Here is a 43,850-nt window from a genome sequence, read left to right on the forward strand (position 1 = left end):
CAAGGGATCACCTATAATTTTACTAAAAATCAAGAATTACAAATAGGTAAAACTGTATTTCCTCGCTTAGATAAAAATGCAGGTAGTTATGAAGATATAGATGCCAATGGCTATCAAATTTTATTAAATTACCGTCACCCCAATCATCTGGCCAGACAAGTCACCTTGACAGAAGTTCTTACAGATAAAGTCAATCCTAATTGGATACAAGACCGCTTGATAATTATTGGCACAACAGCTACTAGTTTACATCCTGGCTTTTATACTCCCTATAGCAATTTATCAGACCAACCTGCGAGAATGCCTCGTCTTTTTATTCATGCCCAAATAGCTAGTCAAATTCTGACTACGGTTCTAGATGGAAGACCTTTAATTTATTATTGGCCTGAATGGATTGAATTATTGTGGATTTGGAGTTGTTCATTGGTGGGTGCTATTTTAGCATGGCAATGGCGACATCCTTTGATGTTACTGTTAGTAGAAAGTTTTATTATAGTTGGTGTGGTGGGGATTGGGGCTGGTCTTTATCTACAAGCAATTTGGATACCTCTATTAACACCAGGTTTAGGTTTAGTTATCAGCGGTTTTGTGGTCATGGGTTATACTACTTACCAAACTCAGAAGCAAAATCAAGCGATTCTGTTAAAGGTAGAACAACAAGAAGATGCGATCGCTCAATTAAGTTCATTATTAGAGCAAACAACAGAAATACCATCTGATTTTAATGACTTTAAGTTTGCAGAAACATCAATATTTGCAACCGATAATTTACTTTTAGCTGGACGCTTCAAAATCTCAAAATCTCTTGCTTCTGGTGGGTTTGGTTGTACTTATTTAGCAGAAGATACCCAACGCCCTGGTAATCCTATCTGTGTAGTTAAACAATTAATGCCAGCCCGTCGAGATCCAAAATTTTTGCAAGTTGCCCGGAGATTATTTAATACTGAAGCGGAAATTTTAGCAGTTTTAGGTAAACATCCTCAAATACCTGAACTGTTTGCTTATTTTGAAGAAAATCAAGAATTTTATTTAGTGCAAGAATATATTCTTGGACATCCTTTGAGTGATGAATTAACACCAGAACAAGGTGTTAAAACTGAAGGATTTGTTATTAATATGCTGAAAGAAATTGGAGAAATTTTAGTATTTATACATGGACATCGTGTGATTCATCGAGATATTAAACCAAGCAATATTATGAGATGTACTGAAAATAATCGACTAGTATTAATAGATTTCGGTGCAGTCAAATTAATCCAACCACGCATAGATCAAGAAACGGAATTAGCCACAGTTGCTATCGGCACAAGAGGCTATTCACCACCAGAACAGTTTGCCGGTCATCCCCGCTTATCAAGTGATATCTATGCTTTAGGCATGATTGGTATTCAAGCTATGACTGGCATCCCACCCCAGGAACTCCCGCCAAATCCAGAAACTGGTAATATTATCTGGCGACAAACAACCAATGTCAGCAATGAATTAGCGGCAATTTTAGATAAGATGGTTTGTTACAACTTTAGCGATCGCTATCAATCTGCTACTGCTGTGCTACAGGATTTAAAGGCATTGGTAATGGATAATGGGTAATCAATTCTGACCAATTACTGATCACCTATTACCGAAATAGGACTGAGTAGTGAGTAACGAGTAATGAGTGAGATCCCTACTGAGAACTCAGCACAAATAGGTCTAAAGCCCCTGAATTCATAGAAGAAGGAAAAATATTTATTTCCAGATGATTTCACGAGAAATAATGCTTCCTGGTTTCAATCCCCTAACTTTAGTTATGGGGTTACTCACTACTCGGTACTCCTGAACAATTAGCAACTTTTGTTTAAAAGTATGCTTATACAAATATCTAGTTTAGATTTTTACATTAAGTTATGCAAATAATACATAAAAAAATTATGATTTTTACCATTAGCAACTAGAATGAATATTATTTTTTTGTTAAAGTTTTCCAAAAACTGAAAATTGAGTAACTTTAAAGACATAAAAAGTATCAAAAATTACGTTACTTAAATAAGTAATGTGAAGTAATTGGTGCATAGGAAGAAAAAAAGTGCTGAAGAAAGTTTTCATGATTGGGGGTTTAACCCTATTTTTATTAGCATTCCCACTGACAGGCAATGCCTTAGCCCAAGGAACAGCCACTCCTCCCGCGCCTGATACTGGAGATACAGCATTTGTGCTGATTTCTTCGGCATTGGTATTGTTGATGACACCAGGATTGGCTTTCTTTTATGGTGGGTTTGTGCGATCGCGCAACATCCTCAACACCTTAATGATGAGTTTCGTGTTGATGGCCATTGTCGGAGTCACTTGGGTGCTGGTTTACTTTGGTTTGGTTGGTTTGGCTTCAATGCTGGTAGTGCTTTATCTGCCGGTAGTCTTGCCACAGTAGCCTTTGTTGCGACTAATACATCTGCTGCTGCTGCTGCATTAATGTGGTTAATTTTAGAAGCAACCCTCAGAGGTAAACCCACCGCCGTGGGTGCAGCTACAGGTGCAGTGGCTGGTTTAGTAGGTATTACTCCCGCCGCAGGATTTGTCACACCCTTGGCAGCGATTTTAATTGGATTCATTACCGCTGTCGTCTGCTTCTATGCTGTGAGTTTCAAGCACAAGCTAAATGTAGATGATGCCTTAGATACCTATCCTGTACATGGTGTCGGTGGAACATTAGGAGCGATTTTAACCGCAGTTTTTGCCACCACCGAAGTCAACTCAGGCGGTAAAGATGGATTGTTGCGTGGTAATTTCGGGGAATTATTTGTAGAACTAGCGGCGATCGCCATAGCTTATATCATCGCTGGTGCTGGTACATGGATAATACTGAAAGTTATTGATGCTACCATCGGATTGCGCGTCAAAGAAGAAGCTGAAAACCAAGGTTTAGACATCAACGAACACGGAGAAGAAGGTTATAACTCTGAGTTTGGCGATCGCATTAACGTTTAAGGTGACAGAATTGCAAATTGAACTGTATCTAAATTTCATCATCACCTGATATCTGAGATCCCTGAATTCTTCAAGAAGTCGGGGATCTTATTTATTCACAATCAGATGGAAAATTGCTCAATTTTTGTTAACTTGATGTACATTTATAGCAGGTAACAGGGAATAGGTTTGAAAATCTTTTGATATCTGGATTTAATTATCAGTTGATATCCTCACCTACCTGGCAACTACCATAACTGACTCGGCATCTACCTGACCACAGAAATAATTGTGAATTTTGATTGAATTTTTAAATTTTTAGTCGTGTCCACTCCTCCAAAACCATTTCCTATCTGGGGATTTTTCTTACTTGTAACCAACGGTATCTTGATGTTGGCCATCATTTTACTGATTTGGCGACAGCAGAAACTAACCACTGCTTATGCAACCAGCGCCCTTTCACAACCAGTCAACTTCAACCCTCAAACCCCATCTTTCGCACCAGAGTTAGGACCCCGGCACAAACTGAGTTACCAACAATGGCTAGACATCCTTCAGCAAGAAGCCAAAGTAGCAGCCGAAAAACAACCTGAAAATTTAACCATATTGGCCGGAGACTCTTTGAGTTTATGGTTTCCACCTGATTTATTACCAGAAGATAGAAATTGGCTAAATCAGGGAATATCTGGTGAAACTAGCGATGGGTTATTAAAAAGATTAGATTTATTTGACCGTACCCGTCCAGAAATAATTTTAGTCATGATTGGCATTAATGATCTGATTCGCGGGGTAGGTGATGAGGAAATTTTAGCTAACCAAAAACAAATTATCCGTTATTTACGCAAGACACATCCCCAAACAAAAATAGTAGTACAGTCGATTTTGCCTCACGGGGGAGAAGAAGCAACCTGGGAAGGAAGGGAAAAACTGCTGGCTATTCCCAACAGCCGCATCCGCAAGCTAAACGAAGAACTAGAAAGGATAGCCACTCAACAAGATGTGCAGTATATCAACCTGCATCCCCTGTTCACCAACAAACAAGGTAATCTCCGCCAGGAATTTAGCACCGATGGTTTACACCTCAGTCCCCAAGGCTATCTAGTTTGGCGGACTGCATTGCAGATTTATAGTCATAGGGAACAGGGAACTCTTAACAGGGAACTCTTAACAGGAGGCAATAGGCAATAGGGTGTAGGGAGCAGGGGAGGCAGGGGAGCAGGGGAGGCAGGGAGCAGGGAGCAGGGAGAAAAGAGTTATTTAATTTTGACTTTTGACTTTTGACTTTTGACTTTTGACTTGATTTTGCCCAATGCCCAATGCCCAATGACTAAGGACTAAGGAGAACTGATAACTGAATTGTGTCTTAGCAGGAGAAAATAAGAAATAGTGATTTTAGCAACCCGACAGAAATGGATACCAAAGCTTTTAAACGCAGTCTCCAACATTCAGAAAATTACAACCGTAAAGGGTTCGGACACAAAGCAGAAGTAGCCACCCAGTTGCAGTCTGAGTATCAAAGTAACTTAATCCAAGAAATACGCGATCGCAACTATACCCTCCAAAGAGGCAATGTCACCATTCGACTAGCACAAGCATTTGGATTTTGCTGGGGTGTAGAACGTGCAGTAGCAATGGCTTATGAAACCCGTCAGCACTTCCCCACAGAACGCATTTGGATCACCAACGAAATTATTCACAATCCATCTGTGAATCAGCGGATGCAAGAAATGGAAGTCCAATTTATTCCTGTAGAAGCCTATAAAAAAGACTTTTCTGTAGTTGACCAAGGCGATGTAGTCATCCTACCTGCCTTTGGTGCCAGCGTCCAGGAAATGCAGATTTTAAATGATAAAGGTTGCCAAATTGTTGACACAACTTGTCCTTGGGTTTCCAAAGTTTGGAATACAGTTGAAAAACACAAAAAAGGCGAATATACCTCTATTATTCACGGTAAATACAAACACGAAGAAACCGTTGCTACCAGTTCCTTTGCAGGTAAATATCTGATTGTCTTGAATTTACAAGAAGCAGAATATGTAGCCAACTACATTCTCAATGGCGGCAACCGTGAGGAATTTTTAGCCAAATTCGCTAAAGCTTGTTCGTCTGGATTTGATCCTGATCAAGATTTAGAAAGAGTGGGTATTGCTAACCAAACTACCATGCTTAAAGGTGACACTGAAAAAATTGGTAAACTCTTTGAGCGAACGATGATGCAGAAATATGGCCCAGTAGAATTAAATCAGCATTTCCAAAGCTTCAACACCATCTGCGACGCTACCCAAGAACGTCAAGATGCCATGTTGGAATTAGTCGAACAAAATCTAGATTTAATGGTAGTAATTGGCGGATTTAATTCATCAAACACGACTCAATTACAACAGATTTCTTTTGACCGGAATATTCCTTCCTATCACATTGATGCTGTTGAGCGCATCAAATCAGGTAATTCTATCGAACATCGGCAATTAACAGGAGAATTGGTAACAACAGAAAACTGGCTACCAGCAGGAGAAATTATTGTAGGAATAACCTCTGGTGCTTCTACTCCCGATAAGGTAGTGGAAGATATCATTGAGAGAATTTTTGCCTTAAAAGCAAGTTGATAATTCATAATTCGTAATTCGTAATTCGTAATTCGTAATTCAAAATTAGTAGGATATAAAAAATAGAAAATATTTATATCCGACAACCATATTTATCCATAACGGTGTAATTACGAATTACGAACTATAGAGAATTTGAGGGAAACGACAAAGTTCCGAATTTGCCATTTTGGCAGAGAAGGAAAAAATAAATGTGGTATGTTGATAAAAATTGCCGGGATTAGTAGTGAATAAAATAATTTATACGGATTAAATTTCCGTTATTTTTATTGACCTCATTGAGAATCCTGACAACCTATAGAATCTTATTTCTACTATTTTTTCATATTCCAAGGTGTATTGCCACTTTCAAGCTATTAGTATGGACGGGATAACCCCCCGTCCCTTATTTTTGAGTAAGCATTCAGCTATAGAGGGGTTTAGCATTGCCACTCCAGCATATTTTTTAGCAACAGTCTCAACTCTTATCAGCTTTTTGCATATTTGTATACATACTCTAGGAAGATGCTACCGGAAACCCAGACGGGCTAAATTAGTGTGGGATGTTGTTATGCACTGGATTTATAGCGAGGTTTGGTTAACCACCAAACCTTTTTTGTGTGTAAGCATGGGGTAAAGCAGAATATGGCTTACGCCACGCTACGCTATCAGGAGTCAGGAGTAAAACTGGCTTGGTGTATAGTGTTTTTGCTAAGTTATTTAACGCAGACGGGATAAATTGCGCTTTTTCTGTAAAATGTGAAAATTTAAGGTTTATAAATGTGGCGCATCCGCTTAAGCAATTTGTATAAAAACAAACATTATTTTAATCGAGTATTCACTGTATTAATTAAAAATTAATAATAAGTCTTGAAAAAGAGAGCTTTTTAAACCAAATTAACCAATTATCAATTGTCAATTATCAATTGTCTATTGATAAAATCTAAAATCCCCAATCCAAAATGGTATAAGATGGGCAAGCACTCGCGTCAGCTAAAGCAAAAAGCGACTCGCATACATCAACCTAGTGCTGGTGCGAGAAAAAAGATAGCTAAAAAATCTCAAAAACAGTCTCGATGGCGCAGTTGGTTGTTGTCAACTTTGGCGCTAACTATTTTATTGAGTAGTGTTGGTTTAATTATTGCTATTGGCTGGTTTAGCATTCTCTTCATACTTAATCCAGAACAAGTAAGCTGGCTAAATGAATTTTTACCAACATGGGCGCAAATTCCTGTTAATCAAAAAGATATTCCTCAAACCCTGGCAGAAATTCAACAGACCTTAAACAAACAAAACCGGATTGCAGGGGAAAGTCTATCTTTAGATACTGTAAATAATGATGATAATCAGCCAAAAAAATTATTTTTACTACCAGTTTTTCAAAAGCGTAATAATTGTCAGTCTGATTGCCAAGAACTGGTGGAAATAAGGGTTTATCAACGCTCAAAAGATTTAGAATTTCGATTGCAACCACAAACACATTACAATTTGGTAACACAAATTTCTATCACTGGAGTTACAAAATCTTTGGTGGAATCTAGCTTGAATCAAAATGATTTAGAGTTAGAAAAGCAGGGAGAAAAAATTAACTTACCTTTAACTGAAATCAAAGCTTTTGAAGATGCTCAATTACCAGATGGTTTTTGGTTTTATTTGCGTGGTGAACACAAAATAGGAGATAGTCAGATAGCTTATGGTCAAATTGTTCATTACAATACACAGCTTCGCAGTTTACAGCAAATTTTATCTTGGAAAAACCCTAACGGACAACTACCTAAATGGCAACAAGTAACTGGTAGTGATCAAAAAGAGATAGTGATAGACCAAACAGAAGATTTAGAGCCAAATTTCCAAGTTTATCAACTTAAAACTAGTGAATTAGTGAGTAATTCTCTGATATTAGTACCAATTGATTTCAAATCAGAATTTGATGATTTTGGCTATCAAAAATCTCTCACACTGGCTAGAAATGGACTTTGGACACCTGCTTATGCTTGGTTGACATCTCTAGGAAAACAGCGAAAAACACCTTTTCCAGAATCTGTCCAGGCGCAAATTGATTTTATTCGTCTCCATGCTGAATTTACCAAAATTCAAGCTGATAAAAGTTGGGCTAATCCCAGTCAAAAAGTGATCACATATTTAATTGATGGTCGCTGGGAACAAGCTTTACAGGTTTTGACAACATCTCCCTATAGTGGTCAAGAAATTTCTAACTTACTCAAATCAGATAGAGGTAAGTTATGGAATCGAACAACGGTAGCTTTGCGGCTTAATCCTAATAGACGTGCTGTGTTAGCTTGGGCATATTTAATGTTAGTGGCACAAAGGGGAGAAGAACGTGCTAATTCTTGGTTGGAGGGACAACCAAACATAAATGAAGAAACCTTATCTGATCTGCAAGATTTGTTAGCAAAACTCAATGATGGGGTAACAAATGATCACCAGAGTCAAATTGTTGGTGGAGTGCAACTAATTCCTCAAATAAATAATCAAGATTGGTTATCTCTAGATTCTCAAACAGATTTAAAAATTACAGCTAATCAAGTCTGGTATCAGATAAATGTGAGTGCATTTCATGATGGGAAAAATTGGCTAACTTATCCTTTTAATAATTTCCAATTACCGAAATTTCAGACTGGTCAATTTTGGCGGAAAATTTTGGGAATTGTTGCTGATCCTACTATGCAAATAGTTGTTTGGCTACCCAATGGAGAACAGCAAATCAAAACCGCTACTATTAAAGCCGTAAAAATGCAAAGTGGAGTGTTGCAACTTTTAGCTGCTGGTGATCCTATTCCTAAACATGACCATAATTCCATCCAACCCAAACCCCTAGCTTTAACTTCCGCAGCTTTGGAATGGGTACAACCATCTCCCGTGACTATTCGAGAACTGTATCAACAAAATCCTCCAGCTGTACAGGCAATTTTACCTGCTGTGTGGCGTTCTTTGCAGCAATCTGGTGGTATTCCTGGTGGGCAAGTTCCTCGTTTTGAGGTGATAAAAGAAAAAATGGATAATTGGCCTGTACAAATGATTGATGTTACGAATGACGGTAACGTGGAAGTAGTTTTGACTATTGCTGATTCAGCTATTACCGCTTTGACTCGGCCTGCTAATGGCAATACTGGTGTTATAGGAGACAGCCAACGTCCCCGAACGGTGATTATGTTGTTGAATGGCAAGGTGATTTACAGTGACTTTGCTGCTAAATCTCCACAAAGGCTGACTGCGATCGCTAAACTCACTAGTGACCAATCTCTGGCTTTACTGGTGGAAAATGCTGATAGATATAGCTTAAGGCGCTGGTCAAAAACCAATCAGCGCCTGGAATAATCATCGAATTTCTGGGTTTATTCTGCGTGGCTAGAAGATTCTAGTCTTTGGCTCTTGAGGTTCTGTAACTGCTGTAGCAAGGAATCGACTTCTGCTTGCAAGTCCATAAATTTCTCTTGCTGATCGTCTCTATAATAAGCCTTGGTCAGCTTCTTGACCATTTCACTGTGGGATTCGCAACTGGCAACACTGGATGATAAAGTTGTCATAGTTATACTCATTCCAAAACTTAACTCACACCATCTGAGATATTATAATAATGTCATCTTAAACTTTCTTAAAACATTGTATACTTCCAATCACATACTCTAATAGATTCTCGGTTGAGTGATAAGAGACTGCGATAATAGCGACTCTGTTCCTGAAGTATAGCAGGTGACAGGGAAAAGTGTATTTATGTCGATGTTTGATCATCAATTAATTTCCTCATGCCTTGTCTATTGCTGGATATCGCCGTTTGCATGGTAAAGTGATTGACACTATCCAGAAAATCCAATTTTCCTATCCTAAATCTCTAGTTAAGAAGTTTTGAATCCCGTGACTTTGAGCTTGTCTGTTGCTAAATCTCATCGCCATCCTTGGCCTGGACTGATAGAAGCCTATCGTGAATACTTGCCTGTCAGCGAAAGTACCCCAGTTGTTACTCTTTTGGAAGGTAACACACCTTTAATTCCAGTGCCAGCGATCGCAGAACGCATTGGCAGACAAGTAAAGGTATTTGTTAAATATGATGGTCTTAACCCCACCGGCAGTTTTAAAGACCGGGGTATGACGATGGCTATTACCAAGGCCAAGGAAGCCGGGGCTAAGGCAGTAATTTGCGCTAGTACAGGAAATACTTCCGCTGCTGCTGCTGCTTACGCGCGGCGTGGGGGGATGAATGCCTTTGTGTTAATTCCCGATGGCTATGTGGCTTTAGGTAAGTTAGCACAGGCCTTACTGTATGGGGCTGAAGTATTAGCTATTAAGGGTAATTTTGACCGGGCTTTAGAAATTGTCCGGGAAATGGCAGATCATTATCCCATCACTTTGGTAAATTCTGTCAATCCTTACCGCTTGGAAGGGCAGAAAACTGGTGCTTTTGAAGTGGTGGATGCGTTGGGTAATGCCCCTGACTGGTTGTGTATTCCTGTGGGCAATGCGGGGAATATCACAGCATATTGGATGGGTTTTTGTCAATATCATCAAGATGGGAAGTGCGATCGCTTGCCGAAAATGATGGGTTTCCAAGCTGCTGGTGCTGCACCTTTGGTAAATGGTCAACCGGTGCTACATCCGGAAACTATAGCGACGGCGATTAGAATTGGTAATCCTGCGAGTTGGGATAAAGCGATCGCTGCTCAAACTGCTAGTCAAGGCAGTTTTAATGCTGTCACAGATGAGGAAATTCTGGATGCTTATCGGTTGTTAGCGTCATCAGAAGGGATTTTCTGTGAACCTGCGAGTGCGGCTTCTGTAGCTGGGTTGTTAAAGGTAAAAGACCAAGTTCCTACAGGTGCAACTGTGGTTTGTGTTTTAACTGGTAATGGTTTGAAAGATCCAGATACCGCAATTAAACACAGTCATTCTCACTTTAAACAGGGTATTCCCGCAGAATTGAAAGCTGTTGCTGAAGCAATGGGATTTTAAATCAATTATCAGTGTCGAATTAAATATTTTTTGTAGGGTGCGTCAGATATGAAAAATCTATTTGATGCACCCTACTAATATATCGGTTGCGTAAGTTTAAATCTATTCTCACAAGTGGAAATTATCTTTTAGCCAAGCCTAATTATTTTTGGACAGGCACTTATCATTAACATAAATATTAATTTTGCTATAATCATTATCACTTCAATGCAATTGGTAAAAACATGATGATTACCACCGTTGAGCGTCGTTATAGTTTAGATGAATATCGAGCTATTGAAGAAAAAGCGGAAGGACGTAACGAATATCATGATGGAGAAATTGTACCCATGCCTGGAGGATCACTAAATCATAGCCGTATCGGTGGCAATATTTTTGCTTTTCTGAAGTTTCTCCTCCGCGATACTCAATTTGAACCAATTAACAGCGATTTACGGTTATGGATTCCTCAACATAAACGCGGAGTATATCCTGATGTGATGGTTTTTAATGGTGAACCACAACTAAATGATAATCGCAATGATGAAGTTTTAAATCCTATCTTAATTGTGGAAGTATTATCTCCATCAACAGCAGATTATGACCGCCAAAGTAAGTTTAGGATGTATCGTTCCATTCCTAGTTTTTGTGAATATTTATTAGTAGAACAGGATGAAGTTTTTATAGAAAAATATAGTAAGCAAGAGCAAGGTTGGTTATTGAGTGATTTTAATGATTTGGATAAGTCTATTTTTTTAGAGTCTTTGAATGTGGAATTACCGATTAAGGAAATTTATCGCGGTGTTAGTTTTGAGTAAGCAGTTTTGTGAAAATTAATTTCTTACTTGTTGAAAAGTTTTATAATTTTTACAAACGACCTCTAAACAAATATCACCTTGCAAGTGAAAATAAATTAGTGATTGTAAATTGGTCTTACCTAATTCATTTTGATTGACAAATGGATAAGATTTAGATAAATATTCCTGAATATCATCTTCAATTTTTTTGAGTTCAACTTCTCCTACCCAAAAACAAATATCCTCATCTTCTGTATTTAGAGGTTGAGAAAAAACCAGGTGAATAATGTGGTAAAGTTCAATAGCGACATCATCAGCTTCAAGACCGAAGGTAAAATCTAGACGTAATCCCAGGGTTTGAGGATTTAATGAAATACCAACTAAATCCAATACTTTTCGGTTAAGCTCAAAACAACGAAATCACGTAGGTTGGGTTGAGGAAGGAAACACAACATTTACAACCATTTGTTGGGTTTTACTTTGTTCAACCCAACCTACCAAAATCCTTAACCGAACAGTATTGCAACTAAATCAGCACTTTTTAAATCTTCGAGAAAATATGATAACATAAGCTCATTGTTGATTGATTCACAAATTGAAAAAATATGATAGAACAAGAACTGCTCAACCGTATTACGATAAATCCAAAAGTAATGGTGGGAAAACCTACTATTAAAGGTACACGATTGACTGTTGAATATATACTTAATCTCCTTGCACACGGCGCGACAGTATCAGAAATTATAGAAGAATACGAAGGTTTATTAGAAGCTGATATTCGAGCTTGTTTATTATTTGCATCTCGCTCCCTAGAAAGTACAAGTTTTATGCCTTTAACTGCGGAGATTGCCTAGATGCGATTTTTAGTAGATGAAAATACAGGTGTAACTGTCGCTCGTTGGTTACGTGAAAAAGGTCATGAAGTTTTCTCAGTTTATGAACAAGCACGGGGAATAGATGATGACATCATTATTCAAAAAGCTTTTGATGAAAATTGGATTTTGATTACTAGCGATAAGGATTTTGGCGATAAGGTTTATCGGGATCAGTTTCCACATCGGGGTGTGATTCTGCTGCGTTTAGAAAATGAACGTTCTGCCAATAAAATCTACGTTTTACAACAGGTATTGCAGCAGTATATTGAACAATTAGTAGATAGTTTTGTTGTAGTTACTGAAACTCAGATTAGATTTGCTAGGATCAGATAATTTACTTTTGTAATATTTTTGATTGTAAGAGATAACTGTGGGTTCGGTTAGCGGCAGCGTAACCCACCATCAGTAGTTAATGGTAGGTTACAGAACATTATTTCATTGTACTTATGGATTACCTAGCGTGGCTAACATACCCTACAATTACTAACACATCATTCGTGGTTTTTAGGGGTTAGAAACAAGTGAGATATTAACCTTAGTTGATGATGATTCTAAAGTACCACTACCTCCATCACGTAAATCTTCTGGTCTTTTTCCTCTTAGTACAATAGGAGGGTCGCTTGAACCAACAAAACCAAGGCTGATAGTATGGCGAGTGTTATTCTGATATGTAGCACGCAATCCTGGTGGGACACATTCAGTTCTAATATACAAGCCCCATATTTCTGCCACTCTGTCACAAGCTATTGTAAATTCGTGAGCAAGATTATAAGGAGAGTAGCTTTTCAGATAAACCTTGATATGTTGCCGCCCAGACACTCTCTTCGCATAAATTATGTCTTGTCTATTCTTGGCACTCTCAAATTCGCTGGTTTGATAGTTTCGGTATTCATCTGGATATAATAAATCTGGTAAATGGCTTGGCTCATCAATTTTGACTTCAATAGCATTTTTAGAATAATTAGTTATTCTAAAACTAAAATGGGGAAAAAGGCCAATCTTCTCATCTCCCCAACATTCTTTTTCGATAATAACGTCAAGAGCTTGATATTTTTCACTCCCTCCTCCTTTTTTACCATCTGTACGACATTCTACATCAATTTGAGCAGCATCTAATTGTCCTGAGATAGTTATGTAGGGCTTTTCAACCACAGAAAATTCCCCTATATACAGTCCTTCCTCTATCTCTCTATTTAAATATTGACCAAGCCAGAAAATTCGACTGAGTGCAATTCCTTTGTCAGCTACATTAATTGCTTTAATTACTTTGACTATCCTTTTAGCTGTTTTTTCTAACACTTCGCCTTCAAATTCAAATATTTTTAATGCACTTTCCACCTCATCTTCCTGTATCTTTAATCCTAAGATTTCACCCACTTTTATTAACTTTTCAGGATTACCAACACATGAAAGGAGAGTGTTCATAATTGAATATCCATCTTTATCTTTTGAGGAAAACTCTAAAGATAAGTTCTTGCCACAATCTATAAATAATGAAGCCACTTTCATTATATCTGTCACCGTAATTATCTTGTCTATATTGTCTGTCTTTGATTTTTCGTCATCATTACTAACAACTAAACCAATAATATCTATAGCTAATGTAGCTAAGTTAAGATCCATCGCACTAAAAGATTGTTCACCTCCGTTTATATTCCTGTTACCTAGTTCAGATCCTGCTGATATTAAAACACTATATTTACCTGGTTGCCAATTACCACCATTTTTGGGTGTTAAAACTTGTTCAATCTGATTACCTCCTGTAACAGTTTTAATTACACTACCATCCCATATTCCTAAATCTGCTGGTTTAAGTAATGCTTCAGCTACTACATCACCATCTGATTTTTTTGCACCACTATCATCATCTAGTAGATATTGATAAGGCTTTCGTTTATCTTTTGGAACTACTATTACCTGCTGTACCATTGGAGAAGTTCCTACAATTTTAACTGTACCATCACTCGCATCTAGTTTCATACCATGCCAAATTGGATAATCAAGTTTATCCGCAGGAATCACATCAAAAAATAATTTATCTTTAGGGAATTGTTGAGTTAACGTATATTCCAGTCTTGATTTTTGTAGTTCGTTAGACTGAGCTTGTACGGCAGGTATGAACCAATTCGATACTACTTGCCAAGGATTTTTCTTTTGGCCATGATCAAAAATATTTGTACCTTGAGTAATTTCAGGATTAGTTATATTAGGTAAATAGCTGGTTTTTTGGCTAGATAAAAATAAGTTATTATCCTTAGCAATATTGATAGCGATATCAGTAGATAAATTAATTACCTCATCATCTAAAAGAGAACTGGAAGCAGCTACAGCTTTAACTAAATCTTGAAATTTGCTATCTTTTTCAATAGCCTGAAAAATATTTACTCTTTTTTCAAAAGGTAATCCAGCAAATAGGGGATTGATAAAAACCATACCCCGTGCTGTTGATTTAAAGCTTAATTCAGGTTTTTCATTAATGCCTGTCACGAAAAAATCTATCAATCTAATTTGATCGCCAAAAGTAGCTGCTACAATAGAAGTAGTCTTTTGAGATTTTTGTTGTTGAGTTGTAGCATCTTGTTTTGTATTGAATTGAGGAAAATTTATTCTTACACCATTATCTTTGATAGATTGTGATTGAACTGCTGTGATCACTTGTCCGGCTTTCTTATCATTCTCTCCTTTGGGACTTTCAGCGACATTTACTGGAATCCCCGAATTAGAGTATATAAAAATATATCCCAAACCCACAGAAAATATTAAGTCTAATAAAAATGCTACTATGTTGATGATCCACTTCCGAGAAAAAGTAGACTTGCTCATATTTATCTCTTGTTTTTGATAGATTTACCCAAATTCAAACCCGTGTTTATTTTTACCCACCCTACACCACACACCCAACCCTGAAAAGCGGAAAAAAGCGGATCGCAATAAAATCTACAAAACAAGGCGGAAAAAAGCTGATAAATACGGATAAAGTCTGCTAAACTTAATTATGTAGCTTTACATTCCTTAATATGAAGGTTCAGGAACTACTACAACTTGTAGACGAGGCAGCTTATCTCAACACAGGCCAGCATCCGAATGACCTACAACTCGCAATTATTGAAGGATCACTAAAACATCAAAAGTATGCTGAAATAGCCGAATCTTGTGGTTGTAGCGCCGGTCATGCAAAGGATGTAGGTTACGAACTTTTACAATTGTTATCTGATATTTTTGATGAACCTGTTGATAAACGAAATCTTAAATCTGTTCTGGAACGACAGGGAAATGTAAATCTTTTTTTAGGCGATAAAAGTATTAATCAAAATATAGTTGGCTGTATCAATATTGGTTCTAAACAACCTAAAAATAAATCAGATAAAAATCATTCTAATAATTCTAAAATACAGCAGCGTAAAAAGAATAAAACTCAAATAGAAAGAATTGATAAATTAAGGTATTTGGGTTTAACTGACGAGCAAATTGCAGAAGTGCTAGAGTTACCGTTGGAAGTTGTTAAACAGGTGGAAATAGATTAGAATATAGGTAAATATAATTGTTAAAATTCAGGAAATATTTTACAAACGCAGTTATGAGTTTAGTCATTTCCGATGAAGTCGTCAAAGCAAGTGGTTTATCAGAAAATCAACTGTTGCTGGAAATCGTAATTATGCTGTTCCAGCAAGAAAAAATTAGCTTAGGTAAAGCTAGTGAAATCATAGGCATGAATCAGATTAAGTTGCAAAAACTACTTTCAGAACGCGGGATATGCATTCACTATGATGTGGCTGAGTTACAGGAAGATATCCAACATCTACGTGCGAAAGGCTGGCTATGATCGTTGTTAGCGATACTTCACCTTGGTTTTGAAAGCAGCAAATGAGTGATATTTGACTATATATACTGATAACTTTTCACTGCTTACCTTCTACTTGTTCATCCTTCTTCCCAGCTTTCAAACTCGCCAAACTGTCAATAGCATCACCTAAAGCTGTGGTCAGGTTATTGCGGGTTTGTTCATGATTTTCTTGTTCTGTTTTCAAAGCTTGAATGAGGCGATCGCGTTCTTGAGTTACAGTGATAAGTTTAGCTTTCAATTCCTCCTCAGAGGTCAGTTGTGATAGTTCTGACTCAATTGCTGTTGTGGTAGTTTCAGCAATGGTCTCAGCGTTTATACCTTGAATTTTTTGCAGTTCAGCTTTGAGAGATGCGATCGCCTGTTGGTGCATCTTGGCTTCTGCACGACGTTGTTCTGATTCGGTATTATAGAGTTGTCGCCATTTTTGTGAACTTTCCCAAGCTTCATCCCGTTTTTGTTGCAGTTCAGCCATCTGCTGTTTGAGGGTTTGAATTTCGGCTAACCACTGTTGTGTTAAATAGGCTGTTTTATCAATATTGTCAGTCATGAGTTTAGTTAAATGTAATAGGTATTAAATACTTCTGTTTTCTAGTGAAAAATTTTACCGTATAAAAAGATAAAAATATCTAAATTTTGAATTTTGATATCTGGCAATTGCCAAGGTGTTTAAAACATCAACTGATGATAAAACAGATACTCAAAGACTTTTCATACTGTCACCTGTCACCTAACTATATATGCCCAAACCTCGTTCTATCAGGTTTTTTCGTCATCTGAATTGGCGTACACTGAAAAAAACATTTGCCAGAACTCTGGAAAGAAGACTTTTAGGACTGGCAGCAGAAATTGCCTTTAATGCTATGTTATCGCTATTTCCGGCGATTCTTGCCGTGTTAACAGCTATTGGCTTAGTAGCAGAATCTTTGCAAAACACTTTTATTCAAGTTACCGTACAACTGAGTCGAATTGTACCTCAAGAAGCTTGGCATTTAATTAGTGAGTTTGCTACTAAAGAAATTGCTGAGTCTAAAAATAGAGGATTATTTTCTGTTAGTTTTGGTATTGCTATTTGGACAGCTTCTGGTGCAGTCAGTACGGCTATGACTGCTTTTGATCAAATAGAACAAATTTCTCCAGAAAATACGCGACCATTTTGGCAAGCCAAACTCATTTCTCTGTGCTTAACAATTGGTACTATATTACTTTTAGTGTTGGCTTCTTTTATAGTCTTCATCAGTGATTTACTTTTGGGAATACTTGTAGGTAAAAATCCTCATTTAGCATTCTTATTACCACTGTGGAAACTGTTTCTTTGGCCTTTAGCATTGCTTATTGTTGCTGCCACATTTAGTTTAATATATCGCTATGGACCGAGTGTGTGGAAACCAGGTACACCATTAATGCCAGGTGCTGTTTTAGCAGCTATATTTTGGGCGCTAGTCTCCTCTTTATTTCGTCTTTATGTCACTAACTTTGGAAATTATAATAAAGTTTACGGTACAGTGGGAACTTTTATAGTATTAATGTTGTGGTTATGGATGAGCGCCTTTGTTCTTCTTGTCGGCAACCAATTAAATGTTATTGTTGGTGAATCTATGAGCAAAAATCGGTGACAGGTAACAGGTGACAGGTGACAGAAAATAAAGAAGAGGGAATAAGGAACAGAGAATGTGGGTAGCTTAATAAGCGGCGGTGCATTTAATTTGTATAAGTCTGGCGGGCAAGATGCCCGCACCACAAGACTTAACTATTTTAGGATGATAAAATTTAGCTGCGTAACAGCTTACCCCAATTACGAATTACGTTCGCGTAGCGTGCCGGAGGCTCTATTACGAATTACGAATTATAAACAATGTCTAATTCTCCTAATAAAATTTACATAGAAACTGATGGTTATGCACCCACATTAAAACGTCTACGTCAAATTAGTAGAGTTTTAGATAATGCCGTGACAATTCCCGGAACTTCAGTAGGTATTGGTTTAGATCCGATTTTGGGATTAATACCTGTTGGGGGTGATGTTTTAGGATTGATATTTTCTATCTACATTATTATTGAATCTGCAAGGTTGGGTGTATCTAGAGCGACTTTAGGCAGAATGATAGTAAATATTATTGTTGATGCCTTAGTAGGTGCTATCCCCATGTTGGGAGAATTGTTTGATTTTGCCTGGAGAGCAAATAATTATAACCTGAAATTATTGGAAGATTATTTACAATCTCCTGGGGCAAAAAAGGAAGCTGATAAGGGATTTATTATCCTTCTCTTCTGTGGATTATTATTACTTGCTATAGTCTTAATAGCATTACCCGTAATAGTTATAGGAATGATATGGAAAGCTTTAACTGGTAGTTAAATGAATTAATGTTTAATTAAACCATAATTTCTATTCCCTATTCCCTATTCCCTATTCCCTATTCCCTATTCCCTATTTATATGAAAGATTGGTGGCAAATTAACTTTCCCAAAGGGCGGCAAAATCTGATTATTACCGATGCTAATGGTTATCCTGTACAGATTGCCTATGGCGAAAAAGGTACAGGTAAGCCGCTGATTTTATTACATGGTTTGGGCAATTGGAGTTATAATTGGCGGCATAGTATTGAACCATTATCTAAATATTTTCGGGTAATTTGTTTTGATGCTAAAGGCTATGGTTTTTCTGAAAAACCTCTTTCAAGACGAGAAGAAAATGGTCATCAAGTAATTGAATTGGAACGAATTATTACAGCTTTATGTGACGAACCACCAATAGTTGTTGCAGAATCTTTAGGTGCTTTAGTTTCTTTAGCCTTAGCTGAAAAATCTCCTCAATTAATTGGGTGTTTAGTAGTCATGAACGCGCCTATTTTCCCTGAAAAGTTACCTCATTGGGCGATGGGATTATTGGCACAAACACCATTAGAAATTATCCACACAATTGATTTTTTACGTTTAGCGTATTTGTTTGCACCTATAGTTAGAGAAGTAATGGCTATAGAAAGAAGAAGAGTGTTATTTGATCCTTCTATTCTCACAGAGGAAGATGTGTATTGGATAGCTTATCCGTTTATTGAAATTCCGGGAACTATAGTGAAAGTCGCTGAGGAATTACAAATAGCAATTAGGGAAATTGAAAATTTACAAGCAAAAAAACCAAATATACTGACGACAATTCAAAATAATCTCAGTGCTATTGAATGTCCAACTTTAATTTTATGGGGTGATCAAGATAGTTGGTTTCCTGTTAGTCATGGTGAGAAACTACATCAACATCTGCCTAATTCTCGTTTTCAAATTTTGCATAACTGTTATCATGATGCCTCAATAGGCGCTTATAAAATGGTGAATGCAGAGATTATTAAATTTTTGCAAGATATAAATTTCTTTTGAAACTTTAATTTAGCTTACTGCTGACTGCTGATAGCTTTTTCAACAATTGACAATTACATCTCCCTAAAGGGTAGAATATTGAAAGTAAGAAAAGGTTTTTTTGGCTCTTTCTCTTGAAAAAGAAACGGTATTAAACCAAATTAACCAATTGTCAATTGTCAATTGTCAATTTTCCATTGTCAATTGTCAATTTTCCATGGATAAAAGAAGAGTGGGAGAAAGCATACCAAGCGCCTTTAATCTCCCACTCTACATTTGCTGCTGGGGCGTTCAGGAATATGTTATAGACACTGCCCGTTATTTAGGGGGGGGCTAAATTGTACGTCAACGACAGTGCCTATATGCTGTTCATATTCCTATTGCAGCAAATGTGAAACCTGATTATTATTTTTTGCTGAACTAATGGTTCAGAAAATTGTTCGTATATTCCTTTATATGTCGATTAAAAATTTTGTTAAAATCATTTTTTTCGACTAAATTATTCATGTAGTAGACCCTGATAACAACACCCTTTAAGTCGTTTATCTTTCATTAATTTAACTTGCTGTTTTATGGATTGGTTGCCAAGTTGGCACTTTTTAATCAGTTGTTAGTTGTCAGTTATAGCAAAGGGCAAAAGGCAAGAGTGAAATACTTGTTATCACTCAGTTTCGGACATTTACCCCATCACCCCTACACCCTATTCAAACCCGTTGAGGAAGTTTGAGTAAGCGATAAATAACCCAGCAACCAGACGCACAGGTGAGAGCGATCGCTAACATTAACCACAATGGTGTAGGATTGTTGAGATTAGACGGTGTTGTGTTTATTTTCTCTCTGACTACTTTTGCTGGTTTTTCTGGTTCTATTTGTGGTGTATAACCGACATAAATTAGTTGGTAATAGCCAAAGATGGTGACTAGCAAAGGAATTCCTAACAAACCCACGAACCATAACCAAGGATGTTTTACCAACAGGTTCTGAGATGAAGATATAGATGAAGATATGTTTTTTGATTCCTCTGGACTGGTTTTTGTTACTTCCTGTGGTTCAGGCTTGACATTGTGATTGTCCATAACTGATTTTCGCTTGCATCCTCTAGTAAACTATTGTACTAGAAGACACAAGTGTTAGCTATCAGTAGGAAGATGGAAGCTGAAAGTAGCTTTTTGGCAAAAATAGCGTTTTTTTATCTAACCTTTACAAAAAATCAGGTTTGAGGCTAATTTCTACCAATTGTCGGCAAATTAATTTACTGAATCTTCTAATTTAGAAGTTTTATGTCTTTCCATTGCTAGTTGAATCAATTGATCTACTAATTGAGGAAAAGCAATACCAGTATTTGCCCAAAGTTGAGGATACATACTTGTAGATGTAAACCCTGGTAAGGTATTAATTTCGTTAATCAAAATTTCTCCGGTAGCTTCTACATAGAAAAAGTCTACCCGTGCTAAACCAGCAGCATCAACAGCAGCAAAGGCTTTGAGTGCCATTTCTTGAATTTGTTGAATCACTGACTCTGGGAGACGTGCAGGAATAAATAAATCAGCTTTACCTTGGGTATATTTAGTTTCGTAATCGTAAAAATCGCTATCAAAGGTAATTTCACCAACGACTGAGGCTTTGGGGTTATCGTTGCCTAACACTGCACATTCTACTTCTCTAGCAACAACTCCCGCTTCCACAATGATGCGTCTGTCATAGGTTGCGGCATTATCTAAAGCTGCTTCTAATTCTTTTGGCGATCGCACTTTGGCAATTCCCACCGATGAACCGAGGTTAGCAGGTTTGACAAAACAGGGATAGCCTAATGTGGCTTCTATTTCATCACATAATTTAGGAAATACACAGGGATTTGACCAAACTTGCGCCCTCGTTAATGCCTTATATTTTACTTGGGGTAGTCCGGCTTGGGCAAAAGCGGTTTTCATGGCAATTTTATCCATGCCGGCGGCTGAACCTAACACCCCAGAACCGACAAAAGGAACTTGCATTAAAGTCAGTAAGCCTTGGATTGTACCATCTTCTCCGTTGGGTCCGTGGAGAATGGGAAACCACAGATCAATTTCTGCTGCTTGGGGTGGAAATTGCCATAAATTAGGGGTTACGGCAGGATTTTCTCTAGCTACACCTGATGCTAAAACTTGTTGTGCTATTTCTCCGGCTTGCCAAACACCATCTTTTTGGATGTAGAAGGGGAGAATTTCGTATTTATGACTATTTTCTTCTGCACTTAAGGCAGTTGCGATCGCCCTTGCAGAAACTATTGACACCTCATGTTCTCCAGAACGTCCACCAAACAGCAACCCCACCCGCAGTTTAGACATTTTCTGTACCTCGACACTATCTAAAGCAGATAGCGTACCACAGGGAAGGTAATCTTCCGTCAAGCAAAATTGGGTTTATATTCGTGTAAGAGGATAATTTTTATGTCTACTTTACTTTACAACTGTCCATATTATTGGAGATGTCATTTGATATTTCTGGTGAAAACTCCCTTTTCTGGCTTATTTATTGCTGTCTGATTTTCAACAGTCATGGGAAAATTTTTAAAATTGCGTTTTACCCAATCCATACCAATTTCGTTATTTAATTTGATATGTTGAGGAATGTTGGAATAAAGTTTACCCAAAACATCCACATCTTGTTCAACAATTACTTCTGCTAAACGGACAAAATTTTTCTTGATTAAATGGGCAATGGGATTTTTAGCTTTTCCAAAAACTAACACATAGGTGCGGGTATGGGTTTCTGATTCGGGAACAAAGAAATGAATTTGTTTCACACTCGCCACAGGACTTTCACCATGCACGATTACCAAGCAAGGAAAGAAATTTTCTAAATGGGCGTTAATTGTGTTTGGTATGGCTATCAGTCCCGGATTTTTCAGCAAATCATTTAATTTAGGTTGCTTTCTAATTAAATCAAAGTAAGCATGGGAGTGATATCCGTTATCAATAAATTCTTTAAAGTCTACTTTTTCAATTTCAAATAAGGGTCGATGTGTACCATTTTGATGGTCGTAGTCATGCATATTTAATAGCATGGTTAGGAGTTCAGTTTTGACGCTAAAGTTTTTTGAATGTCCGATAAATTCATATTCGGCGGCAAAATCGTTTAAAATTGTCGGGATAGGAATTTTCGCTTCATATCCACCATAAGTCCAGATAAAATCACCTTGAATAATTACCTCTAATGGTTGAAGTAAAGGTTTTGTTTGTTTATTGCTGTTTGGTAAAACTGTACAACCGTTGCTGTCAAATTCTAAAGCATGAAATGGACAAACTACGGTACTACTACCATCTGCTTTCGTCACACACCAACCTTCTGAAAGCATTGCACCTAAATGGGGACAGGCGTTAGGCAAGCAACTAATTTTACCTGTTTTATCTTGCCATATTACGTAATCTTGACCATACAGGGAAATTTTAAAAGGCTGATTTGGTTGCAGCATGGAACGATGAGCTAATAACCAGGGTGCGCCTTGTAACATAGTCATAAACAACCTTTTATTTAATTAACTAATTTTTTAATTAGTTTAACAATAGGTCAGATTGCTGTCAACTATTGTTACGATGTACAAGCAATGTATAGATAATAAAGCGGTGGTTAAATCTGTGAAAAATAGGGGAGGTACTAAATTGGTGCGTCAGGTGCGGGATGCAGAGGTGACGCAGCAGCAAATTTTGGATGCAGCGGAGATTGAATTTGCTAAAGATGGGTTAAAGGGGGCGCGGTTGAGTGCGATCGCAGATCGTGCGAAAATTACCACAGCGATGATTCACTATTATTTTGAGAATAAAGAAGGTTTGTATAAAGCGGTTTTGCAGCGTCCGATCAATGAAGCATTGTCAGTAGTAAATCAACTAGAATTAGAAAAGTTACATCCCCAGGAAGCATTAAAGCAAATTATTCGCAGTGCGATCGCCTATGAAGTCGCTTATCCCCATCGTCAAATGTTGTGGTTTCAGGAAGCGAGTCAAAATCAGGGTTTGTATTTCAAGCAAATTAACCCCATGAATTTATATGCACCACTATTGAAGGTTTTAGAAAGGGGGATAAATGAGGGATATTTCCGGCCTGTAGATCCATTTTTGACCTTAACTCATATTATTAGTGTGTGTATTTTTTATTTTGTAGTTCAAGAAAACTGGAAACATTTGACACCAGAGATAGATCGCTTGAGTTCAGAGATGGTGGAGAAACATACAGAAAGTGCGATCGCTCTCATTTTAGGTGGTTTGTTGATTAAGTAGGGAACTGTCAGAATCAAGATTTCCAGGATTTAAGGATGAACAGGATGAAAACTGGGATTTTATCAATGGAAAATTGATCGATAGAGGAAGCAAATTTTTAAGAAATTATAAGTAACCTTTGAAAATTTAGGTTAGATAGGTCACACTAACAAAAGTGGTAAAAATATTTCGACACCACTAGCCCGAACCTTGAAAACCGCATAATTTCGTTGACTGGTGTCGATTGCTTACAGGATCAGCGTTTCCGGTTTTACGATGCCTTATTTATTGAGAATTTTTTGGCACTTATTGAGAATAAAAAATGTGGTGTCGAAATGGGGGTCTGAAACCCTTACTCTGTAAGGCTTCCAGAGGTGAACTCTTTACAAACCAACTTCCCCGCAAGGGGATGGAAACTGCAGCCTCCCGAGCAGAATTAAAAACATCATTCACTTTACAAACCAACTTCCCCGCAAGGGGAATTCATGTAAAACCGATAACCCACAAGGAAATGAATTTCCTTGCTAATAACAAAAGTCATCTAAAGATGACTAAAATCAAAGGAAAATTTGTAGGAGTAAAGCAAAAGCTTAATGGTGTCAAATTAAGCGAAAAATGTCTTATTTGTTGGCTTCCACACCCGCCATGAAATGATAGCGTAGCGTGGCGTAAGCCATATTTCATGGCTAATAGTCAGAGTTTACTTTAGTAAACTATAGATTTTTGGGTATTTTTAGTCATCTTTAGATGACTTCTGTTATTAGACTGGGAATTCATTCCCAGTCGGGTTATTGGTTTTACGTTAAGTTGACACCATCAAGCATTGCTAAACCCCTACACCCCTACACCCTTACACCCTTACACCCTTTTCTCCCCCTACACCCCTACACCCTTACACCCTTACACCCTTTTCTTCCCCTACACCCCTACACCCTTACACCCTTCCCTTCGTTGCATCAAAAGTGGAGGTTTTCATTTTTTGTGCTATAACCCACACAGAAAATGAACTTAGACAGAAACGACTAATGGAACCAGACAAACTAACCAGGTTTAAAGAGTACGGTGAGTTTATCCTCCGCAAAATTGACTCTGTACCCCAACGCCCCTCCCAACAAGAAGATTGGGTTCCTACTAGCCTGGATGACTGTCTAATGCGTTTGCGAGAAGCTGCACAGAAGACTGTAGAACTGGCCACTTCACCTGTGAAAATTGGTGTGATGGGTGAATTTAGCAGCGGTAAAAGTTTGCTGCTAGGTAGTTTAATTGGTTATGCTGATGCTTTACCAGTCAGCGAAAATCCCACTACGGGAAATGTCACAGCAATTCATATTAAACCACAAGATGAATTTGCTACTACCCAAATAGATAATTACACCGTTGAGTATTTATCCCATGAAGGTGTGAATGAGTGTTTACATTTCATGTTAGGAGAAGCAAACCGTCGTGCTGTGGCTGCTGGTTTACCACCTTTACAAGTTTCTAAAATTAAAACCGGTAAAGATATTTCTCACTGGTGTGAGGAAGCTTGGAAGAGTTCTAATAATTTGGAATTACGCTATTTATTGCGGGAGTTAATATTATTTTTGCGGGCTTATCAAGCTTATGGTGAAGCTTTGTGTAGTAAGCATTATCACATTGATGCAGCTACAGCCCAGGAAGGGTTACAACTCACCGAAATGGCAATGGCGATTCAAACATTGAGATTTGAGGATATACCACCTGCACATATTCGCTTACCTAGTGCGCCCCAAGTTCTACAAACTCAATTATTACAAAATAGTTTTCCTTTAATTCGCCGGGTTGATATTGAAGTCAAGATATCCAGAGAAATTTGGGATTTGACTGGTGCGGAAGAATTTGTATTATTAGATTTTCCCGGTTTAGGTGCAGCTAATTCAGGTGCGAGAGATACATTTTTATCATTGCGAGAATTGGCGCAGGTACAGACAATTTTAGTTTTATTAAATGGTAAATCACCGGGAAGCGATCGCGCCAACAAAATTTTTACCATGATGCAGCAACAACGCCCAGGACAGGATTTAAAAGATTTAATTCTCGTCGGTGTGGGACGGTTTGACCAATTACCTTTAGATAGTGAAGGTGGGGAAAGAATCTTAGATTTTTTAATTGAATATCATCCTAACGCCCAACCTTTACAAACAGATGTAGTTTTTCAGAAGCTAAAAGTTTTACAAACTATTATTGATGGTGCAGAAGCTTTTACTACCCAAAAAGACCGCATCGTTTTATTATCCCCACTATTAGGGTTAGCAGAATTAGCCAAACGTTCGACAAAAGTGAAAGCCGGGTCAGAAGAATTTTTAGCTAATTTAGATTATCCTGATTATCTAGAACGTTCCAAAAAATTACAAGAAAAATGGGGTAAATTAAGCGAAAAATTATTAACCAATGAACCCCGTAATTCTCTAGGTAGACAGTTAAGTTATTTTGCCCAAGATGGAGGAGTTAGTAAACTACGGGAACTGATTCAAAATCATGTTACTACTCACGGTTTAAAACAATTATATGAAGATACCCGCAGGGCGGCGGATGTTGTCCATCAACAACAAGAACAACTCAAAGATATTATCGCCGAAATTCACGAACAAGGTATACCCACAGCCGATATTCCCGCTTTAATTGATTTACGTTTAGCAATTGAAAGTTTAGATAAAACCTACCGAAACTTTCAAAAAAACCTGGGTAAAGAACCACTTAAAGATAGACGGGGAGTGGTTGTTAGTGATGTCATCAAAGATGAATTGACCTATAGAATTCTCAATTGGAGTCAGTGGACTTTATTGTTTAATAAATGTCAAAATGGGACAATTGCCTTAGCAGAATCTAAAGGTGCAGCCGGGAAATTATTTGACCGTGGTAATAGAGTTAATAATTCCTTACCGACCAAGAGTGATGATTTTTATCCAGAGTTTGAAAAGACTGTTAAAGAACTGGAAGATTTTGCGAGCGATCGCATTCGTCAAGCCGTGGTAGACTTGTTAAATAAATTGGCACATCAAGTAGTTCTAGAACGGGAAAAATTACAGGCAATTCTCAATCCTGAACTGGAAGAATTTATTGAAAATAAATTTGGAGTTGAAGCCGCAGATTTATTTTATAAACTTCTATTGGGATGTGATCCAAACCAATGGAAAGAAGCGATTATCGGAGAAATCAATAATCAAGATAAATCTATCTCTCCAGACATCATGTTTCCCCTAGCGCGACGGGACGAAAAACACAGTATAGGACAAATATTTGATTGGTCTCCTGAAAGAAATCAAACTTCATCCCGTGCTGCAAATCATCAACTCTTTGTATTAAGGTTGCGTGATGAAATTACCGCTAGTGCTAGTTTGCATCTCGTTCAATATGTCAGCGAAGTTAATCAACAAGTGAATGCAGAACTAGAAGGAATTTTAGATCAAATTATTCCCAGTTTGCAAAACTTATCTAAAAAAGAAGAACTTCTCAGATATATTGCTGCGGGAGATTCTACCCCAGAGTTAGCAATTCCCACTTGGTTAGAAATTCTTGCGGATATTGCATCAATTAATGAGAGTGATATTTATGAGTATTTTTAACGGAAGAAGGGAACAGGGAACAGGGAATAGGGAATAGGTTATTTTCCGCATCTACCAATTACGAATTACGAATGACGTTCGCGAAGCGTTTCCGATAGCGTAGCGTGGCGTTAGCCATAGGAAATATTACGAATTAGCAAATTATGTCTGTGGAAATTCGTCTTCCACCCAAATATCAACTGCGGGTTAAAGAAAATCAAGGTTTGGATTTACCTGCTATTCAAATTGTGGCTACTAACAGCAATATTCCTTATATTTCTCGCATTACTTGTAGCGTAGTAGGAACACCAAAGGAATTAGCAGCAGAAATTCAACAAACATATAAACACTTTAACTCCGCTACACCGAAGAAAATCTCTAACCTATGTCAATTAGGTCAATATCCTTTTCAGTTAGAGAAACCGTTAACCGAAGCAGTAAACTGTAATTTACAGGTAATTGTCGAGTATTTTGATTCTGATATGACAGGAAAACCTATATTATCTATTCGCAAAAATATGGGCGTTTCCTGTAATCTTTGGTTTACACCTGATTTTGAAACAACAACAAATAAAACTATGAATCCTTTTGAATTAGACACCTATCTGAATAAATTAAGTCAACAATTGAGTGAAAAACTCAATGAAAAACCAAAAAAAAGATTTCCTGGTTGGTTTGCTGTCGATTTTGGTACTTCTAACTCTACAGTTACACTTTTTGACCCGATTGAAGTACCAATTGCGGAAATTTTACCCAAAGAACAAGAATTAAGATTACGTCAGCGGTTAGCAGAATGGTTAAGTTCTCCTCCTGCTTCGGCTTTACCAGATATAAGTGTAAATGAGTGGGAAAAGTTTATAGCTAATATTAGCAAAAACTTAGAAATTGAACCAGAACAGTTAAGTGAAGTGTTTGAAACGGATAACAAAGAACAATTTTTAGAAGCAATTCGCCAAATTGAATTATGTTTAGGAAATAGTGATAGATTTCGCCGTGCTGTTAGCAAAAAACTTTATCAGATATATCATGAAGTTTTCCGCGTTCCCACTTTAGAATCACAAAATTTGATTCCTGTAGTTTTAGATATTAACAGACGGGAAACAGAAATTCCTAGTGAAATGGAAGTATCGCAAATTGAACCTTTAAAATTGCAGATGGGTAGGGAAGCAAGGGACAATCGTAAAAAAGCCATTGCCCAAGGTACAATTAGTTCTGTTAAAGATATTATTAGCAGATTCCATCACTCACCTAAACGTTATTTTGGACAAAATCGTACCTTCCCAGTCATTTTAAATGAGGAAGAAAATAACATTCAAGTTAATCAATTAATTCAAGCAGCATGGGCGCATTTAATTGAATTAACAGAAGATTATCGTCAACGTGCCAGAAGAAGATTTTCGGAAGGAGATTTATTAACAGGAGTTGTCACCTATCCCACAGTTGCACCTCCAGTAGTGCGTAAAGAAATTAAGGCATTAGTGGAAGAATTAGGAATAGATGATGTGCAAACTGCTTACGATGAAGCGGTTTCTGTAGCTATCTTTTTTCTATGGCGAGAATTTGGTGGAAATCTCAATATTGGCATTGAGTCATTTAAAACCCGTTGTCGTCAAGAAAAAAATAAATGGTCACAAAATGTTTTAGTTCTAGATATTGGTGGGGGAACGACAGACTTAGCATTAATTGAACTGACATTAGAAGATAAAACTCCCTACTTTGCAGACCATGAAGATAGAGGTTTAGGTGGACGTTACTATAAACTGACTCCAAAATTATTAGGTTCTTCTGGACATTTGCAATTGGGTGGTGAGTTAATTACTTTGCGAATATTCCGCTTGTTAAAAGTGGCAATAGCCGATTTTCTCTTAACAGCAATAACCAATGGTGACATCGAAAGCGACAAACTAGAAGATTTAATCAACTCAGAATTAAACGAACGTTTTTTAGAAGATGGCAAATTTAAAAGTGGGAGTTTATTAAAATGTGTAGACAAAGAAAATCCTGAAGGTGATGTCGCTTTTAAAGATGCTTTAGATACAGCCGAAAAAGTATTACCAACCCGTTGGCAACAAGCACCCCAACGCCTACAAACATTTTACACCCTGTGGGATCATGCCGAAGCTGCGAAATTAAAACTAGGGCAAAAATTACCAGGAGATAGTTCCCTATTAACCTTCACCCTTTCCGAACAACAAATTAGTGAACTACTCGCCCAAAGCGCAGTTAAATTCCAAATCATCATCCCTGATGCTATCTCCATAACCATAGACAGTCAACAATTTGAACGCGCAGCAACTTCCGCCATTAAAGAAGCCATTGGTATTGCTAAAGGTTTAATGGAAAGCCGTTTAAATGCAGACAACAAACAAAAAGTAGATTGGTTAATTCTCTCCGGTAAAACTTGTAATTTAGATTTAGTACAACAACAAATCTACCAAGAATTTAGCAAATCTCCCTATTTTGTGTGGAACCCAGAACGGATTACATTTGTTTTAGAATTTACCAAACTTGCCACATCCGCTGGTGCTTGTTACGCCGAAAAATTAAGAAGATTAAGATTTGATCCCGAAGAGTCAAAAAACCTACTTCGTAAAGGTGCAAACCAGCTAGAAATAGATGTCAAAAACCTATTTTATTATCTACCTTGCAACTTCAAACGTAAAACCCAAAGTAATGATTTGTTAGCCATCTTCAACGCTGGACAAGAACTTTATCAAATTGCACCTTGGGAAAGCGTCGCCAAAGTGCGGACAAATTGGCAAGGTATCCAACTAACAAACATCATCTATCGTCAAGACTACGAAGATGGAGAATTACGCCTCTGGGGTAGCTTCGATGGTAAAACATTAATGGAGAAACTAAACATGGAAGAACCAGAGTTTCTCAAGAAAATTAAACTGCAATTTGAAATAGATCAAACATTACAATTTAGTGTTTTACTTTGTCAAGGTAATCCCCATTATTTAATAGACGTGCAGGGAATTAACCTCAATTCCGTCATCTTAGCAAACTCAGAACCAGCAGATTTATTTATTGATGGACAATTAAATTGGAATATCGCCATTGAACAACCCCATCAAGACTTAAAAGATGGTGATATTGCCATTAATGTATTAGAATCAGCAACCGTTGATCAACCAGATGCCTATCATTTAGTATTTGCAGTTGATCACAATCAAAATCAATCCTTGCAAACATTCCACTATTTACAAGATGGCGTAAACGAAGCAGGAAAAGGATTAATTAGCAATCCCTTACCTCCCTTTCCCCAACATGGTCAACACACCTTTTATATTTATCAAACAGATAGGGAAACCAACAGCAAAAAATGGATACGCATCGGCGCACTTAGCAAACCAGATATCACCACAGATTACCCCTGTCAATATCATGTCACCCTCGACAACAAAGGTATATTAAGGATGCACGCCGGCGAAGTACCTTATTGGACATCAAATAATCAAGAATGTCTCCAACAAGAAGGATGTGTTTATCGTGCAGAACTAGAATTACAACCCAACGAAATTGATAAAGAACGCGATCCATTCTGCGGCATCCATTAAATCAATTGATAATTGATAATTGACAATTGATAATTATTTTTTTCAAGGTTTAAAACCTCTTCTTTGAAGGGTAAAAAGAAAAAAATACCTTTTTTCAAAACTCTATCTTCAAATTAAATATAATTGTCGATTGTCAATTATTGAATTTTTTCCTGACTTCTCAAATATCTTCTTGCCATGAAGCAGCATTTACAGCAATTATTAGCAACAGAAAACTCACAAATAGCCCAGGTATTACGGTTTAGTTTATATGGACTAAAGGCAACTTTAAATCAAGCCCAAACAGAATACCCAGACGACCCAGGACATGAATTATGTCAACAGGTGATAGAAGAAATTCACCAACTTTTAAAACCTGCATCAGTTCCAGAAATTGCAATTGTTGATGAATCTCAACCAAATGAACCTAAATTAACTGAATTACGCGAAGCTTTTAATTCTGACTTAGAACTAAACTTTTATTTAGGAGATTCACCCCTGCAAAGTGAAAATGATGCTGATTTATGGAACGAAATTCACCGTAAATTGTTACGAGTTCCAGAAGATTTAGCAACCTCTTGGCGAAAACGCGCTTTAGAAATTGTGCAGAAATTAGGCGCTACAGAAGATTATGTCAATCTTTACCACTTGCCTTTTGTGCGCGATGAAATTATTTATCCTGGGTTAAATGGTACTGTTCAAGCTAAAGGGTTATGTTTATCTAAAAAAGCCTTTTTAAAGTCAGATATTGCCCAGAAATATAACTCTGAAGATTTACATTTATTTGCAGGTTTTTTACTTTTATATACTAAATTTCTTGAAATAGAACCTGATTTACATCATGCTTTAAAAAGTGTATTTAGCTTTGATATTGTTTCTTTAAAATCCCAAGCAGAACAACTTCATCTTTATCTTCAAGCATTAAGCGATCGCTTGCAACGTACCCAAAAAATTGAGGAAAATACTGATCCTATCTTAACTTTACGTGCTTGGATTGACATGGATGAAGCCATACATTCCCTAGTATTTCTTCCCCCAGCCGAACGTTATTCTTGGTGGGGAAAACTACAACAAGAATCACGGCGGATGCTTAAAAAAATCGCTGATAAAGCTATGCAAGCAGGTCATGACGTAAAAATTAGACAATTATCAGGACTTTATGCCGATATTTGTGCTTATTCAAAAGACGACCTGCAACTAGACTGCGGAGGTACACCAGGAGAAGTCTTAACTTGTCTGCGATTATACACACGAATTAATCAAGAACAAAATCCAGGCAGAGTAATATTTCGCTCCCTACGCTAAAAAAGGAAGACCCTGCTAAATTACCGCCTTCCCTCATAATTCCTAATAATTGATCCCATATTTACTATTACCGAGGACCGCGGGGAGTACGGGGAGTACGGGGAGTACGAGGACTAACAGTAGGTGAAGGAGAAGGTGAAATATTAGGTGAAGGATTTTGTTGAGATAATAAAGTTTGGGTTGCGTTTATAGCTAGAACATCTTTGGATATTGCAAAAGTAGCCGCAGTACCTAAAAATGCAGCCAAACTCACAAGTGCTAAATTCCGCATATTGTTATACCTGTCAAGACTCATACCACCATATTTTGCTCAATTTTCAAACTGGACTTATCTCGCTACAGGTAGTCTTATTGATGTCACTCAAGGTAGAAAGTTGCATTTATCAAAACTGCTGAATTTGCTGTTTAAGTAAGATGTAAAAAAGAAGATTTATGCTTACAAAGCATAAATTATTTTATATATTTGAGAGGATTAATCAGTAGAATTTGAAAACAACAGTGGTAACAAAAAAGCTGCTATAATTCCCACCAACACAAACACCTCAATAATTTTCACCGTTAAACTACCTTGCAAAAACTGATTAATTTCTGACTTCAAATTATGAGAAAAATTACTCAACCAACCACGTAAACGACTAAACCAATTTCTAGGATCATCTTCTGTACGAAACTTCCACGACAACATTGATAATAATAATGGCGCACCACCCACTTTAGCAGACATCAAAACATGAATTGCTAAACAGCAAACCATAATTACCCAAGCGATAAGGTGAAAATAATACCAAATATGATTCAGTTCACCTATCGGTAGCCATTCTTCCTTCATCATTCTGCCAGATATCACTGCCAAAACCGAGGCGATAAGCATCATCGTATTTGCTAAACGTTGCAAACTCACCCACCAAATTGGCTTACCAACTTGAGTTAATTGTTGTATAAATTCTGCTTGTATTAGGCGCTTTTTCCCAGCATGAAAGCTATAGAGTGCGAAAGCTGGTAATAACAGTAAGAAGAATAAACCTGCTGTACCGTGAATATCTTGAATTGGATCAATTTTAAGAATGGGAAGTTTACCAAATCTTTTATCAAAAGTGTTGTATACTAAAAAGCCGCTAATAATTGCCGTAATTACCAAAATTCCACTAATGCCATGCAGAATTCGTAACAACAAAGGTTGATAAGGGGCTGAACGAGTCATGGGAATGAGTTGTAATTTTTATCATGTCTAATTTAAATTATTATACGCATCTTCATCGCCAATTGATATACTTATTATGATTAAAAGCCCTCTCCGTTATCCTGGCGGTAAATCAAGAGCAATCAAAAAAATCTCTGAATATTTACCAGAAAGTTTTACAGAATTCAGAGAACCTATGGTTGGTGGTGGTTCTGTATTTATTCACCTAAAACAAACCTTCCCTAACTTAAAGATTTGGATTAATGATTTAAACCAGGAATTATTTCTATTTTGGCATATTGCCCAATCTAATTTATCTAAATTAGTTTCTGAAGTTCGTCATATCAAAGAAAAATATCAAGATGGCAGACTTTTATTTTCAGAGTTAACCAACGTTGATGTCAAATCTTTATCCGATTTAGATAGAGCCGTCCGCTTTTTTGTTCTTAATAGAATCACCTTTTCAGGAACTGTAGAATCAGGTGGTTTTTCTTTAGAAGCTTTTCATTCCAGATTTACTTATTCATCAATAGAGCGTCTAGAAAAATTAGAGAATATCTTAACACCAGATGTCAAAATTACCAATTTAAATTACATTCAAATTTTAAATGGAGATGAAAAAAGTGTATTCATCTTTTTAGACCCTCCATATTTAAAAGCAGAAAAATCTAAATTATATGGAAAAAGAGGAGATTTACATACAGGTTTTGACCATCAAAAATTTGCTGATGATTTAAAAAAATGTTGTCATAAATGGTTGATTACTTATGATGATTCCCCACAAATACACAATAACTTTGCTGGGGATAATATTTATATCTATGAATGGGATTTACAGTATGGAATGAATAACTATAAACAAAAAAAGGCTGAAATTGGTCAAGAACTATTTATTAGTAACTATAAAATTGAATTTAATCCAGAAATTCAGTTTACCAATTTGACATGAGACAGCACATAATCTCCAATTCATCTGCGTTTATCTGCGTTTATCTGCGTTCAATTAATTAAAAGCATTACGCCATCAGCTTCTCCATCTGGAAATCAAAGGTTTAACAGCTTAGTCGCTCTCCCAGATAAAATAGTTAAGGAATGTTGCCTATTTATTGACTCATGACCCCTTCACCAGACGTAGATACTATCAATTCTCCTGATATGGACATGGAAGGATCAGGTAACTCAGAGGTTAATCCCCTCGATGAGTTACCAGATGAAGTGGAAATGTCATTTTTTGACCATCTTGAAGAATTGCGGTTACGGATTTTCTACTCTCTCATTGCTGTAGTATTAGGTGTTATCGGCTGTTTTGTTGTCGTTAAACCCTTGGTGCAGCTACTAGAAGTCCCCGCGCATGGTATAAAATTCCTCCAACTAGCACCTGGAGAATACTTCTTTGTCTCTATCAAAGTTGCTGGTTACAGTGGTTTGGTGCTTGCTAGTCCCTTCATTCTTTACCAAATTATTCAGTTTGTACTTCCTGGACTGACGCGCCGTGAACGCCGTTTGTTAGGGCCTGTGGTTTTGGGATCGAGTGTCTTATTTGTTGGTGGGTTAGTATTTGCCTATTTTCTTCTTATTCCCGCAGCTTTGCAATTTTTCATCAACTACGGTGCTGATGTAGTAGAACAATTGTGGTCAATTGAAAAATATTTTGAATTTGTATTGTTGCTGTTATTCACCACAGGAATAGCATTTCAAATTCCGATTATTCAATTATTGCTAGGTAGTTTAGGTATTGTTTCTTCTACACAAATGCTGGCTGGTTGGCGTTTTGTAATTATGTCCGCAGTAGTTTTAGGAGCTATACTTACACCTTCTACTGATCCTCTTACTCAAAGTCTTTTAGCAGGAGCAGTTTTAGGACTTTATTTTGGTGGTATTGGTTTAGTTAAACTCACCGGAAAATAAATTTACACAACAAGAAAAAACCGCGAACCATAAGGTATCACGGCTTTCGGTATGGTGTGAGGAGCTTAACTAATATCATCATAGACTAACCATTTAGACCTGGGAGGCTTGTATCAGTTTTGGTAACAGAATTTTTTTCAAATTAGCATACAGGAGTCAGAAGCAGAAGCTAGGAGTAAAACCTACTTGATAGTTGATTTTTGGTTTTTATTACTAATCAAAAAATAAAAACCGTGGAGATTTCAATCAATCCACGGCCTTTGGTGTGGTGTGAGGAGACTTAACTTATTTGATCATAAGGCATATTACTATTGAAGAATCAATTACCACAACTTTCGTTACATCATTTGCATTTGATGACATAAATAAGTACCTACGCACTACGCCAAAATATTTATCCCTTTTGCTAGAGGATGAAAACTCCTTCTATTCCCTATTACCTAAACTAGACCAAAGCACCACCACAGCTAGAACCACATCCAGCAGTACAACCATAGCAATAATCCGCAGTTTGTACTTCACGAATTACATCTAAACTTCCCGCTTCTAATAATTTTCTAAGTGTGAGGGTTTTACCATGATAATTTTTTGCTGGTAAATTCATCATTTGATTAAAGTCGCAATCATAGATATTTCCTAAATAATCTACTGAAAGTTGATCACGACACATTAAATTTTCAACAGTATCGGCGTTAAATTGCAACTCTAAAAATTGCAAATAGCTAGAGTATAGCTGCTTGCGTTCTAAATATAATTTTGTTCTTCCTACAGGTAAGTTAGTAATGGTGAAGAGGTTATTAAAAACGATGTCAAAATGTTCTTGTAGAAATGTTTTGTAAGCTAATTCGAGATTATTCTGTTCAGGAGTTAAGGAGAATTTGTCACTGTTGGGTAATTGGGGATTATACACCAAATCTAAAATTAAATCGGGATTGTGTCCATAACCAACTTGATTCAGCCATTGTAAAGCTTTAATGGAATCATCAAACACTCCATGACCCCGCATTTTATCCACATTATCTGCTAAATAACAGGGTAAAGATGCGACAATTTTTACTTGGTTTTTAGCAAAAAAATCCGGTAAATCACCAAATCCCTCAACAAAATAAATAGTTAAATTTGACCTGACAATGACTTCTTTACCTGCTTCCTTTGCCGCTTCTACTAATGGCTTAAAACCATAATTCATTTCTGGTGCGCCACCAGTTAAATCGACGATTTTAATTTCTGGGAATTTATAAATGAGTTCGATTAATTCTAGACAAGTTGCCAAAGAAAGTTCTTCTGTTCTTTTGGGACTGGCTTCTACATGACAATGATTACAGGCCAGGTTACAACGTTTACCTAGATTGATTTGTAAAACATTTATTTCCCTTTTAGTGAGGGGTGAAGTTAGTTTAGTTTGAAAAGGTGTAATTTCTGTGGACACGATAATTTATATCCTAGTAAACTTGATATAGCAATCAGCAGCCAGCTATTAGCAGTCAGTTTTTATAACTTTTGCTTGATTAAAACTATGAAATTTTCATCTTGTATTAACCGCCTTCGCTGTTGCTATAACTTGAACTTGATCTGAATTTTTCAATTTTAACCTTAGTAATTAGGACTTACGCACGAGCTATGGAATAAATTAACCACAGAGGCACAGAAAACAGGGAGGAATGAGGGTTTGAGAAATATTTTGCGTAAGTCCTGGTAATTACGAATTACGAATTACGAATTACGAATTATTTTAACAGCAACCTCCGCCATCATAATGCCAGGTAGAATCTGTCACCATGATTTCTGTTGGTTTTAAAGCTGCTAGTTTTGCCGCTGTTTTATCACAGACTGCGGCAGGTATCCCTCGTTGCAAAATATGTCCGGCTGCATCATCAAAAAATGGTTGTGTTCCGGCATAAATGGCTGTTTTACCAGTGAAAATACAAGCACCATCTTCAGGAATATCAACTTTGAAAGAAATGGAATCAAGACTTTCTAGGAGGAGATTTTTTTCCAGGTTATAAGTTTGTTGATCTAATAATCTATAGGGGCGACGGGCGCGAATTTCTATTTGTCCAAAGCCAGCATCTATAATTTGTTGGGTATATTCTTGATAGGTGAGTGCGCCTGATAAACACAAGGCACGTAGTCTTTCATCTTGTTGTAAATGATGGGGAATTGGTCGAGTAGCAATGGGGTCACTCATTTGCAATCTTCCACCGGGTTTTAATACCCGATATGCTGCTTTTAAAGCACGGGTTAAATCTGCTGGTTCAAAAATGTTGAACAGACAATTTTGTGCTACTACATCTACTGAAGCATCTGCAACAGGTAAATTAAAGGCATCCCCTGCACAAATTTGTACAAAACTGGTGTCAAACCAAGGATTTTCTTGAGCCGCAATTTCTAAGTTTCGTGCAGCAGCTTCACGCATTGCTTCCACTGGTTCAACTGCAATTACAGCACCAGGACGACGGGAAAAATAAGCAAATTGTAATGCTTCTAAACCTCCACCAACTCCCACATATAAAACCGTAGGTTGATTTGCTAGTTCATTAGTATGAACAGTTGTCCCACAACCATAATTCATTTCCTGCATTGCTAAGGGAATTTTTAAACCTGGTAATTGCAGGGGTGTACTTTGGACACAACAGAGTCCTACTTCTGGTGTTTGGGCAACTTCGCTGTAAAATTCGGCTACGGTTTCTAAATATGTCATTGTTGTTGTTAGGTGTTAACTTTTTATCAATTCTGCATATTAATATAATTGATAATTGATAATTGACAATTGACAATTGAGTATTTTGGAATGCTGATTGCTCATTTTTTGATGGTTGTAATTTAATCACGCAATACGTAACCGACACCGCGCACAGTTTGTAGAAGACGCTTTTCGTTGTTGGCTTCGAGTTTTAAACGCAAGTAACGAATGTAAACTTCTATAATGTTGGAGTCACCCATGAAGTCGTAACCCCAGACTTCTTCTAAGATGCGATCGCGTGTAATTACTTGGCGCGGATGGGTGAGTAAATAATCTAGTAAATCAAATTCTTTTGCTGTTAATTCCACTAGCCGCTGTCCTCGGTAGACTTCTCGCGTAATTCGATTTAAACTTAGATCCTCAAATCTTAAGATATCTGCGCTGTCTGATTCTTTACTTCTACGTAAATGAGCGCGGACTCTTGCTAATAATTCTTCCACACTAAAGGGTTTAACTACATAATCATCAGCACCAGCATCTAAACCAGCAACGCGATCGCTCACTTCATCTTTAGCAGTTAATAAAATTATCGGGACTTTATCACCTGTAGTCCGCAGACGACGGCAAATTTCTAACCCCGATACGCCAGGTAGCATCCAATCTAAAATGATTAAATCTAGATTTAACTCCCGCGCTGCTGTCAGTGCAGTGAGTCCATCATAAGCTACGCTGACTTGATAGCCTTCATAATTCAATTCCAACTCTATAAATCGAGCCAATTTGACTTCATCTTCAACCAGTAAGATGTGCGTCATAATAATACTTGGGATTTCGGCAGAGCATCGTCAATACTAACATGGAAACTGCTAAATTTTAGACATCTAAAACTTAAGGAAAAATTAAAAATTAAAATTTTCAAACATGGATAATGAACAATTGACAATTACCTCTGCCTGAAATTGATTTTCTTTGTTCCCCTTTGAAAGGGAAGATTTTCAACCTGGAATAAAATAATTATCAATTATCAATTGTCAATTATCAATTGTCAATTAATAACAGTGAAGCAGGTAAACTAATTGTAAATATACTACCTTCACCTAAACGCGATCGCACACTCACATGACCACCCATACTTTCCACAAAAGTCTTCACAATTGACAATCCCAAACCACAACCCCCAGTCGTAGAAGTACGAGCTTCATCTACGCGGTAAAATCGCTCAAAAATTCGTGATTGATGTTGTAGAGGAATACCATAACCTTGGTCACAAACTTGAATAATTGCCTCTTCCCTTTGGAAATTTAACTTAATAAATATTTCTGTATCTGCGGGCGAATACTTAACAGCATTATCAATCAAATTTAGCAGCACTTGTTTGAAACGATTATAATCAATTTTGACTTCAATTCTCTGATTAATTGATTCGATTTTTATTACTCTTTTGCTATATTGTTCTCCCATACTCACAACTTCTGTTACCAAATCATTTAGTAAACAGACATCCCAGCGCAGATGTAAATATCCACTATCAGCCCTAGCTAAATCTAGTAAATCTTGTAAAAGTCTAATAGTGCGTTCCGTTTCTATAGATGCAGTTTCTAAAGCTTCGATTTGCGCGGAAGTTAAATTATTATGTCTTCTTAAAACACTTTGCAAATAACCGTTCACAATTGTCAAAGGTGTGCGTAATTCATGAGAAACATTACTCACAAATTGCCGTTCCTGTTCCCAAGATTGGTACAGACGAGATAACATCATATTAAAAGTAGTTGCCAATTCCTTAACTTCACTAGGCGCATGATCAAGATATAATTCTGCTGCACCTAAATCGGCTAGAGAAATCACAGCAGTCATTTGATTTAACTGACGTAATGGTTGTAGAGAAGCCTGGATGTAAAATGCAATTGTTACACAAATTGCTATAACTACTAAAATACTAGCAATCACCAAACTTCTTACCATTGCTATAAACATTATCTGTTCACGAGTTACATCCTGTGCTACAAATAACTTATCCAAAACCTTACCTTGCAGTGGTAAAGCACCACCACATAAAACAAAATACCGTTGATTAACTTGAACTAATTCAGGTTTAACTGACATTTCAGTTAAAGACATCAACTCAGTTACTGTTGCTGCTGGTAGTAAATTCCAATTATTAGATTTAGCTATAATTTTATTATTTTTATCTTTTATCCAGACAAAAGTATCTGTATCAGTCAAGTTATTAATTGCCTTTTGCAAACTTGTTTGTGCGTACATCATTTCCTGATAAAGTTGCACATCACGCGGCAACCTTTCTGCAATTTGGCTAATATTATATTTATGACTATTAATTAAAATTTGCTGCATATTCCAACTTGTCCAACCAGCAAGACCACCTAGTCCCAAAGCTGAAACTAAAGCAATACCCATAATTAAGCGTAACCGTAAAGAAAAAATATCAAATTTCTGCCAAATTTTATTGTTTTGTTTCACTTTAATTTTGATACATACACTCTTAATTGTCCAAATTTATGAAAAAGTCTGAAAAATAGGCTCAACTTATAATTATCGCCTAATAATAGTAATTTATTAAAAGTGGCGACAGAAAAATATAAAAATTACCATTACCACTCTAGATTATAACTACTTAGGTAAACGAGCATAACCAAAGGTAGCATTAAACTTGCGACACCATATAGCTACAGAGGGAAAGTTTGCCAACTGCAAATTTTTTGGTAAAGCATAACGTTGAGAACCACTAATTTTTTGTAAAGCAGCAACACTAACATAATCTTTTTCTTTAATACCAGATATTGGTGGTACATTACCACGGTAGAGAATAACAAATAAATCTGGTCCATTATCAGTTTTAAAACTTTGATCAAATTCTAAATAACTAATTCCATTTTCAGTAGACACACTTAATTTACCTTGCGTTTTGTGTTCTAAAGTCTGAAACTTTGTCAACTTATCAACTGAAGCAGCGACATTTTTCACAGACTCAGGTTTATTTTCTGTAGGAGTTGAGGTCACTTCCTTTGCACAGCTGAAAGTAAGAAGGGTAAGGAGGGTAAAAATTGCTAGATGCGGAAACGTCATGGTTTAACGGCCTCAAATTTGTCTGTAATGACAATTTAAAGCATAATTCCTAGAGTTAAATGAATTTAAGCTGAGAATTGATTTAATTTTGATTTAAAGAATACTGAAATCTCGTTCCCAGTCTGAATCAGGATATCCAGGATTTAAGGATGTACAGGATAGGTTTATTTGTGAGTCTCAGTATTTTGGGAATTTGAGGATTATAGGATGAGGATATTATTGATCCTTGAAATCTAATAATAGCCAGGGTTTTACTCTTGCCTTTTGCCTTTTGCCTTCTGCCATAACTGGGAACTAGAGGATTTAACAGACATAAATAAAACTCCGACTTCGCATTATACCTATGTCATCGGAGTTCTAGATGTGTTTTATGCAATTTGGTATAATGTCATAATGAAACTCCACCCAATCACCAATCACCAATCACCAATCCCCAATCCCCACTCCCCAATATTAGATATAATTAGAAAATCAATAGTTTTAAAATGTCTATCAATAGCCGGAAAACTACAAACTTTAGCTCCTACACTCAAATAAGCCTGGAAAATTTTCGGTATTTCCACATCATATAAATCCGGGCAGCTTTGATTAATTTCTATAGAGTATTCAACATTAGGAGTAACTAAAATATTGGGATGTAGCCAATGATTATACAAAAAATAATTATAAGCACAAACCGCTTGCTCAGGACATTGTGTTAACAAAGATGCACAACCAAAAAAATATTGATTACCAGTATAAATTAAATAATTAGCTAATCCTTGCCACAGCAAGAAAAGTGTCTGAAAATTTCGATATTACTTAGCTATACAAGCACGACCACTTTCTACAGATGATTGCAATACAAAAACAGGAATTTGAGACAGATTAAATATATCAGCAGCATCAAAACCTAAGCCCTTAGCACTCATTGTATAGGTTTGCATTCTATATGTACCAATAGTTTCACCAGTATGTTTAGCAATAAGTATCAAATGATGGCAAACATCATCAAACTTATCTCGATCCATACTGGACAAATGAGAACTAGAAAATCCCAAACCTAGTTCCACATTAAAAACCTCAAACCGCAACCGAAAAATAGATTCTAACTCTTCCTCAGTTGCCGCAAGTCGTAAAATATATTTTTCATTTTGCAAAATCGGAAAATCAACAGGATGTAGATCAGAAGTTATCGTTTGGTAATACATTTACATCTCTATCAGACAAGAGTTTTAAAAAGCTGACTGCTATAGCAGGTGACAGGTGACAGGTGACAGGTAACAGTGGTAAAAGCCTTTGAGTGTCTAAGTTAGTTTTGATTAATGTCCTAAACGCCTTGTCTACGGCTATATATTATCGGCATTTTAATTACTAAAATCTGGCAATAAGATACAAATTTATCCAATTCACAATTTAAATTTTCTGTCAATCTTGATCACTTAATCAAGTTAAGATTTCCTCAAAAAACCCCCGAATGTTTCCGGGGGCTAAAATAATTTAGTCTTTACCAGTAAACTGCGGTAAAAGTCTGGGAAAAATATATTTCCATCAATGTAAGCATTCAGCTATCAGCGTTCAGAAATCAGCTTTTTCAAGGTTACGCCAAAAATCACGCTAGTGATACTTCACGGTTTTATTAAATATTCTGACTCCTGACTCCTGACTCCTGAATTCTTACCCATCAATTACGATGATTATTACTGTAGCGAACTCTTGTACCAGCCCAAAGTAACTTTTCTCGCAGCGTTTGATAATATGAATTATTCTCCCGCAAAACAATAAATTTAGCCCGACAATCCGCCATCCGCACGTCCACACGATGTCCCGGCCAAATTGAAGTAGACAACACCCCATCCATCCACAATTTTGTACTTAAATCATAATCCCCCAAAGGCCAAATACTTACCACCGAACCCGGAGGTAAAATCAGAGGACGACTAGAAAGACTCATGGGACAAATGGGTGTAATTGTAATTGCCTCCATTCCATCGTGCATAATTGGCCCACTGGCGGAAACAGTGTAACCCGTTGAACCTGTGGGGGTAGAGACAATTAACCCATCTCCTACATATTGATCAACCACCTCACCATCAATTTCCATTTCCAGAATTGAGGTAATCATGCGGTCAGCAGAAGCGGGTTTTACACAAAACTCATTCAACGCCAGATAAGATTCAGTCACCGGCTCTAAATTTGTGCGATGACCCTCATACACAGCAGCTTGTAACATCATCCGTCGCTGGAGAGCATAACGATCCTCAAATAGCCTATCCCAAACTTTTTCTGGCTCTTGAAACTCATCCATTGACTCAGTTAAAAACCCCAAATGACCTCCCACATTCACCCCCAAAATGGGGATGCCAGCTGGGGCTAAATGTCTAGCACCGGTTAAAACAGTACCATCACCACCAAGAACCAACGCTAGATCAATTGGTTGACTTGAGGATGCTAAAAACACTGGATAGGGGTTATCTTTAGGACCGCTAGGCCCTACTAAAACATGGCACTGACGGTCTTCTAGTTGTTTAGCACAAAGTTCTGCCCAGCGTTTACTCTGGGAATCTCGTGCTTTATAAGCAATAATTACCTGCTTGAGTTGCACGCACTGTTACCACTTCAGGAGATTAAACTGCTCCATATCGACGGTATCACGGTTGCGATAAATGGCAAGCACTATCGCTAAACCCACCGCCGCTTCAGCAGCTGCCACGGTAATCACAAAAACAGTGAAAACCTGACCCTTAATTAATGTTGAGTCGAGAAAGTTGGAAAATGCCATTAAATTCAGATTAACAGCATTCAGCAACAACTCAATTGACATTAGCACCCGTACCGCGTTACGGCTAGTAATCAAGCCATAGATGCCAATGCAAAACAAAGCTGCTGCTAGTAATAAAAAGTATTGGAGTTGCATATTTGTCAGTTGTCAGTTGTCAGTTGTCAGTTGTCAGTTGTCATTGGAGGCAAAAGGCAAGAGGCAAGAAGCACAAAATATAACAATATAAATATTTATCCTCTGCCTCCCC

35 protein-coding genes and 2 pseudogenes are annotated in these 43,850 nt (G+C 37.1%); 20 read left to right on the plus strand and 17 right to left on the minus strand.

Going from position 1 to position 43,850, the window contains the following annotated elements; translation table 11 throughout:
• From A0J48_RS14455 to A0J48_RS14475, 5 genes and pseudogenes are all read left to right on the plus strand, one after another.
• On the plus strand, positions 1–1,590 hold a 1,590-nt coding region (locus A0J48_RS14455; protein ID WP_200324116.1), incomplete at its 5' end, for a CHASE2 domain-containing serine/threonine-protein kinase.
• A 475-nt stretch (positions 1,591–2,065) separates the two neighbouring features.
• Positions 2,066–2,964 (plus strand): annotated as a pseudogene (locus A0J48_RS14460) (ammonium transporter).
• Positions 2,965–3,267: 303 nt separating this feature from the next.
• Complete coding sequence (locus A0J48_RS14465) at positions 3,268–4,131, plus strand: SGNH/GDSL hydrolase family protein (RefSeq protein ID WP_325078834.1); 864 nt, start codon at positions 3,268–3,270, stop codon at positions 4,129–4,131.
• A gap of 221 nt (positions 4,132–4,352) precedes the next feature.
• The gene (locus A0J48_RS14470) at positions 4,353–5,549 is read left to right on the plus strand and encodes a 4-hydroxy-3-methylbut-2-enyl diphosphate reductase (protein WP_200324118.1); all 1,197 of its coding nucleotides are present in this window, start codon (positions 4,353–4,355) and stop codon (positions 5,547–5,549) included.
• 951 nt (positions 5,550–6,500) lie between these two features.
• Positions 6,501–8,867: a hypothetical protein gene (locus A0J48_RS14475; RefSeq protein WP_200324120.1), complete on the plus strand. Its 2,367-nt coding sequence runs from the start codon at positions 6,501–6,503 to the stop codon at positions 8,865–8,867.
• Positions 8,868–8,884: 17 nt separating this feature from the next.
• Here A0J48_RS14475 and A0J48_RS14480 read toward each other — a convergent pair whose 3' ends face one another.
• Positions 8,885–9,076 carry a hypothetical protein gene (locus A0J48_RS14480; RefSeq protein ID WP_200324122.1) on the minus strand — a complete coding sequence of 64 codons (192 nt, stop codon included), beginning with the start codon at positions 9,074–9,076 and terminating at the stop codon, positions 8,885–8,887.
• Positions 9,077–9,404: 328 nt separating this feature from the next.
• On the opposite strand from A0J48_RS14480, the gene thrC reads away from it, so the two are divergent.
• On the plus strand, positions 9,405–10,496 hold the full coding sequence (gene thrC / locus A0J48_RS14485; RefSeq protein WP_200324124.1) for a threonine synthase: 1,092 nt from the start codon (positions 9,405–9,407) through the stop codon (positions 10,494–10,496).
• A 227-nt stretch (positions 10,497–10,723) separates the two neighbouring features.
• Positions 10,724–11,293, plus strand: a complete 570-nt coding sequence (locus A0J48_RS14490; RefSeq protein ID WP_200324179.1) for a Uma2 family endonuclease — start codon at positions 10,724–10,726, stop codon at positions 11,291–11,293.
• 15 nt (positions 11,294–11,308) lie between these two features.
• On the opposite strand, the gene A0J48_RS14495 is transcribed toward A0J48_RS14490, so the two are convergent.
• Entirely contained in the window at positions 11,309–11,662 is a 354-nt protein-coding gene (locus A0J48_RS14495; protein ID WP_200324126.1) for a hypothetical protein, read from the minus strand.
• Between the two features lie 215 nt (positions 11,663–11,877).
• Here A0J48_RS14495 and A0J48_RS14500 point away from each other — a divergent pair, with 215 nt between their 5' ends.
• Both A0J48_RS14500 and A0J48_RS14505 read left to right on the plus strand, forming a co-directional pair.
• Positions 11,878–12,126, plus strand: a complete 249-nt coding sequence (locus A0J48_RS14500) for a DUF433 domain-containing protein (protein WP_200324128.1) — start codon at positions 11,878–11,880, stop codon at positions 12,124–12,126.
• The gene (locus A0J48_RS14505; RefSeq protein ID WP_200324130.1) at positions 12,127–12,480 is read left to right on the plus strand and encodes a DUF5615 family PIN-like protein; all 354 of its coding nucleotides are present in this window, start codon (positions 12,127–12,129) and stop codon (positions 12,478–12,480) included.
• 171 nt (positions 12,481–12,651) lie between these two features.
• On the opposite strand, the gene A0J48_RS14510 is transcribed toward A0J48_RS14505, so the two are convergent.
• A complete protein-coding gene (locus A0J48_RS14510) occupies positions 12,652–14,970 on the minus strand; it encodes a hypothetical protein (protein ID WP_200324132.1) in 2,319 nt (772 codons plus the stop codon).
• Between the two features lie 194 nt (positions 14,971–15,164).
• Here A0J48_RS14510 and A0J48_RS14515 point away from each other — a divergent pair, with 194 nt between their 5' ends.
• The gene (locus A0J48_RS14515) at positions 15,165–15,671 is read left to right on the plus strand and encodes a hypothetical protein (protein WP_200324134.1); all 507 of its coding nucleotides are present in this window, start codon (positions 15,165–15,167) and stop codon (positions 15,669–15,671) included.
• Between the two features lie 53 nt (positions 15,672–15,724).
• On the plus strand, positions 15,725–15,970 hold the full coding sequence (locus A0J48_RS14520; RefSeq protein ID WP_200324136.1) for a UPF0175 family protein: 246 nt from the start codon (positions 15,725–15,727) through the stop codon (positions 15,968–15,970).
• 76 nt (positions 15,971–16,046) lie between these two features.
• On the opposite strand, the gene A0J48_RS14525 is transcribed toward A0J48_RS14520, so the two are convergent.
• Positions 16,047–16,538, minus strand: a complete 492-nt coding sequence (locus A0J48_RS14525; RefSeq protein ID WP_200324138.1) for a hypothetical protein — start codon at positions 16,536–16,538, stop codon at positions 16,047–16,049.
• 190 nt (positions 16,539–16,728) lie between these two features.
• On the opposite strand from A0J48_RS14525, the gene A0J48_RS14530 reads away from it, so the two are divergent.
• From A0J48_RS14530 to A0J48_RS14540, 3 genes are all read left to right on the plus strand, one after another.
• Positions 16,729–17,604, plus strand: coding sequence for a YihY/virulence factor BrkB family protein (locus tag A0J48_RS14530; protein ID WP_200324140.1), 876 nt, complete (start codon positions 16,729–16,731; stop codon positions 17,602–17,604).
• Positions 17,605–17,843: 239 nt separating this feature from the next.
• The gene (locus A0J48_RS14535) at positions 17,844–18,347 is read left to right on the plus strand and encodes a DUF4112 domain-containing protein (RefSeq protein ID WP_200324142.1); all 504 of its coding nucleotides are present in this window, start codon (positions 17,844–17,846) and stop codon (positions 18,345–18,347) included.
• Positions 18,348–18,427: 80 nt separating this feature from the next.
• A complete protein-coding gene (locus A0J48_RS14540; protein ID WP_200324144.1) occupies positions 18,428–19,363 on the plus strand; it encodes an alpha/beta fold hydrolase in 936 nt (311 codons plus the stop codon).
• Positions 19,364–20,046: 683 nt separating this feature from the next.
• On the opposite strand, the gene A0J48_RS14545 is transcribed toward A0J48_RS14540, so the two are convergent.
• From A0J48_RS14545 to A0J48_RS14555, 3 genes are all read right to left on the minus strand, one after another.
• Complete coding sequence (locus A0J48_RS14545) at positions 20,047–20,418, minus strand: hypothetical protein (RefSeq protein ID WP_200324146.1); 372 nt, start codon at positions 20,416–20,418, stop codon at positions 20,047–20,049.
• Between the two features lie 171 nt (positions 20,419–20,589).
• Positions 20,590–21,669: a D-alanine--D-alanine ligase family protein gene (locus A0J48_RS14550; protein WP_200324148.1), complete on the minus strand. Its 1,080-nt coding sequence runs from the start codon at positions 21,667–21,669 to the stop codon at positions 20,590–20,592.
• Positions 21,670–21,812: 143 nt separating this feature from the next.
• Positions 21,813–22,841, minus strand: coding sequence for a Rieske 2Fe-2S domain-containing protein (locus tag A0J48_RS14555; RefSeq protein ID WP_234300928.1), 1,029 nt, complete (start codon positions 22,839–22,841; stop codon positions 21,813–21,815).
• A 106-nt stretch (positions 22,842–22,947) separates the two neighbouring features.
• Here A0J48_RS14555 and A0J48_RS14560 point away from each other — a divergent pair, with 106 nt between their 5' ends.
• From A0J48_RS14560 to A0J48_RS14575, 4 genes are all read left to right on the plus strand, one after another.
• Positions 22,948–23,598, plus strand: a complete 651-nt coding sequence (locus tag A0J48_RS14560; RefSeq protein WP_325078835.1) for a TetR/AcrR family transcriptional regulator — start codon at positions 22,948–22,950, stop codon at positions 23,596–23,598.
• A 1,004-nt stretch (positions 23,599–24,602) separates the two neighbouring features.
• Positions 24,603–27,161 (plus strand): dynamin family protein, encoded by a 2,559-nt coding sequence (locus tag A0J48_RS14565; protein ID WP_200324152.1) that lies wholly within the window; start codon positions 24,603–24,605, stop codon positions 27,159–27,161.
• Positions 27,162–27,304: 143 nt separating this feature from the next.
• Positions 27,305–30,703 (plus strand): acetate and sugar kinases/Hsc70/actin family protein, encoded by a 3,399-nt coding sequence (locus A0J48_RS14570; RefSeq protein ID WP_200324154.1) that lies wholly within the window; start codon positions 27,305–27,307, stop codon positions 30,701–30,703.
• 177 nt (positions 30,704–30,880) lie between these two features.
• Complete coding sequence (locus tag A0J48_RS14575; protein WP_200324156.1) at positions 30,881–31,987, plus strand: hypothetical protein; 1,107 nt, start codon at positions 30,881–30,883, stop codon at positions 31,985–31,987.
• Positions 31,988–32,054: 67 nt separating this feature from the next.
• Here A0J48_RS14575 and A0J48_RS14580 read toward each other — a convergent pair whose 3' ends face one another.
• Both A0J48_RS14580 and A0J48_RS14585 read right to left on the minus strand, forming a co-directional pair.
• Positions 32,055–32,258, minus strand: a complete 204-nt coding sequence (locus tag A0J48_RS14580) for a hypothetical protein (protein ID WP_200324158.1) — start codon at positions 32,256–32,258, stop codon at positions 32,055–32,057.
• A 201-nt stretch (positions 32,259–32,459) separates the two neighbouring features.
• A complete protein-coding gene (locus A0J48_RS14585; RefSeq protein ID WP_200324160.1) occupies positions 32,460–33,188 on the minus strand; it encodes a cytochrome b/b6 domain-containing protein in 729 nt (242 codons plus the stop codon).
• Positions 33,189–33,264: 76 nt separating this feature from the next.
• Here A0J48_RS14585 and A0J48_RS14590 point away from each other — a divergent pair, with 76 nt between their 5' ends.
• Complete coding sequence (locus A0J48_RS14590) at positions 33,265–34,116, plus strand: DNA adenine methylase (protein ID WP_200324162.1); 852 nt, start codon at positions 33,265–33,267, stop codon at positions 34,114–34,116.
• Between the two features lie 164 nt (positions 34,117–34,280).
• A complete protein-coding gene (gene tatC / locus A0J48_RS14595) occupies positions 34,281–35,075 on the plus strand; it encodes a twin-arginine translocase subunit TatC (RefSeq protein WP_200324164.1) in 795 nt (264 codons plus the stop codon).
• Positions 35,076–35,520: 445 nt separating this feature from the next.
• On the opposite strand, the gene arsS is transcribed toward tatC, so the two are convergent.
• From arsS to nuoK, 8 genes and pseudogenes are all read right to left on the minus strand, one after another.
• Positions 35,521–36,507 carry an arsenosugar biosynthesis radical SAM (seleno)protein ArsS gene (gene arsS, locus A0J48_RS14600; RefSeq protein ID WP_200324183.1) on the minus strand — a complete coding sequence of 329 codons (987 nt, stop codon included), beginning with the start codon at positions 36,505–36,507 and terminating at the stop codon, positions 35,521–35,523.
• A gap of 300 nt (positions 36,508–36,807) precedes the next feature.
• Complete coding sequence (gene arsM, locus A0J48_RS14605; protein WP_200324166.1) at positions 36,808–37,776, minus strand: arsenosugar biosynthesis arsenite methyltransferase ArsM; 969 nt, start codon at positions 37,774–37,776, stop codon at positions 36,808–36,810.
• Positions 37,777–37,898: 122 nt separating this feature from the next.
• Complete coding sequence (locus A0J48_RS14610; protein WP_200324169.1) at positions 37,899–38,573, minus strand: response regulator transcription factor; 675 nt, start codon at positions 38,571–38,573, stop codon at positions 37,899–37,901.
• Between the two features lie 223 nt (positions 38,574–38,796).
• On the minus strand, positions 38,797–40,236 hold the full coding sequence (locus A0J48_RS14615) for a sensor histidine kinase (protein WP_200324171.1): 1,440 nt from the start codon (positions 40,234–40,236) through the stop codon (positions 38,797–38,799).
• Between the two features lie 150 nt (positions 40,237–40,386).
• A complete protein-coding gene (locus A0J48_RS14620) occupies positions 40,387–40,842 on the minus strand; it encodes a DM13 domain-containing protein (protein WP_200324173.1) in 456 nt (151 codons plus the stop codon).
• 416 nt (positions 40,843–41,258) lie between these two features.
• Positions 41,259–42,032 (minus strand): annotated as a pseudogene (locus A0J48_RS14625) (GNAT family N-acetyltransferase).
• 473 nt (positions 42,033–42,505) lie between these two features.
• Complete coding sequence (locus A0J48_RS14630) at positions 42,506–43,426, minus strand: NAD(+) kinase (protein WP_200324175.1); 921 nt, start codon at positions 43,424–43,426, stop codon at positions 42,506–42,508.
• A 6-nt stretch (positions 43,427–43,432) separates the two neighbouring features.
• Complete coding sequence (nuoK, locus tag A0J48_RS14635) at positions 43,433–43,738, minus strand: NADH-quinone oxidoreductase subunit NuoK (RefSeq protein WP_006199065.1); 306 nt, start codon at positions 43,736–43,738, stop codon at positions 43,433–43,435.
• Positions 43,739–43,850 lie beyond the last annotated feature (112 nt).

Origin of the sequence: Sphaerospermopsis aphanizomenoides BCCUSP55 (genome assembly GCF_001586785.1) — a bacterium.
In the GTDB taxonomy this organism is placed as follows: domain Bacteria; phylum Cyanobacteriota; class Cyanobacteriia; order Cyanobacteriales; family Nostocaceae; genus Sphaerospermopsis_A; species Sphaerospermopsis_A aphanizomenoides_A.

What these genes read in the sequence shown, in the direction of transcription:
- A0J48_RS14470 (WP_200324118.1), top strand. Translation starts at nt 4,353, where the DNA reads ATGGATACCAAAGCTTTTAAACGCAGTCTCCAACATTCAGAAAATTAC.
- A0J48_RS14475 (WP_200324120.1), top strand. Translation starts at nt 6,501, where the DNA reads ATGGGCAAGCACTCGCGTCAGCTAAAGCAAAAAGCGACTCGCATACAT.
- A0J48_RS14480 (WP_200324122.1), bottom strand. Translation starts at nt 9,076, where the DNA reads ATGACAACTTTATCATCCAGTGTTGCCAGTTGCGAATCCCACAGTGAA.
- A0J48_RS14490 (WP_200324179.1), top strand. Translation starts at nt 10,724, where the DNA reads ATGATTACCACCGTTGAGCGTCGTTATAGTTTAGATGAATATCGAGCT.
- A0J48_RS14500 (WP_200324128.1), top strand. Translation starts at nt 11,878, where the DNA reads ATGATAGAACAAGAACTGCTCAACCGTATTACGATAAATCCAAAAGTA.
- A0J48_RS14505 (WP_200324130.1), top strand. Translation starts at nt 12,127, where the DNA reads ATGCGATTTTTAGTAGATGAAAATACAGGTGTAACTGTCGCTCGTTGG.
- A0J48_RS14510 (WP_200324132.1), bottom strand. Translation starts at nt 14,970, where the DNA reads ATGAGCAAGTCTACTTTTTCTCGGAAGTGGATCATCAACATAGTAGCA.
- A0J48_RS14515 (WP_200324134.1), top strand. Translation starts at nt 15,165, where the DNA reads ATGAAGGTTCAGGAACTACTACAACTTGTAGACGAGGCAGCTTATCTC.
- A0J48_RS14520 (WP_200324136.1), top strand. Translation starts at nt 15,725, where the DNA reads ATGAGTTTAGTCATTTCCGATGAAGTCGTCAAAGCAAGTGGTTTATCA.
- A0J48_RS14525 (WP_200324138.1), bottom strand. Translation starts at nt 16,538, where the DNA reads ATGACTGACAATATTGATAAAACAGCCTATTTAACACAACAGTGGTTA.
- A0J48_RS14530 (WP_200324140.1), top strand. Translation starts at nt 16,729, where the DNA reads ATGCCCAAACCTCGTTCTATCAGGTTTTTTCGTCATCTGAATTGGCGT.
- A0J48_RS14535 (WP_200324142.1), top strand. Translation starts at nt 17,844, where the DNA reads ATGTCTAATTCTCCTAATAAAATTTACATAGAAACTGATGGTTATGCA.
- A0J48_RS14540 (WP_200324144.1), top strand. Translation starts at nt 18,428, where the DNA reads ATGAAAGATTGGTGGCAAATTAACTTTCCCAAAGGGCGGCAAAATCTG.
- A0J48_RS14545 (WP_200324146.1), bottom strand. Translation starts at nt 20,418, where the DNA reads ATGGACAATCACAATGTCAAGCCTGAACCACAGGAAGTAACAAAAACC.
- A0J48_RS14550 (WP_200324148.1), bottom strand. Translation starts at nt 21,669, where the DNA reads ATGTCTAAACTGCGGGTGGGGTTGCTGTTTGGTGGACGTTCTGGAGAA.
- A0J48_RS14555 (WP_234300928.1), bottom strand. Translation starts at nt 22,841, where the DNA reads ATGACTATGTTACAAGGCGCACCCTGGTTATTAGCTCATCGTTCCATG.
- A0J48_RS14565 (WP_200324152.1), top strand. Translation starts at nt 24,603, where the DNA reads ATGGAACCAGACAAACTAACCAGGTTTAAAGAGTACGGTGAGTTTATC.
- A0J48_RS14570 (WP_200324154.1), top strand. Translation starts at nt 27,305, where the DNA reads ATGTCTGTGGAAATTCGTCTTCCACCCAAATATCAACTGCGGGTTAAA.
- A0J48_RS14575 (WP_200324156.1), top strand. Translation starts at nt 30,881, where the DNA reads ATGAAGCAGCATTTACAGCAATTATTAGCAACAGAAAACTCACAAATA.
- A0J48_RS14580 (WP_200324158.1), bottom strand. Translation starts at nt 32,258, where the DNA reads ATGCGGAATTTAGCACTTGTGAGTTTGGCTGCATTTTTAGGTACTGCG.
- A0J48_RS14585 (WP_200324160.1), bottom strand. Translation starts at nt 33,188, where the DNA reads ATGACTCGTTCAGCCCCTTATCAACCTTTGTTGTTACGAATTCTGCAT.
- A0J48_RS14590 (WP_200324162.1), top strand. Translation starts at nt 33,265, where the DNA reads ATGATTAAAAGCCCTCTCCGTTATCCTGGCGGTAAATCAAGAGCAATC.
- tatC (WP_200324164.1), top strand. Translation starts at nt 34,281, where the DNA reads ATGACCCCTTCACCAGACGTAGATACTATCAATTCTCCTGATATGGAC.
- arsM (WP_200324166.1), bottom strand. Translation starts at nt 37,776, where the DNA reads ATGACATATTTAGAAACCGTAGCCGAATTTTACAGCGAAGTTGCCCAA.
- A0J48_RS14610 (WP_200324169.1), bottom strand. Translation starts at nt 38,573, where the DNA reads ATGACGCACATCTTACTGGTTGAAGATGAAGTCAAATTGGCTCGATTT.
- A0J48_RS14620 (WP_200324173.1), bottom strand. Translation starts at nt 40,842, where the DNA reads ATGACGTTTCCGCATCTAGCAATTTTTACCCTCCTTACCCTTCTTACT.
- nuoK (WP_006199065.1), bottom strand. Translation starts at nt 43,738, where the DNA reads ATGCAACTCCAATACTTTTTATTACTAGCAGCAGCTTTGTTTTGCATT.